The organism is Phycisphaerae bacterium, from assembly GCA_017999985.1.
Taxonomy (GTDB): Bacteria; Planctomycetota; Phycisphaerae; order UBA1845; family Fen-1342; genus JAGNKU01.
Genome location: JAGNKU010000013.1, coordinates 57,672 through 115,342, shown reverse-complemented (window position 1 = coordinate 115,342; position 57,671 = coordinate 57,672). Strand labels below are relative to the sequence as shown.

Genomic DNA, 57,671 nt, shown 5'->3' with positions numbered 1-57,671 from the left:
CGCCGCGACAGAGGACGCGGTCGGCATCGCAGTCCGGCTCCTATTGCTTGACGAGGGTCGCCTCGCCCTGCGACGTTCAAATATGAATGTCAGCAAAGATGAGGTTCGCGGTCAGATTGCCGGTGGCGGTGGCGGGCTCCGTTTCGGAGTCCAGCGTACCGTCGAATGTGAGGCCGCTCCCGCTCTTGGTAGAGGAGATATGGACCTGAGTTCCATCGACGTCGACCGTGCCCTGTGGGTCGTTCCAAGTCACCGTGGTCGGGTCGACGAACGTGTACTTGACTTGGGTCAGGTCACCCCTGGAATCGAATGTAAGGTACCAATGCGCGAGCTGCGGGTTGAGTGTGTCGCTCGGGATTAGCTCCCAGGTGCCCTCCAACACGGACGCGGGCCATGGTGTCCAGCCCGGGCACCCGAAAATGCCGGCCGAGAGCACACCGACCGCGATCAGGACCACTGACCGAATGCGCCTTGTCTTCATCTGATTCTCCTTGCCTGCCTGGCCTGAGACCATTCAAGCTGGACCATCCAGTGGTCGTCGGTCTCATTCATCCGGGGGAGGAAGTGCATGGGATGTGCCACGGGCAAACGCGCTGGCCGCACATTTTCGAAGTGGCCCAGGTGCAACGACTTGCATTCGTCGGCGTCGCGAGGCTTCGGGCGCCGTGTCAGCGGCCGGGCGCCAGCGGCTTGGCGCCTGCGCCGGCAGGTTGGCGCGCTATTCTGGACGTGAGATGCCGAGCTTCTTGATTTTCCAGTGCAGCGTGGAGCGCTTCATGCCGAGCCGAGCCGCAGTCCCCTCGGGGCCGCCGAGGACCCAATTCGCCTCGCGCAGCGCCGGCAGGATACGCTCTCGGTCTCCATCGGTCGGCGTGAGGGGATTAGTGGTGGTTGGGGCCGCGGCTGATTGAGCTGCCGATTGCACGTCGGTAACGCGCAGCTGGGGCGTTGGGTCCCCGAAGAGCGTCACCGCGCATTCCGCTTTGCCCTCGAAGGACTCAAAGGTCTCACCGGTTAACGTCTGGTTGATCTACGGTCCGTTAACCTCGGCCATGTCGAAGAACGTGAATCCGCGAACGAGGACCGCGCGGAATGACTGCGAGCCCCCAGTGCTTAATCGCGGGCAAGCCGTGGCCGAAGCTCAGGCCCACGCGACCGAGGACGGGGGCCGAGACTCCGGGGGCGACTGTTTCCAAGTTTGGGCTTCTGCTTCCCGCCGCCGCGTTGAGTGGTCGCCCGGTTCACTCCTGCTCCCAATAGGTCACGCGGCCACCTTTCTTCCAGACGAAGCGCACGCCACCATCCTGCGAGACCACAACCGCCACCGATCCAGGCAGCGCGCCGACCAATTGATAGGCCGAGCGGTGGCGGGCACCCACGTTCGCGGTATCTTCTTCGGCAAACCTCTCACCTTCGAGGTCCAGCGCTCGCGCCACGCTTCTGACGGCTGGGAGCCGACCGGAGATCATGGCGCCGAAGCCCAGCAACTCGTGGCGCTTGCTCAGGACCACGGCGCCGTCGGCCAACGCCAGTCCGGCGGTTAGATACGCCATCTCGAAGAGCGCCTCGTCGAGTGTCGCTATCGACTCGTCCGTCGTCGCCTCGAACTCGCGCCAGCCGACCGGCACCGATCCGCACTGGACGGGTCCGCCGTAGAGCTGGGCGAGGCGGTTGAGGATATCGACGATCAGGTCGAGAGAGCGAAACTGGGACCGGCCCTCCTCGAACGGGTATTTGAGGTCGAGGTGGAGATCATCGCCGAGTAGGCCTGCGGCGCTCGCCTCGGGGACGAAGATGATCGTGCCGCCGTGGCGTGCGTCGCGCAGCGCGGCGATGACGCGTTTGAGCATGCGCTCACCAATTCTGCGCGGCAGTGTGGGATCGAGCGGCGCCCACCGCTGGCCTGAGATCTCGATCGCGCGTTGCCGGGCGGCTTCGTGCCGCTCCAGGATCTCTTCCTGCACCCGCGCGAACTGCTCCGACAACCACTGCGACTCAAAGAGGTCTACCCGAGCCCCCGAGAGCCTTCCCCCCTGGAGCTTTCCGACCAGCTCGTACGCGTTGTACACCTCGATACTCGCGGGCGCCTGCACGTGAACGACCGGCGCCGGCGGCAGCGGCGCCCCGGCGCGACGGCCACCCTGGACGTTTCTCAACCAGCGCGAGCCCGAGTGGATCAGGCCCCAGATGTGTAAGTTCTCTTCTCCGTCTCGATCGGCCTGCGCTCCAATTAGCGTCCGCTGTGGGTCAGTAGCCACAGCCAGCCGTCGGAGTTCGCTCGGACGAAACGGAAGCGGGCGAGCGAAATCGAGCCGCTGTAGACCGTCGGGCGGCCGACCCTCGGGGGGAAATAACCCGGGAGGGGCGAGAATGGCGCGAAACCTGACCGGGCGTTCCTCCTCGCGCAGCATGCTCGCGTGGTAGCAGGCGGACAGGCAGGCCTCGAGCCTCCCGGCATCGGGCAGCAACTCGGTCCCGATCACCGGATCGGGCCTCCGCCTCCACCGTTCGTGCACGAACGCGGCCAGATCACGCGGGTAGGAGCACCCAGCGCCGGGGTCGCCGAATTCCGCCAGTCTGGTTGCCTCTTCGACCACACTCACCTTCGACAATCTCCACCACGATGGCCTTCGTCAGACAATCGCCGTCGATGCGCTGGGCTCCATGCTTGCTCATTTCCGCCAACCGCGCCTGGCCCGTGGCGTCGATGACCGGGGCCACCGCATGTGCTCAGAAAAACCCGACGCGATCAGTCGCCCCAGCTCCTCGGGCGTAACGGCCTTGCTCCACAACCACCCCTGCCCGGCGTCCACGCCCGCAGCCTGGAGGAAGAAGGCCTGCTCCCGGGTTTCCACGCCCTCAGCAATCACCTTCACGCGCAAGGCGGCCGCCAGCGCGACCACGCCGCGCAACAGCCGGTCGGCGGTCGGGTCCTTCATCAGCGGGTTGATTTCTGATTTGTCGATCTTCAGGAAGTCGAGCGGCAGGCCGATCAGTTGCTTCAAGCCCCTCTGCCCGGTCCCGAAATCGTCCATCGCGATGCGGAGCCCCAGCGGTCGAGCGATCGCCAGCGCTTCCCGGCCGGCATCGGTCAGAGCCTGCCGCTCCGTGATTTCGCACACCAGGCGATCGATGTACCGAGCCAGACCCGAATCGTCGAGGATCTGCTTGAGCCGGGGCGACGCGAGGAGCACCGGCGGTACGTTGGCGCTGATGTAGAAGCCTCGGTACCGGCCCAGCAGCGGCCCGGCATTTTCTGCCATCGAGCGGAAGAGACGCGCTGTGAGCGCTTCGAGATCGTCCGAGTTCTCCTCGATCCGCTCGATGAGGCCGCCCGGACCACGCACGGTACCATCCGGATTGACGAACCGCACCAGGGTCTCGGCCCCGATCACCCGGGCCGTGTTCAGGTCCACGATCGGCTGGAAGTATGCGGTCGATCGATCAACGACCGCGCGGAGATCGGCCAGAGGCGGCATACGCGTCCTTTCGCTTCGTCTGCCTGCGGGGAGAAGGACAGAAGGGGTGTCGCTTGAAGTTGCGCCCAAGCGGGGAAAGTGAACGCAGATTCATGAGGTCGTTCCCAGTTCAAGATGCGCTGGCCATCGGTTCGCCGCGCGCTCAACCACGCAACGCCCCATTGTCCAGCAGTTTGTGCCGGAGCCGCTCAGACCGCTCTTCCGCCTCATCGAGTTCCCTGCGCATTTGCTCGATGTCTGCCGCGAGCTTGTCGAATCTCTGGTTCAAGCGCGCTGCCAAGGCGTCGAACGAGTCCGGCGGGCTCTCCGTTCCGAACCCGAGGCCATTCATGCGGGGCTCCTTCGTCAAGTGCAGGAGAAGCATGGGAAGCGCCAGCGGCGCATTCGACGGTCGTTTTTTCCTAAGAGTTGCGGGAGGAAGAACTTGAGAGTGGCCGTGCAGTCGAGCCCCCTGCAAGGCGTCAGCGCCCCCGCGCCAGCGGCTTGGCACCTGCGCCGGCGGGTTGGCGCGCTATTCAGGACGGGAGATGTTGAGTTTCTTCATCTTCCAATGCAGCGTGGAGCGCTTCATGCCGAGGCGGGCCGCAGCCCCCTCCGGGCCGCCGAGAACCCAATTCGTGTCACGCAGCGCGCGCAGAATGTGCTCGCGTTCTGCGTCGGTCAACGTGAGGGAATCAGCGGCGGTTGAGGTCGCGGCCGGTTGAGTTGCCGATTGCAGCTCGGCAACGGGCACCTGGAGTGTCGGGCCCTGGGAGAGGATCACCGCGCGCTCGATGATGTTTTGCAGCTCGCGCACGTTGCCGGGCCAGGCATAGCCGACTAGGGCATCCATCACTGAGGACGGGATGGTCTCGATCCGCCGGCCCATGCGCCGGGCGAAGCCCTGCGTGAAGTGGCGGACCAGGTGCGGGATGTCATCCGGGCGTTCACGCAAGGGTGGCAGCGTGATCGGGAACACGTTCAGCCGATAGTACAGGTCGCTGCGGAAGCGCCCTGCGGAAATCATCTCCGCGAGGTGGCGGTGGGTGGCGGCCACGAGGCGCACGTTCACTCGAATCGTCTTCGTGCTGCCGAGGCGCTCGAATTCGTACTCCTGTAGCACGCGCAGCAACTTCGCTTGGAGCTCCAACGGAATGTCGCCCACTTCATCAAGGAACAGGGTTCCCTGATGCGCCAGCTCAAACCGTCCGATCTTCTGGCCGATCGCGCCGGTGAAGGCGCCCCTCTCGTGGCCGAACAGCTCGCTTTCGAGCAGCCCCGTGGGGATGGCTGCGCAATTCAACTTGACAAACGTGCGAACCTTGCGCGGGCTCAGATCGTGCACGGCCCGGGCGATCAACTCCTTGCCGGTGCCGGTCTCGCCGCGGATAAGCACCGTCGAATCGGTGGGAGCGACCGTCTCGACCTGCTTGAGTATGGCGCGTAGCGCCGCGTTCTCGCCGACGATGTCGCCGAAACGGTGCTCGGTGCGAACCTCCTCCTCCAGATAGGCCTTCTCCTTCGCGAGCTTGTCCTTCAGCCCCTCGATTTCCTGGAACGCCAGCGCGTTTTCGACCGCCACCGCCACCTGATTGGCGATGAGCTGCAGGAATCCCGTTTCCGCCTCGTCGTACGCGGACGGCCGCTTGGACACGAACACGAGCGTGCCCAAGCGTCGTCGGCTGGTTGTCAGCGGGAGCCAGAAGAAGCTCTGGGCGCCATATTGCTGTATCTGCTCCAACAATCGTGGCCAGCGCATTAGCTCGTCCGCGCGCGAAGCAATGAGGGGTTTTTGCGTCTGCCAGACCAACCCCGCGGGGTCGTCCTCGACGGGAAGGACGAGAACCGATGGGGGCAGGTCGAGCTTCGGAGTTGCTAGGACGTGCCGGCGCATCGTGTTGGTCGCGGCCTCATGGAGCGTCAGGGCGAGGCCATCGAAGTACACCACCTCCTGGAGCCGGCCTGCCAGCTGGTCGAGCAGCGCCGGCAAATCCCGGTACGAGACGATCGCTTCCGAAACGGCGAGCAATGCCCGGTACCGGTCATCGGTCGCCGTTACCTGTCCGCCCGGCTCAACCATGATGCGACTAACTCCTTTGCGAGAACAGGATTGTACCAATGCCTGACCGAGCACGCGCCCGTTGGCGGATGGCGAAGCCGTCCCTGGACGCGCGGATGCCGAGTACCGACGGATTCGCGCCAGAAAGAGAACAAAAACAGCCCGGGATCGGTCCCACAGCCAGCGGCCGATGGCTGCTCGTCGATGTTTGACCCCGAGGGTCGGAATTGAACCGAGGCTGGTTGTCCCTCCCGAAGACTCCGTCCGCCTTGCGCCGCAAGCACTTATGCACTTCGTCCGTCGCTGCGCGATCGGCTATGATTCCACCTCACACAACCCTAACTGAGGCGCGCCGATGGGTATCGTGACGACCATTGTGCTATTTCTTCGAGCACTCCTCGTTCCGCGCGCCGCCTTGGTTGCCGAGAACTTGGCGCTCCGCCAGCAACTTGCCGTTCTCCAGGTATCAGCCAAGCGCCCCAGGCTGCGGAAGCGTGACCGGCTGTTCTGGGTGTGGCTGTCCCGGCTTTGGGCAAACTGGCGCTCGTGCCTGACGATCGTCAAGCCCGAGACCATCATCCGTTGGCATCGCGAGGGTTTTCGGCTCTACTGGCGTTGGAAGTCGCGCAAGAAGCTCGGTCGGCCGAAGACCGACGCTGAGATTCGGAAGCTCATTCGGCGGATGGCACGGGACAACCCGCTGTGGGGGGCGCCGCGGATTCAATCTGAGCTGGCGCTGCTCGGCTTGATGGTTGCCGAGTCGACCGTGGCGAAGTACATGGGCCGTGCCCGCAAGCCGCCTTCCCAGACCTGGCGGACGTTCCTGGAAAACCACGTGCCGGACATCGCGGCGATCGACTTTTTCGTTGTGGCCACCGTGAGTTTCCGCTTGCTCTACTGCTTTCTCATGCTGCGGCACGACCGGCATCGCGTGGTTTACTTCAACGTCACGCCGCGTCCCACGGCGCGTTGGACGGCGCAGCAGATCGTCGAGGCCTTCCCCTTTGACGAGGCGCCGCGTTTCCTGATCCGGGATCATGACGGCATCTATGGCCAGGACTTCTGCGAGCGCGTCAAGTACCTGGGCATCGAGGAGGTCGTCATCGCGTACCGCTCGCCCTGGCAAAGCCCGTACGTCGAGCGCGTGATCGGTTCGATCCGCCGCGAATGCCTGGATCACGTGATCGTGCGCAACGGAGCGCACCTGCTTCGGATCCTCCGCGACTACTTCACCTACTATCATGACGCCCGAAGTCACCTGTCGCTCGACCGGAACGCGCCACTCCCCCGCAAGGTCGAGCCGCCGAGCTGCGGCCACGTCGTCGCCATCCCGCACCTCGGCGGGCTGCATCACCGGTACACGCGGGCCGCGTGACGCGCCCGCCGTTTCGACCGCAACTGCCAGCCCGGTGGGCTCGTCTCGCGGGCTGGTGATGCGCTGACGCGGGGAAAGACCCTGCACCAACAGTCTTCAGATGCCGTTCTCGCGCGACCCGATCAGCCCAGCCTGCCCGTTCAAGCCCGCGCTCGCGGCCTCAACCACGGCGGATGGAATATTCGGTATGGACAGGCCCCCGCGGGTTACGTAATGCTGCCCGGTTGCCTGGTGAAACGAGAGCGGGTTGGATGCAGGTCGACTCCGTGGCATGACACTTCTCCAAAAGTGTAGGGAAAAGTGTAGTGCCGGGGATTGGGCACGGAGTGACCGGTTGCTGACGTGCTGTAAGCCTCACGCTTTGCGGCACTTCCGAATCGGGGCGACAAGATTCGAACTTGCGACCTCGTGGACCCAAACCACGCGCTCTAGCCAGGCTGAGCTACGCCCCGTCGCATCTGCATCATAGCGGCCCGAACCGGTCGTGAGAATGGCCTCCCACACTGCCGCGGCGTGCTCCCCGACTGCGGCGCGTCTTCCCGCGCGGTGCGCTCCCGTGTCGCGGTGCGCTTCCGCGCCGACCCAATCACAGACGCCGTGCGCCGGTGCCACGCAGCCACGTGGCGGCGGAGGAGCGGCAGGTTGAGCATGTCCAGCCGTTGCTGCGACCGCATCGCCCTCCGGAGCACACCGAGCGAGGCTGCGAAACACGGGTCGCGCGCCCGCACTGGACGTGCTCGCCGCGAATCCCAACCGGCCGCAGGAGTGCCGGACGCACTCCCGGCACACCGCCGCCACGGGCGCGCGGCACGCGGCCGCACGACTTCCACGGAGGATCACTGAGCACGTGATTCAGATTTCCGCGGGGTGGCTGCGAAGCAAGGCCCGGCACACCGTGCGCCGCATGGGATCGCGCGGGGCCGACTGCGGCAACCCATCCCAGACTGACAACGCGACGCGGAGGTTCCGCGACGCGATCAGGTAATTGGGAACGCTTCGGCCGGCGGACCGCCCAATTCGCCGGCGTGAAGACCGGGTCGCCCGACCCGGTTGATGTACCGCCGCTCGCTCGGCTGGCGACGTGATCACCGGATCATAGGCGTCCCCAACTGTCCCGGCCAACCGCGGGGCGCGTTACCATGCCTCGAGATCGCCGACGATTTCCTCGACGAGGTCCTTGAGCGTCAGGACGCCGAGGCAGCGGCCCGCGCGGTCCTGCACGATGGCCATCGTCTCGCGGGCCTGCTGCAGCTGGAGCAGCGCGGTCGAGACGTTGACCTGTTCGGTGAGCGTGATCGGCGGGCGCACATGGGCCGCGATCGGCTGGCGCTGCGGGTCGGTGAGCACGTCGAAGACCGCCACCACGCCGATGATCTGGCGCGGGTCGTCGCGATACACCGGCAGGCGCGAGAAGTGGGCCATGCGCGCGATGCGCAGGAAATCGTCGCGGGGCACATCCAGCGCGACCGTCGCGGCGCGCTGGCGCGGGATCATGACGCTGCCCACGCGCACATGCGCGAGATTCATCACGCGGTCGATCAGGTCGCGCTGGAAGCTGCTGAGCCCGCCCAGCGCCGCGCCCTCGTGCAACAGCAGCCGCACGTTGGCGCGCGGCAGCACCTGCGCCTCGCGCGCATCGCGCGTGGGATCGATCCACCGCGCGAACGTGCGGGTCACGCTGCGCATCAGCCAGACGAAACCGGTTGCCTGCGCCAGCCGCACGACCGCGTGCAGCGGCAGCGCCAGCGGGTACATCCACCGGTCCGCTTCGCGCCGGAAGCGGTCCTTTGGCAGAATGCCGCCGAACACCAGCAGGACCGGCGTGACCAGCAGCGTGGTCCAGAACTCGGCCGAGCCGGCCGCGACGGCGTGTTGCAGCAGCACGGCGGTCACGCACGCCGTGCAGATGTAGTCGGCCAGCACGTTGGTCAACAGGAGCGTGATGACCAGATCGCCGTGCCGCGCGATCAGCCCGGCGAGCCGCCGCGCGCCGGGGCGATTCTGCTCGCTCCACACGCGCAGCCGCACGCGATTAAGGCAATAGCTGCCGGTCTCGATGCCCGACGCGCAGAACGAAAGGGCCACCCCGAACAGCGCGCCGATCAGCAGGGCGAGCGTGTTCATCCGGCCCCTCCCGAGTCGGCCACGCCGCGGCCATCGCCGTCGGCGTCGTTGAAGAGTCGCAGCCGCAGGCGCTCCACGCGGCGCCGCTGGACGCTGGTGACCTCCAGCGCGACGTTGTTCAGGCGCACCGCGTCGCCAACGCGCGCCGGGCGCCCCAGCCGGGCGGTCACCAGTCCGCCGATCGTGGCCACATGCTCCTCCGCGCGCGGCAATCCGAACGACTCGGCCCAGTAATGCACGCTCAGCCGGCCGCTGACTTCGAACTCGCCCTCGCCGAGCTGCACGATCTCGGGCAGCGCCGGGGCTTCCCCCGGGCCCTGCAGGTCGCCGACGATGGCTTCGAGCACGTCTTCGAGCGTGACCAGCCCGGCCATGCCGCCGTACTCGTCGACGGCGATGGCCAGTTGCGTCTTGGTCGAGCGGAAGTGGAGCAGCAGTTGCTCGCAGGTAATCAGCTCGGGAACGAAGCGCACCGGCTGCACAAGGCTGCGCAGCGGCTTGTCGGGGTTCAGGAACAGCACCTTCGCGTAGATCAGCCCGACGATGTTGTCGACCGTGCGGTCATAGACGGGGACTTTCTTGCGCCGCGTGCTGCGCATCAACTCGCGCAGCCCCTCGACGGGCGCGTTCAGGTCATACGTGCGCACCTCCACGCGCGGCACCATCACGTCGCGCACGCGCAGGTAGCCCAGATCGATCACCTCCCGCAGGAACGCATCCTCCGTCGGATTGATCACGCCGTGCCGCCGGCTCATTTCCAGCAGCGTCTTGAGCTCCATCGTCGTGAGGTTGTGGGTTGCGGCGGCGGCGCGCCCCCAGAAGACACGGGTCAGCGGCTCGACGACAAGCACGTTCAGCAGCCGCCCCAGCGGGTTGAACACGTAGCCCGCGAAATGCACGAACGGCGCCGCGAGCGGCGTCAGGCGGTCGGTGAGGCTCACGCCCAGCGTCTTGGGGATCGCTTCGCCGGCAATGGTGACCAGGAGCAGGCTGACCGCTATGGACGCCACGCCCGACCACGCGCCGAGATAGACCTCGAGCCGCTGAAAGAGGACGTACGTGTTGGCGTAGAGCAGCACGTTCACGGTGGTGTTGCCGATCAGGATGGTCGTGAGCGTGCGCTTGGGATGTTCCATCAGCGCCGCAGCCATCCGGCGCAGCGGGCTGGCACTGGCCCGGTCGTGCTGCAATTGCGTGCGGGTCAGAGAAAACAGGACCGTTTCGCTGCCGGAGAAAGCGCCGGACAGCGCGATCAGCAGCAGCGTCAAGGCCACGCCGAGCGCAATCCGCAGCGCATCCGGCGCACTGGTCGCCGCGGGCGCAAGGTCCCCAACTATCGACGGTGCGGGCGGAAACACGTTGGCCAACAGGCTAAACGATTCCGGGCGAGCCCGCCATGTCGGCGGGGGCGCTGCGCAGCCACAGCTCGAAACACGCCCCGGGCCCCGCCCCCGACACGAGTCGCAAGTCGCCGCCCAGGCTGCGCGCCAGGCGCCGCGCCAGTGCCAGCCCCAGGCCCACGCCCGGCGCACTGTGCGCCGCGGCGCGCGCCGACTTGTGGAAGGGCCGGAAGAGCCGCCGCGCGTCCGCCGGCGGAATCCCCGGCCCGTGGTCACGGACGCCGATCACGAGCCGGTCGCCGCGGCGCTGGACGTGGACCTCGATGCGGCGGTCGTCGGCCGTTGCGGCGTATTTGCAGGCATTGTCGACCAGATTGAACAGGATTTGCTCGAGGGCGGTATCGGTGGCGCGAACGACCACGTCACCCGCCGCGTCCACGTCCCACACCAACTCGAGTTGCGCCTGGGCCGCGCGCTCGGCGAGCCGCTCGCGGGCCCGCTCCAGCGCGCTGGCCAAGCGCACTGTGCCATCCAGCGCTGTCGCGCGCCCGCGTTCCAGGCGCGCATAGGCCAGCACGTTCTCGACCAGGTGCGTCAGCCGCAGGGCCTCGGTGCGCAGCGTCTGCATGTATTGCTGCCGCTGCGGCCCGTCCGCCACGCGCTCGTCGCCCAGCAGGTCCGTATATAGACGAAACGTCGTCAGCGGCGTGCGCAGCTCGTGCGTCACCGCCGACACGAATACCGCCCGCCGCTCGCTCAGCGCCACGATGCCGCGCAGCAAGACGCCGACCGCGAGCGCGGCCAGCAACACGCCGGCCCACGCGGTGATGAGAAATGCCCGCAGCGGCGAGGCCGGCAAGGTGAAGTCGCCCACAGCGGGGCCGGGCTCGAACAGGATTGGCAGCGCGGCGAGCGCTCGTCCGCGCGGGTCCGCCGCGCCCGCCGGCCTGGGTGCGAACCGCGGCGTCGCGAAGAGATCCCTGATCTCGCCGGCCAGCAGTTGCTGGATACCCGGCCAGTCGAGCCAGCAGCCCTGCAGGTACGCGCCATCCTCGAACGGCACGCGCCGTGCGAGCAGCAGTTTGTCATTGAACCAAAGCGGGCGCCACGGTCCGGCGGGCACGTCGCCGAACCAATCCGCCGACCCGAAAGCGACATCCGATAGATCGTTGGACTGTTGCACCGCTCGTTGCCGGGCCTGCGTCTCCTGGACGTTGCGCATCATTTGCTGCTGCATCGGTTGATTGGTCTGCGCAACGGTCAGTGGCTGGATTGGAAAATCGGTGGCGGCCGTCGGCAGCGCCGCGTTCAGGGCTGCGAAATCCAGCCCCTGCAGGAACTCCCGCGTACGCGACGTGGCGGCCGTCTTTCCGGCGCCCGGCGTCAGGACGGAGTTGTCGCTGCCCTGCGGGTAAAGCTCAAAACTCAGCAGGATCAGCGGATGCGTCGCCCGCAGCACCGGGGCCAGCGCCGAGTCCATCCGCCACAGAGCCAGTCGGACACTTTCCTCGTATGCGGCCTGACGCCGGGCGTCGGCGGCCTGCTTTTCCAGCCCGAGCACTGTCACCGTCAGCCACAACAGCGCCCCGAGCACAACGCTCAGGCACAGACCGAAGCCGATCCAGATGGACCACGGGCGACTCACGACGGCGACTCCGCTACATGCAGCTTGTAGCCCTGGCCGCGCACGGTCAGGATCACCTGCGGTCGCGCCGCGTCGTCGCGCAGCTTCTCGCGCAGCCGGGCGATGTGCATGTCGATCGTCCGTGTCTCGAAACCGTGCGGGTCCACGTGCCAGACGCGCGACAGAATCTCATCGCGCGAAACCGCCCGTTCCGCGTGCACGGCGAGATACTCCAACAAGGCCCATTCGCGTTCGGACAGCTCCGCCTTCTGGCCGTCGTCGAAACGCACTTCGCGCCGGGCCAAATCGACGCCCCCGGCGGACAAGCGGATTTCCGAGACAGGTAGCGGCCGCTCCGGCGAACGGCGGAGCACGGCTTCGACGCGGGCGAGCAGCTCTTTCACGCTGAACGGCTTGACGACGTAGTCATCGGCGCCACGCCGAAAACCCTCCAGCCGGTCGGCTTCATCGCCGCGCGCGGTCAGGATGATGACTGGCACGGTCGGGTGTGCCTGCCGCAGGTTCCGCAGGATGTCCATCCCGTCCATCCCGGGCAGCACGAGGTCCAGCAGCAGCAGGTCGTATTCACTCTGGAGCGCCACCCGGCAGCCCTCGTCGCCGCGCGCCGCCGCCTGCGTCTTGTAGCCCGCAAGCTCGAGCGCCGCGAGGATGCCGGTACGGATCGCGGTGTCATCTTCGATAACGAGAATCGTCCGACGCGCCATGCCTGTCACTCTGACGCCGCCGGCGGACGCGTGGGTGTGCGCCCGCCGGAACGGCACAACCGTATCTTACTCCCGCGCGGGAGGTGCGGGCATCACTGACCGGCGCCCGGTCCGCGCACGAGCACGCGTTGGTCGCCGACGCGCAACAGGATCTCGCCCGCCAATGCCAGTGAGCCGGACCGATTGTCGTGCGCCAGCCGCGCTACCAACTCCGCGAAGGCGGGGCTGCCCCACTCGACGACGCGGTCCGGCGTCTGCTCGGCCACGGTCGCAAGACGGCTGTCCACCCAGCGCGTACCGCGTCGGAAGAACGCCAGGTCGTTGACCTGTTGCACTTCCGTGATCGCGACGCGGTTCATGTTCTCGTCATAGTAGCGGTTGTCGTTGTTCAGCACGCGCTGCTGCATCTGAGCGTTCACGTTCATCGCCTGGTTCACGGCGCCCAGGCCGGAGCGGGTCGCGACGGCCCGGTTCCGGAAGTTCCGCAGGGCCTCGGCGCGCACCACGTCGCGCTTGGCAAGATCGGTCCCCTCGCGTGCCAGGAACGCCGTGTACTCGGTGAGAATCCCGAACTCCGTGCTCAGCCGCACGATCTCGTCCGTGAGCTCTTTGAGACGCGGATCGGCCGACGACGCGGCTGCCGGCCTGGGATCCGCGCCCATTTGCCGGATGTCGTCGATGAGCGCCGCAATCTGCCGGCTTGCCCACAGGCGTGGCACGAACGCGTTGCGCGTGCTGGCCGAATCCAGGTCGAAGCGCAGGCGGAACTCGCGTGGCTGGCCCAGGTAGGTCCCGCGGAGCGTGAAGGCCAGCGGCGCGGTCCCGTGATAGCGGCCGAGCAGCACAAGCTGGTCGTCCTCGAACAGGTCGGGCAGCCGCGCCGGCAGCAGCTCCGTCACGCGCGGCGCCGCGAGCGCGCCGTCTGTGTCTGCTCTCAACGCCACATTGGTGAGCATCGGGCCCTCCAGCTTCTTGAAGACGTCCGCGACCTTCACCTCAACGTCCTCGCCGGGCAGGATGAACGTCGCCTGCGCGCGGGTCTCGAGGGCGATGCTCGACAGCAGCGGCGTATTCACATCGGCGCCCACGCCGAACGTGAAAACACGCCGCTGATGGGGATTCTGCTCCGTTGCGACGCGGCGAATCTCGACCTCCGCGGTGACGCCGGTGGTCGGCAGCCCGTCCGTCAGGAAGAGGACCAGTGGGAGCGTCTCGGCGAGCGGCGGCGGGCGCAGCGCTTCGACGAGCGCGGCGTGCAGATTCGTGCCGCCGCCGGGGTTCAGACGCTGCAGAAAATCGCGCGCGCCCCGCAGCGACGGCGCCGCTTTGCGCACCGGCTGCGCAAACAGCGTTGTCACGCTGTCGTGGTACGCGATGATGTTGAACGACTCGCCCTCGGCCAGCCCTTCCAGCACCTGCAGGGCGGCCGCGCGCGCCTGGTCGAGCTTGCCGCCACCCATGCTCCCCGAGTGGTCGATGACCAGCGTGAGCTCGCGCGGCTGGGTCGTACGGGGCGTGTCCGCACCCGCCGGCGGCAGCCCGGCCAGCAGCAGGAAATAGCCCGCGTCAGCCGAATCCGGATCGGGATACGCCAGCAGGGTCGCCGTCACACCCTCATCTGCCAGCAGATACGACAGGCGGAACGAGCCCGGCACACACCGGCTTTCGGCCGTCGTACGGACCGAGACGGTGCCGCGTGCGCCGCGCACCGTTTCCAGCGCATGCGTCGGCGAATACACGGTCGCGATCGGCGTCGGCGAAGTGATCTTCACCGCGATGTCCCAGGGGATGTCGTAATCGAGCGCCGCGGTCCGGGGTAGCTCGTAATCAATCCGGCGGCCGTCGCGGCTGAGCACCTGCTCATAAGTCAGCCGGACCTTCTGCTTGCCGTGAGCCTCCAGCGGGAACACACTCGAACGGATCACCTGCGCGCCGACGAACTCCAGCAAGGCCGGGTCGCGCGCCTTCGCCACGATCGCGTTGTACAGTTGCCCAGCCTGTCCCGCCGGGAGGACCTGCGCCGTCGGCTCCGCCGCCGCACCCTCGAACGCGAAGGTGCGCACGGCCACGCCGGCGGGCACGGGGACCACCAGCTCGGCCTCGGTGCGGGCCGGGCCGGGGTTCTCCAGGGAGATGTCGAGCGTGGTGGTCGCCACCTGCTCGACGATTACGGCCCCGACGGTTACGCCGGTAATCCGAATCGGGCCGCCCGCGACGGATGAGAACACGCGCCGTTGTGGCACGACGACGTTGGCCGCCGGCGGAGGGAGGCTGCTTCGCACGTCCTGGGCCACAACCACAACGGCCAGGCTGACCACCACCATCGCCAACGACATTGCATTGCCCCTTCGCAGCTCGCGCATGTTGCACCACCTTTCTTCGCACGGCCGATTCAAGCTCCTCACAAGGGAGTATGCCCGCGGGCTGGAGCGGCGGTGTAAAAGGTGCGTAACAACTGGTCGGGGCTGATCACGGGCTTGCGTCGCCGGGCACGCAGCCGCACGATGTCGCCGAGACAGAGGAGACCGCCATGCCGCGCGAGATCATCCCGCTCCAGGAACTGCACCTGGCCAGCTTCGGCGCCTGGGAACCCGGCTGGTTTCTGCTGACGGCGGGCGAGAACCGTCCCGGTGGGTTCAACAGCATGACCGTGTCGTGGGGCGCGCTGGGCGTAATCTGGCATCGCCCGCTGGCGGTGGTGGTAGTCCGCCCACAGCGCTATACGTGGCAGTTCATGGAGCAGTACGACACGTTCAGCCTGTGTGCGTTCGACGAGCGCCACCGCCCCGCGCTCAACCTGCTTGGCACGCGCTCCGGGCGCGATTCGCGCAAGATGATCGAGTGTGGCCTGACGCCGATCGCACTCAGTCAGATTGCCTGTCCGGGTTTCGCCGAGGCGGAGCTGATCCTGGAATGCCGGAAGATGTACTTCGCTGACCTGGATCCGGCGCACTTTCTGGCGGATTTCATAGCGCCGAACTATCAGGGCGACTATCACCGCGTCTATTTCGGCGAAGTCCTCGCCGCCGCCGGCACGGACGGTTTCCGCCAGCCCGGCCGCCAGACCTGAGCCGCGGTTACGCAGCGCCGAAGCTCGAAATCACCGAGGGAGGCTGGGATATGTCCTCTGCCTCCTTTCGGCCGTCAACCGCAACGCAGCTCTATGGGCACAGCATGGGCAGCGAGTGCGTCGTGAGCAGCGTCACGAACGGATTGATGTCCGTGAACGCAGGGTACGTGCCGTTGCCGTCGATATCTCCGTTCTCCGGCGGGCAGCTCGGGTAGGTGGCCAGCCACGCCGCCTGGTTGGACAGGTACAGGACGAAGGCGTTGATGTCGACAAAGTCAATCTGCCCGTCGCAGTTCACGTCGCCGACGCAATCGAGATACATCGCGTCGAAATATGCTTGGTAGTACGACCCGCGGTAATCCGTCCACGCGACAGCCGCTTCGAATTTGGGGAGCTTGCGCTCGTCAACACATACCGTCGGCTGCGGGTAGGCACTACTCGCCCAGTTTGCTTCATTCACCAGGACCGTGGGCGACCAGGAGTCGGGCGCCGCGACGGTGGCGCTGGTGTACTCCACGTCATACGCGCGCCAGTAGGCCGCGTGGAACCTGCCGCCGGCGGCGGTACTGGCGGCCACGTCGACGGCCTTCTCGTTGTCCCAGGTCCAGGGCAGGCTGTGGTTCATGCTCCAGTTCGTCCCGCTGTCCGTCGAGTACGCGTAGTGGATGTCTGTGTCCGTCGAGTAGGTCCGCGTGTACGCCACGAGAACCGCGTTCTCGCCGACCGCAGCGGCGACCGCAGGCTCGTACGCCGGCAGTGACCCGGACGATACTTGCACTGGCGTACTCCACGAAGACCCGAAGTTGGTGCTCCGTGTAACCCAGATCTCGCTGTGCCACTCGCTGCCGCTCCACCCCGGCTTCTCGAAGGCAACGAACAGGCCGGCCGTTCCAAACGCGATGTCGGGCTGGGTCACCCAGCTCGAGCTTTCGGAACCGCCAGTGAGGTTCATGACGACGCTCCACGTCGCGCCGTAGTCCAGGCTGCGGGAGAAGAGCGCCGGGTAATAGTCGATGTAGTTGTCGGTCCAGGTCACATAGATGTAGTACGTTTGCCAGAGCGAGTTGTCGGTGCAGATGCGCGGGTACACGTCAGTCGCGGTCAGGCCGGTCGCAACGTCGAGGAACGTGCCAAAGCCACCACTCGTGGGGGCCTTGTATACGCCGACGGCATTTCGCCCCGGAGCGTGATAGGCCACATAGACGTAGTCCTGCCCGGCCGCATTTTGGGCCACCGTCAGGGCCGGATTGCGCGAGCCTCCGGCGTCCTTGAAGCCGACCATCCAGTCCCAGTGCTTTCCGTCGTCGACGGACCGCCAAATCCGGATCCAGCCGTCGTACTCGCCATGTTCCTCGACCGCCAGGAAGAGGCTCCCGTCCGGCGCACGCTCCATGGATGGCTCCACCTGATCGTAGGAAAATGTCGTCACGACGATGTCACCCGCCCAACGCTCGCCGTCCGGCAGACCGAAGTCCGGATTGACCTCCTGCTGCCAGCCCGCACTGGCCAAGTTCACTACGCCGCGCGCGTTGGCCGGCACCGCCTCAGGTCGGACCGTTGCCGGCACGAAGTCCGCCGGTGCCGGCGGACGCTCATGCACCGTCGCCGCTGCCTTAGACACGGTTGCCCCAACTGCCTGCCCCCAACTCCACATCAATGTTGCCACCGCCACTGCCAGTACGCCCCAGTGCTTCGCTCTCATCTTCTGCCTCCTGGAGTCTTTCCGATCCGGCCGGGTTACGCAGGCTTCGAATACCGTTTCCCCGCAAGCCCTGAAACCATTCGCATGAGAGGCGGCGTGCCCGTTAGCCGCAAAGCCCCGTACTTCGGCACAGCGAAAGATGCAGATATGACCGACAATTCCCCTTTCGACATCACCCGGCTATGCCGCCGACTGTGATGCCCGATTATACCAGCGTCCGCCCCCGTTGCGCCAACCTCGTTTTCGAGTATCTTCCGGGCCTGACGGCCGATGCGGGCCCTCCCAGGGGTGCCCGAGCAACTCATGGAGCACCACAGCGCTCAGGGTCGGCGCTGGGGCGGGCAGGGAGAGACACGGAGGTCTGCCAGGGTCTACCAGTCCGGCCGCAGGACGTCGTCGGCCTGATCGATCTCCGCGACGAAACCTGCCGGCCGGTGAGTCGTTCGGACCCGAGCAGCACCCGCAGGCCAAGTTGTCCATGTGGCGGCCAGCGGCCGAGAGTGATTGCATCCCCGGCCGCATCTACTTCGACACGCGCATCGGCCGGCCGCGGCTTCGGATGACGGCTGCCGAGAGAAAGCACGGGCCGTCGCGCGATCCTCCGAATCCCTGCAATCCGCTAATTACAGGAGTTGGCTGCGTTTCAGTTCGCGCTGCCCCACGCCGGCAGGTGCGCTAAGGAATGCGTTCGGTGTGACTTGGGAGAAAGCGGGTGATGGGGCTCGAACCCACGACATTCACGTTGGCAACGTGACGCTCTACCACTGAGCTACACCCGCATGCGCGGCCGGATGCTACCGCGGCAGGCAACCAATATTCTTACAGCGCCCGCCCCCGTCCTGCAACCCCCTCCGCCGAAAAGGTACGCGCGGGGCCGACCGCCGACGCCTGCCCGCATTGGCCGGCCAGCGCGGCGGCCGCGCGATGTTCCGGGACTGTCATAGCGCCGGCCATCGTACGGGGCTACGATCCCGCGGCGGTCCCGGTTACACTGCCGCCATGAGCTGCGCGGACTCGTTCGCCACACCCGTACGCTGCCCGGCCCCACCTTCTTACCTGCGGCTCAAAGCCTGGATCGATTGGTACGCTGCGTGCGTGGCATGTGTCGCCCTGGCGCCCCTGCTGCTGATCATTGCCGCCCTGGTTCGCCGCGATGGCCACCCGGCTGTTTTCCGCCAGACGCGCGCCGGCCAGCGCGCGCGACCGTTTACGCTCCTGAAATTCCGCACGATGCGACCCGGCGTCGACCCTTTCGGTGATTCGCCGCAGCACGGCGCCGACCCGCGTCTGACTCCCGTCGGCCGCTGGCTTCGCGAGACCAGCCTCGATGAACTGCCGCAGATTCTGAACGTGCTGCGCGGCGAAATGTCACTCGTGGGACCACGTCCGCTCTACCTCCAACAGGCGGCGGAGTGGAATGCCCGGCAGCGCGGGCGACTGCTCGTCCGGCCCGGCCTGACCGGACTAGCGCAGGTGCACGGACGGGGTGGTCTGACGATCGAGGACAAACTCGAATTCGACGTCGCGTACGTTGAGTCGCTCAGTTTGCGGACCGACCTCACGATCCTCTGGCGGACGATCGGGCGCGTGCTCCGACGTGGTAACATCTACGAAGTGCGCTACTCACACACACGGGCCCGTCGGAGCTCGTAAGCCCACCACGGCCACACAACAAGAACGCAGGCCGACGATGACTCGCCGGCCTGCGTGTGTGAACAACGCTCAAGTGCTACGTCGCGCCCGCCGTTACGGGCAGGTGATCGGCAGCGAGCTCGTGCTCAGCAGTGTCACGAACGGGTTGATGTCGCCGAAGCCCGGATACACGCCGTCATCATTGATGTCGCCGTTCTTCGGATTGCAGCCCGCGTACGTCGTCTGCCACGACGCGTAGTTCGACAAGTACAAGACGAACGGGTTGATGTCCGCGAAGCTCACCAGACCGTCACAGTTCAGGTCCCCCAGGCAGTACGCGGGCGCCGACTGAACGTTGAACGTGAAGCTCGCACCGGCGACATTCACAGTCGCCGCCGTCACCGGCGAATACGCCGGCGGCGTCGCCACGCTGGTCAACACGTTCGCCAGGGCGTTCTCCAGGCGGAAGGTGTAAGCGCCCGTGGTCGCCGGGGCCGTAAACGAACCGGACAGCACGATCTGCTGGCCGCTCTGGCCGATGCCGCCGGTCACGACCGCGTTCTCAGCAATGCCCGAGCCCGAGGCCATCGCGGTGCCGAACGTGTTCTGGGCGCCGCCGATCTGAACCAGGTTCTTCGCGCCGGCGGTGCCGCGCTGCACGCCGACGTAGCCGGACGGGTTGCCGGCTTCGCCGGGATTGGTGATGCCGAGCGGGCGGTTGAACTTGGCCAGTGCGGCGGGAATCGAGGCGGCGTTGCCGTACGGCAGATCAAACTTTTCGGGGTTGGCGGCGTCCTGCGTCAGGTCGCAGGCGAACAGCGCCAGGCCGACGTTGTCGCCGGTGGAGACGCTGACCTTGATGGTCCAGTCGATGGTCGCGCCGGGGGGCACATTCGTGCCGGCCTGGGGCGATTCGAGGATGAACGAAACGGTGCCGGCCGCGAAGGCCGATGCAGTAACAGCGATCCCCACCAACGTGAGCGCAGCAAACCGTCGAAACATAGCACTTTCCTCCTAGGGCACTGTCGCCCGATGCCGGTACGACGACCTCATGTTCGTCATTATACAGATGGCCCTGCAGCCTTCCTATACTTGTTTTCTTGAATTCGAACGTTATATAGTTCCGAGATTATCGGACGTTCACGCGGACTGGAACCGCGCCCGGGTCAATCCGCGCGGGTGTCTGCCCATCATGCTTCATCCTTGCTGAGCGGGATCGCCGGCGAGATCTCGATGCCAAACCGCTCGCAGTAGCGACGAAACAACGTGTGCGCGCTGGGATACATCGAGTGCGGGCTCAGGAAGTGCGAGAACTCGAACGTGATCAGCTTGTCCATGCCCGCCTCGCGTGCGGCGTCGATCTTGTACTCGAGCTTTCGCCAGTCGATCGGCGGAAACTTGATCGGCATGTCGCGATCGAAAGTTTCCACGTTGGACCAGCAGGTCATGCCCGCCTCGCGCGCCAGACGCAGATTCGTGCCAAGATACTCCGGCAGGTCGAGGTAATCGATGTGGCCATCCTGGAAAGCGACGATGTCGATGCAATCCCGGATGCGGGCGAAAATCGAACGCCATTCGTCCGCATGCTGCTCGCGCGAAATGCAGGACTGGCCCGGGGGCGCCTTGGGACCCGCGATGTAGGGCGAGATGAGCGTGGGCGCGTCCGGCTTTAGCGACTTCGCGTGCTGGCCGGCGGCCCTGACAAGGTCTACCTGCGCGGGGTCATCGCGCGACAATTCAAACGTGATATACCAGCCGGCGAACGCCGGATGATCGCCGAACTGCTCGTTCACTTCCTTCATGAACTCACGATTGAGCGCAAGCGCGTGCGCGGCGTTCTGGGCCCAGTCGCCGGGGTCATAGAGGCCCCAGAACAGGCGCATGCCGTTGGCCTGGGCGAGGTCGAGGAATAGCTGGCCGAGGTTCTCGCGCACGGGTAGCATCGGCCGGTGCTCGAACAGTGACCACGCATTGAAGATGGCCTGATGCTGATAGCCTGCGCGGATGATGATGACCGTGTCGATTCCGATCTGTCGCATGACGTCGAAGTCGGCCGCCCATTCCTCCGGACCCCAGTTCTGGCTCGGGATATCGTGCGTGATCTCGTCAAGGAACGTGCCCGTGATTCTCACTGTTTCGTACTCCCGGCTGTGCTCCGGCGCACCGTTGCGAACGGACCCGACCGACATTATATAACACCATGTCGCTCCAGTCAGCGTGAATTCCGTGTTGCGGGGATGGTTCGACGATCAGCGAGGTGCACGCATGCAGGGCAGAACCATGCGGAGCGTGCCAGGGTGGATATTACCGGCATTGGCGTGCACGGCCGCGTGGGCCGGCACGCCGCGTCAGGAGCTGAGCCAGGGTCGCGCGCGAGTTTTGTTGGAGCCGCGCCATCCCGGCCTGCGCGTGTTGTACGACGGGATCGAGGTCATCCGGCACAGCGAGCTGGTGATCACGACGCCGGGTTGGGCACCGCACTACTACGTCGGACCGGACGAGCGCTCGGTCGCGGACGCAGTGCACGAGTCCGTTGACGGCGGCGCGCGCCTGCGCCTGGTGCACCGCGGCGCTGACGGATCGTTCGAGGGCGTGGAGACGATCACGTTGCACGCGGATGGCCGGATCGAGCAGGTGCTGGACGCCCGCTTCGTCAAACAGGACGCCGAAGCGCTGCTGCAGTGGCGGATCGGCGGACTGAATCCGACGCTGATTGTCGGGCGACCGTACATGGCGGAACTGGCGGGGGGCGAGACTGTTCATGGTGTTGTACCGGTTGCGGCCCGTTCTGCGGAGCGCGCCGTCAACACACTGGCGCGCGGCTTCCGGACGCTGGAGTTTGACTCGCGCCTGGGGCCGATACGGATCGAGGTGGACGGGAAGCCCGAGCTGATCGTCTATGACTACCGCAAGGACCGCTGGGCGACCGCGGACAACCCTTACTTCTGGTTTGGCGACCTGGGGACGCGGCTGAAGGCCGGCCAGACCACGCGCTACCGGATCGTCTATCACCTGCCGCCGGATGCGCCGACTTCGGCGCCGGCCGAAGTCATCTCCGCGGTCGCGGCAATCGAAGCACGGCCGGATGTCCAGACGTACGTCGCCGACGATCCGCCGGTGGTCATTCCGCGTCCCAAGCGCGCGGAATTCGGTCCCGGCGGGTTTGTGCTGACGGGCCGGCCGCCAATTGAAGTTGGTGTTCCGGCCGCGCGACCGGCCGCCGCCCGCTGGGCGCGGTACCTCGCGGAGCGGCACGGCGTCACCGCCGCCCTGGACGCTGAGCAGGAACGGATACCGGTCGCGGCCATCCGGTTTCAGCCCGCGGTACTTCCGAATTGGTCGTCGGAAGGGTACCAGCTCACCGTGTCGCCGGCCGGCATCACCGTCGAGGCCGACAGCACCGCCGGCTTTCGCTACGCGGTCGAGACTCTGATTCAGCTCACGTCGTGCACGCCCGGTGGCGAAGTCGTGGTGCGCAGCGCGGAGATCCGGGACTGGCCGGCGCTGCGTTTTCGCGGCGTGCACATGTTCACGGGCGGGCAGGGCCCCGAGCTGCATCTCAAGCTGGTTCGCAACGTGCTTGCGGCGCTGAAGATGAACGCCCTTGTCCTGCAGGCCGAGTACGTTGAGTGGGACGCCTACCCCGAGATTCACCACCCGCAGTACGGCATGCCGAAAGACGACGTGCGACAGATTCTCCGCGCGTGCGCCGAGACCGGCATCGAGGTGATCCCGCTGGTCATGTCGCTCGGCCACTGTCAGTGGATGTTCGAAACGGGGCATCATCTCGAACTGGCCGAGGACCCGGACGCGAAATGGGCCTACTGTGTGACTAATCCGGCGACCTACGAGTTCATCTTCAGAATCTACGCGGAGGCGCTGGAGCTTTTTCAGCCGAAGTGGTTCCACATCGGTCACGACGAGTTTGACCACCGTGGCCGCGTGCCGTATCGCGAGTCGAGCCAGGCCTTCACGGTCGAGCAGCTTTTCCTGACCGACACGCAGCGGCTACACGCGTGGCTGGCGGAGCGCGGGGTCCGCACGATGATGTGGGGCGACATGCTGCTGGCCAAGGGCGAAGGGCCCGATGCCTGCCACGCCAAGTCCAGGGAGTCGGCCGCCGCGCTGCGCGCGGAACTCCCGGACGACATCCGCATTGCGGATTGGCACTACTGTGGAAATCCGCCGGAGGACTTCACGAATCTGGACGTCTTTCACGCGGCGGGTTTCGAGACGGTGGCGGCCACCTGGGACCGGCCGGCGAACATCGTGAACTTCGCGCGGGCGGCATACGCGAAGAAGGCGCGCGGGCTGCTGCAAACGACCTGGGCCGGTTACTCGCTCGATCCGGAGAGCTTCGCCCGGCACCTGCCCCAGTATGCGGCCTACGTGCTCGCCGCCGAAGCGGCCTGGAACGCCGACCAGCCGCCGGACCCGGACACCTATCCCGCCCGCGCATACTTCCTGGACCTGATGGGCCTGAGCGCGCTGCCGCCGGCGAACCGGAGCGGGTGGGTGGCGGACATCGGGGCGGCATGCAACTACGCTCTGGCGGCCGCGGACGAGCGCGGCTGGTTCGAGCTTGGGCCGGAGCACGACCTGCGGGATGTGCCGAGTGGGCGGACGCGCCTGAAGGGGGTGGCGTTTCAGATTGGAGCGCCGGCCGACCGGTCGGCCATCGTGCTGCGCAGCAAGCTGACGCACGGCGCGGGGTTTCCGTCCACGGTGGAACTGACCCTGGAGCGCCAAGCCGCGCAGTTGGTCATCCTGCATGCGACCAACTTTGCCTGCGCGGACGGCACGCCGGTGGGCGAGTATTGCGTGACGTACGACGACGGTACGGAAGCGGATCTGCCGGTGGTCTACGGCCGCAACGTGCTGGCCTACGGCGACGGCATGGCGCTCGCGGAGGCGCCGGTGGTCTGGTCGGGCACGACGGCGTCCGGCGAGGCGGTGGCCTTGCGGGCGCTGGTGTGGTCGCATCCGCGGCCGGAACGGGTGATCCGCAGGCTCACGCTGCGCTCGGCCGACGCGGCCGGCGCGCTGATCGTGGTCGGCGTGAGCGGACTGGACTGATTGCGCGGCGCGGGCCGGCCCGGTATAGTGTGCCCGCCGCGCGACCCCGCTGGATCAGGAGCCGGAGATGGACGCCAAGCGACTTACGCAACTGAGTGATACACACCGTACCGGGCTGCTTGAAGATGTGATCCCGTTCTGGGAGCGGCACGCGGTCGACCGCGAACAGGGTGGGTTCTTCACGCACCTGGATCGGGACGGGTCGATCTACTGCACGGACAAGCCGGTGTGGATACAGGGGCGGGCGACGTGGATGTTTGCGACGCTCTACACGCGCGTCGAACCGCGCGCCGAGTGGCTGGCCCTCGCCCGGCATGGCTACGACTTTCTGACGCGGCACTGCTTCGACGAGCGTGGCAAGCTGTACTTTCTCGTAACGCGCTCCGGGCAGCCGTTGCGCATGCGGCGCTACGTGTACAGCGAGATTTTCGCGACGCTGGGCTTCGCGGCGCTGGCGCAGGCCACGGGCGAGGCCGAAATCCGCCAGCGGGCGATCGACCTGTTCCAGTCGTTCATGCGCTACCTGCAGACGCCGGGGCTGATCGAGCCGAAGACGAACCCGCGCACCCGGCCGTTAAAAGCCCTGTCGCCGCTGATGTGCATTCTGAACACGGCGGACACGCTGGCGCAGATCGACGCGCCGGGACCGTACGAGGCGATCCTGGACGAGACGATCGCGGAGGTTTTCCGCGATTTCGTCCGACCCGAGGACGGCTGCGTGCTGGAGGTGGTGGAGCCGAACGGCCAGCGCTCGGATTCGCTCGAAGGCCGCACGATGAACCCGGGGCACGCGATCGAGTCGGCGTGGTTCATCATGGAGGTCGCGCGGCGGCGCGGTGACGCGGCCCTGGCCCGGCGGGCGACGAAAATCCTGGAGTGGTCGTTCGAGCGCGGCTGGGACCGGCAGTACGGCGGACTGCTGTACTTTGTGGACGTGGGCGGCAAGCCGCCACAGCAACTCGAGCATGACATGAAGCTCTGGTGGCCGCACAGCGAAGCGCTGTACGCGGCACTGCTTGCATACCACCTGACCGGTGCGGCGCGCTACGCGCACATGTACGAGCAGATCCACGAGTGGACGCTGGCGCACTTCCCGGACGCCCAGCACGGCGAGTGGTTCGGCTACCTGCATCGCGACGGCACCGTCTCCAACCCGGCCAAGGGCGGCCTGTGGAAAGGGCCTTTCCATATCCCGCGCACGCAGCTCTACTGCTGGAAACTGGCCGAGGAGATGCTGGCGCAAGCGCGCCAAGCCTGAGCACGCCGCTTGAGACGCCACTCCGGTTTGGAGCGCGGCACGTTACGGCTGGGAGTGCGCCGGCGTGCCGCATGCCCGATAACGCCGTTGGCCGGAGCGCGACGCCTCCGAAGTCGTGGCGTATCGCCACGCCGGCGCGCGGGTGTGCGCGGTGGAGTCAGGGTGCCGGTGCGTCCGGTCGTGCGTGTTGGACCGTCCGCGCCTTGCGTCGGCTGAAATAGGCTGTAAACTTGGAATGGGGCTGCGGTTGCTGTGCAATGGTGAGCCGGAATATGAGCGGTCCTCTCTCGTTGCCGAAAGTTGATCGCCGGGACCCCATGCCGAAGTATCTCCAGACGCGCGAGATTTTGATTGCGGCGATTCGGTCCGGCGTGCTCACGCCCGGCTGCAAGCTGCCGTCGACGAAGGAGATCAGCACGCTGGTCGACGTGAGCCTGATCACGGCGCACAAGGCGCTGGAAGGGCTGGTGGAGGCCGGATGGCTGCGGCGGGAGGTGGGGCGCGGCACGTACGTGCGCGAGGATGTCGATCCGGCCAACCAGGTGCAGCGCCAGTTGTTCGTCGGCCTGCTGTTCGATCAGCACTACCACGTCAACATCGACGACTACTACCACAGCACGCTGATCAACGGATTGCGGCGCGCCGCGCGCTCCGACACGCGTTCCGTGGAGTTCTTCTTCCACGATCGGTTCGATCTGCGCGACAAGGGGCGCAAGGACGTTGGCGCGATCTGCATCCATCCACCCCTGGAGTCGCAGGCCGCGGTCGAGCGCCTCGCGGAGCGCTACCCGGTGGTCGTGCTCGGCGGCGCGTTCCCGGAGGGGCGCCTGGTGACGGTGGATTGTGACAACGAAAGCGGAGGCCGCGTTGCGGCCCGGCACCTGTGGGAGCTTGGGCATCGCCGGTTCATGGTCCTGTCCGGGCCGATGAACCTGAGCAACGCCCGCGACCGGGCGCGCGGCGCGACCGCTGAACTCATGGCCCGTGGCATTCACCTCACGCCGTGCGACCTGCCGGTCTCGAAAGACAGCGTTGTCCTCGACGAAGAAACGATGGCGCAGATCGAAAAACGCCTGATGGCGCCGGACGGTCCGACCGCGGTGATCGCCGGTGGCTTCTATCTGGCCCTGGCCGTGCTGCAGGCGGTCCGGCGCGCCGGGCGGTCCGTCCCCGCGGATGTATCCGTCGTCGGCTTTGACGACCCGCAGTCCGCGCCGCTGCTCGACCCGCCGCTCACGACGGTCCGGCAGCCACTCGACGAAATGGCCGCGCGCGCCTACGCGCTCTTGCGGCAGGCAATCGTCGACAAGTACAGCATGCCGACGTCATGCCAACTGCCGACGGAACTTGTTGTCCGCAGCTCAACCGGGCCCGCGCGCTGAGCCGGCCGTTGGCCGCGCCCGCACCGCCGTGAGCGACCCATCCATGCCCGCCACATAGCAGACCGGCCCCGCGGCGTCACCGGCGTCCACCGTGACGGGGGCCATGACGAAGAGCCCTGGGGTGGCCTGGTAGTTCCACACGGGTTTGCCGGTCTGCGCGTCCAGTACGCTGAGCAGCCCGCGATTCGAGCAGACATAGACGCGGTCGTCATGCACAGTGGGGGCGATCGGGAAACGCCCGGCCGGGACCTTGGCTTCCCAGACCGGCTCACCGCGCGCGTTCAGCTTCAGCACGCGGTCGTCGTTGGTGCGCGCGTAGAGCGTTTCGCCGTCAGCGCCGGCCGCGATGCCGCTGGCCTTGTTCGCCCATTTCGCCTTCATTTCGCCGGTGGCCGAAAACGTGCCGAGTTCGTAGCCGCGATCGCAGACAAACAGGGTCTCGTTGATCACGACGGGTCCGCAGTCGGCCGGCGCGTAGTAGCGTGACTTCTTCTCGCTGGCGGCCGGGCCGTACGCTTTCCAGCGAAGCTTCCCGTCCGCGCCGTTGAGCGCGTAGAGGTAACCGTCCCACGCGCCGCACACGATGAGGTCGCCCCACACGGCTGGCTGGGATTCGATCGTGAAGTCCGCCCGCTCGAACGTCCAGCGCCGCGTCCCGTCGGACACGTCCAGCGCGTGCAGCCGGCCCCCGTTGTCGCCGATGTACACGGAACCGCCGGCAATCAGCGGCCAGCCGTAGACCGGCGCACCGGCCTCGAATTTCCACTGCAGCTTACCGGCGTCGCTGACGGCGTACACTTGGCCGTCGCCGGAGCCGAACACGATTGCAGCGCCGGACCACGCAGGGCGGCCGAGGATTTCGCCGCCGGTCGTGAACGACCACTGTTCCGTGCCGGTGCGCTTATCCAGCGCCGTCACGCGGCCGTCGTTGCCGGCGATGACCAGTGTATCGCCGATGACCAGTGGCTGCGCCTTGATTGCGGCCGGCAACTGCTTGCGCCAGACGAGCTCGGTGTCCGGGCGCGCGACGAGGAAGCTGCGGGTGCGCAGGTCGCTCCGCTGGTCGGCGAGCTGCACGGTCACCGAGAGCAGGTGCGCGCCCGCGGTCAGCTCGTTGGCCGCGAGCGGAACCGGCTCCAGCACGGCGGCGCCGGTGACCGTCGCCAGTTCCTGGCCGTCGATCCGGAACGTGGCGCGGGTCCCGGCGGGGAGGGTCCCATCGCCCAGGACCGTCAGTTGTGCGATGAGCTGGCCCGCATTCAGCGCGGCGTCGGGCGCCGGCCTGGCGATCTGGAAGAGGCGCGGCGGAGCGGCGGTGGGCAGCGGGCCTTCGTACACCTTCTGCCAGGCGGGGCCGGCCGTCTGCTGGTCGGTGGCGGCTGGGCCACCCTGCTCATAGCGATACGCGTACCGCACTTTGCCAGGCTGGACGCTGAGCAGACCATAGCCGGCGGTCTTGCCGAACGTCGAGCCGCCCATGACGCCTGCGATGCCACCGAAATCGCGGTATTCCACGCCGTGGCCGTGACCGTAGAGCAACATGACGACGTTGTGATCGCGCAGCAGGTCGATCAGGGTGTCGTACTCCGTTGGATTCGCGAATTCGGAGCTGTGGAGCGGGTGGTGCAGGGCGATGAAGATCGGCGTCGCGGCCGGCGTACGGCTGAGGTCGTCCTTGAGCCAGGCGCGCGTCTTGGCGTCGATCGACGGCACGGGCTCCTGCGGCGAGGCCGAGCTTAGGCCGATGAAGTGGCAGCCAGCGTGGTCGAAGGAGTAGTTCTCGCCCTGGTGGCGCTGCCGCATGACGGCGTAGAGCGCACCCCACGTGTTGTCGTGATTGCCGGGCACGACGTACAAGGGGCACGGCAGCTCGCGGAACGCTGCCTCGAACAGGTCCCACGTGCCGTCGATCACCCCGTACTCGGTCAGGTCGCCGGTGGCGAAGGTGAACGCCGGGGGCGGGGCCGTCAGGTTGAACGGCGGGATCTCCTGCGGCAGGGCGGCCTGGGCGACGATCCACTTGATCGTCTCCGCACCGCGCACCGGCCCGGCCCGGCCGCTGCGGGCGAGGTGCGGCTCAACGTGGATGTCGGAGATGTGCATGACGGAGAACTCGCCGGGCGTGGCGGCGTGATCGTCCGTGGCGCGTGCCACGGCAGCGCCCGCCAGCAACAGTGCGAGTCCCCCGCCGCCGATCGCCAGTCGTCGAATCAGCATGTCGTTCACTCCGAAATCGCCACGTCCGGCTTTCAGTGTATACACCATTCTGCGATAATCCCGCCCGATCGTCCATGTTTTCCTGCCGCTGGAGAAGGCGATGAAGCCCGGGTGTTGTGCGCTGAAGCTGCTGATGGGGATCGCGATGGCGGGTGTGCTTGCGGGTTGCCGCACGGCTCCAGAAGGGTCAACCAGGCCGCTGTACACGTTCAGCGAGACCGACCTCGACCAGTATCTGCCCGTGGTGCATGCGCGGGAGCCGGACTTGGCGCGGCGTGTCATTCGCCTCGGTCGTCAGAACATCGGCCAGCCCTATGACATCTACCTGCTCGGCGAGTTCCCGTACGAGTTCATCGATCCCGATCCGATCTATTGCCTGAGCCGCAGCGACTGCCTGACCTTCTGCGAGCACATGTTCTCGATGGCGCTCAGCCGCGACTGGTGGAGCTTCCTGCGCACGCTGCAGCGGCTGCGTTACCGCGATGGCGTCGTCTCCATGCTGACGCGGAACCACTACACGATCGCCGACTGGGATCGCAACAACGCGTTCCTGTTCGAGGACCTGACGGCGACGCTCGGCGGCGGAGCGGCGGCGGTGCCGCTGAAGCAGGTTTGTAAGCGGGCGGCGTTCTTCGCCAAGTTCGGGATTGGGCAGGACATTCCGGACGAGCCGATCGCCGACCACTACATCCCCAAGGAGAACGTGCCGGGCATCCTCGGGGAGCTGCGCGACGGCGACTTCGTGAACATCATCCGCGGCGACGCGGACTCGCAATATGCCGGCCACACCGGCCTGATCGCCCACGCGCCCGACGGCACCGTTGATTTCCTGCATTCCGCGTCGCCGGCGGTGCGCGAGCAGCCGTTGACCGATTACCTGACCAAGGATCGCAAATGCCTGGGCATCAAGATTCTGCGGTTGCGGCCGGACGCCGCGCGGCGGATGGCCGCGGCGCTGGCAGCGTCGCCCCGGGCGACCGAAGTGAGCGCGGCCGCGCTCGAGACGGCGCTCGCGGCCTCGCCCGTGATGACCACCGGGGCGCCGCCGTCTTATGTGCGCGATTGGGCCCATGCCATGCACTTGCAGTCGTACAACCTCGAGTTCGATACGCCGCTCGATCCTGAACTGCAGCCTGCGCTGGAGGCGCTGGAGCGCCAGGTCGGCGAGAAGCTGGGCATTCCGGACGAAGCGCGCGCCTTCGGCGTGCTGGACCTGACGAACCTGCGCGCGGCGCTCGTGCGCCCGGACTCGATGTTCTACGGCGCGAGCGTGCCGAAGATCTGCATCGTGATGGCGTACTTCGCGACGCACCCGGAGGCCGTGGCGAACCTGGATCCGGCGATCGAGCGCGAATTGCAGCTCGTCATCAAGCGCTCCGACAACGAGCTGGCGGCGAAGTACAGCCAACTCGTCGGGCTGGAGAAGATCCAGGAACTGATCGGGTCGAAGCGCTACGCGTTCTACGACAAGGAGCACGGCGGCGGGTTGTGGTGCGGGAAGCACTACGGCATCGCCGAGCCGCGCTACGGCGACCCGCTGCACGACCATTCGCACGGCGCCACGGTGCGGCAGTGCCTGCGCTACTACCTGATGCTGGAACAGGGCAAGCTGGTCAGCGCGGAGGTGTGCGGCAAGCTCAAGGAGATCTTCGCGGCGCCGCGCCTCGAGTTCCACAACAAGGATTTCGTCCGCGGCCTCAACGGGCGCGACGTCACGATCCTGCGCAAGGGTGGGCTGTGGGAAGACTGGCATCTCGACACGGCCCGTGTGCAACACGGCGAGCACCTCTACCTTTTGGCCGGCATGACGCAGCATGCGCGCGGCGAGGAATACCTGGCCGAGATGGCGGCCGCCGTCGATGACCTGCTGTGCGGCCCGCAGCCACCGCTGCCCTACACGCATCACGCCATCGCTCACACCGACGCCGCGAGCTTCCAGGCGGGGACGATCCAATACGGCGCATTGGCGGATGACGGTCGCGGCGTGATCTTGTCATGCGCGGGAGCGCAGGCGGGCACGTACGAGTCCCCGGTGCTGGACACGGACTTCTGGTTCAACGAGGTCGTGGCCTCGTGGAACGTCGATACGCCGGAACAGGCGGGGTTCCGTTTCGAGGTGCGTGTGGGCCGGCAGGACACGGGCGTCTGGTCGCCGTACCTCAGTGTCGGGGAGTGGGGCGCGGTCACGCTGGCGGACGAGCGCATCGAGACGTGCGAGCAGGGCAAGATCGACGTCGATTACTTCCGTTCGCCGGACTACTTTGACCGCGTGCAGTATCGCATTCGGACGGCGTGTGCAGAGGGCCAGAGCGCGACGCTGCGTGTGCGGCGCGTGGACCTCTGCCTGAGTGATCTGACCGGCATTCCGCCGGCGTTGCCACGCCCGGAGCCAGAGGCCGTGATGCCGCCGTCGGCTTGGCAGCGCCGCCTGCCCGTGCCGTTCCGTACGCAGGCGACGAACGTTCCCGAATTCAAGGGGCAGATCTGCAGTCCGACCTCGGTGAGCATGGTCTTGTCCTATCGCGGCGTGGAGAGCGGGCCGGAGGATGTTGCCCGCCTGTGTTATGACCCGGTGCATAAGCTCTTTGGCGGCTGGCCGCGCGCCGTTCAGGCGGCGTACGCGCTCGACGTGCCGGGCTACCTGGCGCGCTTCTCCGGGTGGAGCGACGTGGAGCGCATGATCGCCGCCGGTCAGCCGCTCATCATCTCGATCCGGGCGCCGGAGGTGGGCATGTTGACCGGCGCGCCATACAAGTCCACCGCGGGCCACCTGATTGTCGTCACCGGGTTCGACGCCGAAGGGCGCGTGCTGGTCAATGACCCGGCCGTGCGGACGCCGGAGGAGGGCTGCCGCGCGTACCTCCGTGGCGATCTGGAAAAGGTCTGGATGCGCCAGACGGGCGGCTTGGCGTACGTTCTGTTGCCGCGCGAGTGACGGGTGCTGCGCTCGACCGGATGCGCCGCGCGACGGACGGCCGGCTGGTGTGCTTGCCGGGCCAGTTCCACGCACCACGATGACGGACCGCACTGCTGTGTGAAGCCGGCGATTGGGTCGCGCCATCACGGTGATGCAGTAGCTTGGGACTGCGCCGATTCACCTCTGAGAGTCACGACGCGCTGAAGACCGGGGTCAGCGCCTGGGCCAGCAAATTCACTTCGGTCTGCTCCACCGGCGTGAGCGGGCGGAAAGCAGCCGCAATGTCCAGCGCGCGGCGAAACAACATCTCCTCGCCGGGCGGCAAGGCGGCTGTGACCGGCTGGCTCAGCGTGAAGCGCAACGCGAGCTCGGCCTCGCGCGGGTCGGTGATCGGCTCGTACCAGCACTTCGGGAACTGCGGTCGACGGGGGTCATCAGCGGGCCAGGCCTGGCGGGCCATGGCCTTGAGCGCCAGTCGGGCGACGCCCTGCGCCTCTGCTTTGGCCATGATCCGTGACCCGAAATGGCCGACCGTGTACGCGGCGAAATTGACCGGGAAAAGCACCGAGTCAAACGCGTATCGATCGAGGGCCGCGAGGGCTGCCGCTTCCGAATGCGCCGAGAACCCCAGGTAGCGCACGCGGCCGGAGCGTTTGGCTTCGATCAGTGTTTCCAGCGCGCCGCCGCGCCCAAAAGCCACATCCACGTCCGTGGCCACGTCGGACAGGGCGTGCAACTGGTACAGGTCGAAGTGGTCTGTGCGCAGCCGTTCCAGTGAGCGCTCCAGTTCAGCGCGTGCGCCTTCCTGCGTGCGCTCCAGCGTCTTGCACGCCAGAAAGACGCGGTTGCGGTAGGGCTCCAGCGCCGGCCCGAGCACTTCCTCGGCGTTCCAGTAGCTCGGTGCCACGTCAAAGTAATTTACTCCGCGCTCGATCGCTTCGGCTACCAACCGGCGCGCGTGCCCCGGCTCCAGGTTCGCCACCAGCATCCCGCCCACACCGATGATTGACAACTGTTCGCCGGTGCGGCCGTACGCGCGGCGTGGTAGCCCCGGCGCAGCGCCCGGCGGGCGGTGTAGTTGAGGCCGGCCCCGATCAGGCGGCTGCGGAAGGCTCATCGGTCACTCTCCGGCCAAACACGGCCAGCTGACGGGCGTCGAGGCGCGCTCCGGTCGGCTGTTTGCGGCGGCGGATTCTACTGAAACGCACTGGGCCGCACGAGGGCGACTCGGGTGTTTGGTCGGTTGGTCTTGGTCGCTTGCGTTAGTTATTCTACTTAATTAAGGTAACCCCCATGTTTACGAGCTATCCTACCGGGAAGCCGCAACTCAATCGCCAGGTGAACCGCGCCCTGATCCTGAATCGCGTTCGAGCCGCCGGTCGGATCTCCCGGGCCGAGCTGGCCAGGATTACTCGGATCCGTCCCCCGACGGTTACCGCGGTTGTGCGCGAGCTGCTCGCGGAGGGCCTGCTCGAAGAAACCGGTCTAGGGGCGACGCACGGCGGCCGCGCCCCTCGCATGTTGGCGCTGTCTGATCGCACGCCGCACGCGCTCGGCTTCGAGGTGTCCGACACGACGATTCGCGCCGGGCTGGCGGATATCACGGGCCATCTGCAGTACCGCTGGCGTGCGGGCTACACGCCGGAGTCGCCCGCGCGGACCATCGACCGGCTGACCGCAATTGGGGAGCGGCTGTTCAAGGTCCGGCAGGAAGCAACGGACAACTCGGGACTGGGGTGGTCGCGGCTGCGCGGGGTGGGCATCGCGCTGCCGGGTGGGGTGGACAGCGCGGCCGGCATCGTGCGTTGGAGCGCGCCGCTGAACTGGCGCGACGTCGCGCTGCGGACGATGTGCGAGCAGCGCTGGGGCGTCCACACCGATGTGATCAGTGACGCCGCGGCTGTGGGCCTGGCCACGCATTTCTCTGGTGCCGGTGACGTGCGCAACCAGCTCTCGGTCGTGCTGCGGTTCGCGGATGCCGCGCGGGGCGAGGTGGGCGTGGGCATCGGCCTGATCATCCACGGTGAGCCGTACCGCGGTGAGTTCGGTACGGCGGGTGAGCTCGCGACGCCGGTGCTACATCCGCTGGTGGACGCGCGGGACGACCGCGGCCGCCCATTTGCCGGCGCGGCGGAATTCGTGGCCGCGCTCCAGGCCGGGCAGGCCGGTGCGGTGGCGGCGATGGATCGCGTCGCGGGCGACCTGATGCAGCTGGTACTGTGCGCCGTCGACCTGCTGGAGCCGGGCCGGCTTGTCATCGAGGCGGACGTGGCCGAGCTCGGCGCGGCGTTCGAGGCGCGTCTGGCGCAGAACCTGGCCGCGCGGCGCGCGCGGCAAAGGTGCGGCCAGACCGACGTCGTGTTTGCGACGCGCGGAGAATTTGCCGGCGTACGTGGCGCGGTCGTGCCGGCACTCCAGCGCCTGTTTCGATTGCCGAGCTGGAGCTGACGCGCCCCGTCGCACGGCGGACCCCGCGCGTCGGCCACCGCTCTCGGCGGTGTACGCAACCGCACTCGTCGGCACGCGCTGCCTGCTTGCAGGGACCCGCCGCGCGCCGCTAACGTGCTCGTCCGCGGCGTCCCGGCATCCGGGCCGGGATCGGCCGCCCACGAAGGCTGTTGTACGTGAAGGAACCTCCCATGCACCGTTACTACCGTCGCTGCCTGACTGCCTGTTTGACCCTGCTGCTCGTCGCACTGCCGGCGATGGCCGATGTGCGTCTGCCGCACGTGATCGGCGACAACATGGTCCTGCAGCGCGACGTGCCCGTTCCCATCTGGGGCTGGGCCGCGCCGGGTGAGAAGGTAACGGTCAGGCTGGGCGAGCAATCGCTGAATGCGGTCGCCGACGCTGCCGGTGCCTGGCAGGTCAAGCTGCCCGCGCTTACGGCCGGCGGGCCGCATGACCTCGTCGTCACGGGCCAGAACACAATCACGCTGAAGAACATCCTCGTCGGCGAGGTCTGGATCTGCTCCGGCCAGTCCAACATGGAGATGGGCATCAACCAGGTCCAGGATGCCGAGAAGGAAATCGCCGCCGCGAACTACCCGGAGATTCGTACCTTCCAGGTCCCGCACCGGCCCGCAGGCCAGCCGCTGCCGGACGTCGATGCCGAGTGGCGCGTCTGCACCCCCGACAACATCAAGGTTGGCATCTGGGGCGGCTTCTCGGCGACGGCGTATTTCTTCGGCCGCGAGCTGCACCGTGAGCTGAAGGTGCCCGTCGGCCTGATCTGCACCTCGTGGGGCGGCACGCGCATCGAGCCGTGGACGCCGCCGTGCGGGTTCGCCGACCTGCCCAAGCTGGAACCGATCAAGCAGGAAATCGCCGCGGCGGATGCCGAATACCGCGCCGCGGTGAGCTCAGCACTTGGACCGATCGACGCCTGGGTCACGGCTGCGCGTGCGGCGTTGAGCGCTGAGAAGCCGCTGCCGCCCGCGCCGGCTTGGCCGCGTCACGGGCTCGCGCATGAAGGCCGGCCGACCGGCCTCTACAACGGCATGGTGCACGCACTCGTGCCATTCGCGCTGCGCGGGGCGATCTGGTACCAGGGTGAATCCAACGCCGCTGGCGGCGACGGCATGCTGTACTTCGAGAAGATGAAGGCGCTGATCGGCGGCTGGCGCAGCGTCTGGGGCCAGGACGACTTCCCGTTCTACTACGTCCAGATTGCGCCGTTCCGCTACCAGAAGATCCAGAAGGCCATCGCCCCGACAGCAATCCCGGAAGTCTGGCAGGCCCAGACCGCGGCGCTGGCGATTCCGAACACCGGCATGGCGGTCACGACGGACATCACCGACCTGGATGACATCCATCCGAAGAACAAGCAGGAAGTCGGCCGGCGGCTCGCCCTGTGGGCACTCGCGAACACCTACGGTCAGAAGAACCTCGTCTACTCCGGCCCGCTTTACAAGTCGATGGCCGTTGAAGGAAACAAGATTCGCGTGAGCTTCGACCATGTGGGCGGCGGGCTCGCCGCACGCGACGACAAGCCACTGACCTGGTTCGAAATCGCCGGCGCCGACCAGAAGTTCGTCAAGGCCGAGGCCCGCATCGATGGCGCGACGGTGGTCGTCTCCAGCGACGCCGTGGCCGCCCCGGTCGCCGTGCGCTTCGGCTGGAGCATGGAAGCCGAGCCGAACCTGATGAACAAGGACGGTCTGCCGGCGTCGCCGTTCCGCACGGACCAGTGGTAGGGGGACCGGCGCCCACCGAGGTGGCACATGAGCGCCGCGCTGCTGGATCGGATTCGCACGTTTCTGCGTGATGGCGGCGTGACGTTCCGTGAGGTGGAGCACGAGCCGACGTACACGTCGGAGCAGTCCGCGCAGGCGCGCGGGGAAGAGCTGCGCGTCGGCGGCAAGGCGTTGCTGCTGAAGATTGACGCGACGTTCCGCCTGTTCGTGCTCAGCGCGGCGCGCAAGCTCGACTCCGCCGCCATCAAGAAACACTTCGGCGCGAAGAAGCTGCGTTTCGCCTCGGCGGAGGAGTTGCTGGAATTGACTGGACTGCCGCCTGGCGCAGTGCCGCCGTTCGGCCAGCCGATCCTGCCATTCGAGCTGTACGTGGATGAATCGATTCGGGAAAACGCGGTCATCGCTTTCAACGCCGGCGAGCTGACGACCTCGCTGATTCTGAGCGTGGAGGATTACCTGCGCCTGGCACAGCCGACGATCTTCCGCTTCTCGACGTAGCTCGCCCGCGCCGCGCGTGGCGTGTTCAGCGCTGAGCCACGATCTCCGGGAACTTGCTGGCCACAATGCCGTTCTCGCTGCGCAGGCACGGAATCCCATCCAGGATCGGGTAGACCACGAGGGCTTCCGGGCTGAACAGCATCCCCGCGACCTCCTGCAGGGGCGTTTTGAAGCGCGGGCAGGCGAAGACGTCGTCGGGTGCCGGGCCGCGCTGCTCCTTGCGAATGATCGTCAGTGCCGTCGGATTCAACGGGTTGCCCGTGTACGGGAACAATCCGTGCTCCACGACGTCGTAGCCGCAGGATTCGGCCACACCTTTCAGATTCCGGCAGTAGCCGTGTGCGTCCATCCGTTGCCGCACTTCGACGCTGGCGAACTCGTACGCCGGCTCAAGCAGAACGACATACCGGCGTGCCACGCGGTACAGCTCGCGCACGATCGCCAACTCGTTGCCGCCGTTGGGCTCGATGGCGTGTGAGGTGAACACCACGTCGATGGAGTTCTCCAGGAACGGGATGTTGGCCAGGTCGCCGGAGCATAGCGTGCAAGCCCGGATCTGCCTGCTCCGCAGCCAGCGTCTGGCATACGCGACGCGCGACCAGCTCAGATCGAACCCGTAGCTCCGGATCCCGCCCGGCAGGTACGCGAGCACGCCCGAGAGCGTCGTCCCCTCGCCGATGCCGGCCTCGAGCACGGAGGCGGGCGTGCACAGCCGCGCGATCGTCGCGGCGATCTTCTGCGTGTAGTCCTGCTTGAGCCGCGCCTGCTCGGCGTCGTGCATGGCGGCGACGTAGCTGCCGGCCTGCAGGTCATACGAGAGCTCGATGATCTCGCGCGTGTTCTGCTGAAGCGCCAGCTCCTCCCGCAAACAGGCGCTGATGTTCTGGCCCTGCTCGTAGAGCTGCTTCAGACGTCGGGGCGTGATCACGGACTGACCTTCCTTGGCGCTGCGTCCGCGGGCGTATCCAGAGTTGCAGGCTACCGCCCGTCGTATAGCCGCGTGCCGAGCAGGTCTTCCAGCGCTGGCTCCGCCAGGATCTTCTGCACCGTCTGCTCCAGGTCGTACTCCACGCGCACAAACTCGACCTGCTCCACGCTCGAATTGAGCGCCGCCGCCGCGAGGCTCTCGACCCCGTCCTCGAACATCTCCGGCCGGCGGCGCACGATCACGTAGCACGCCCGGGCGTCGCGGTCGCGCGGCTGGCCCACGCTGCCGACGTTCACGATCGCCCGCTCGTTGTCGACCTCGTAGAACGGCGAATCCGGCAGCTCGTCCGGCGGATCGAAATACGGGTCGTCGACGAACACGCCGGGCTGGTGCGTGTGGCCGACGAAGCACAGGCGCGCGTCCAGCCGCTCGAAGTTTGCGATGACCTTCTGCGGGTTGGTGAATACGTCCTCGGGGAAGATGTACTCGTTCATCGGCCGGCGCGGCGACGCGTGCACGAACAGTACGTCGCGTTCTTTCACGCGGATCGGCAGCTCGCCGAGGAACTTCCAGCGCGCACAGCGCAGCTCCGGGTCCGGTTCGTCCTCGAGCACCTGGCGCGTCCAATAGCAGGCCCGCTCGGCCGGCAGGTTGAAATTGGTCGGCTCGAACAGGACCGCGTGGTCGTGGTTGCCCATCATCGTGATGCGGCAGTGCTCGCGCACGAGGTCGAGGCATTCCTTCGGATTCGCGCCGTAACCGATGATGTCTCCCAGGCAGACGATCTCGCGCACGCCGCGCTCGTCGATGTCGGCCAAAACCGCCGTCAGCGCTTCCAGATTCGCGTGGATGTCGCTGATGATGGCGAAGCTCTTGTTCTTGGGCTGCGCGCGTTTCAATCAGGGCTCCTGGGGCGGCTCCGCCTCCTCCGGGATCAACACTGGCCAGCGCTCTTGAATCGGATAGCGCCGTCCGCATTGAAGACATACCAACCTATCGGCACGTTGCTCCAGCGCCCCGTGACACGCGCCCGCCGGGCAAGCCAAAATGGCGAGCAGATCAGGACTAATCGGCGCAATCTCTACGCTCGTTCCTCCAGGTTCAGACGGTACCGGTCAAATTAGGATAGATGCGCCGCGCGTCCAAATCAATCCACGCGGCACTACCGGACAAACTCCTACAATCGGCGACGCGACGCGCCACCTCGACGACATTCCGTCACCCACTACCAGGACTGCCAGTCCGGGACATAGTGCGGGTCGTTCTCCGCCCCCACCGACCCGATCCCGAACCGCCACGACACCACTGCCCCTCCGGTTGGCCCGTGTGCCGCGACGTGCCCGTCCGCCGCGGCGGCGTTCGTGCGCCCCCGGTGCCGGAACGCGGTGGTCGGGGCGCTGTTGGGGATCCACCGGCGCGCGAAGTAGATCGACGGGGGGTCGAGTAGCGCGTCGTTCTCGGGCTGGGCCTGTCCGAGGTCGATCAGCGTGTCGGCAAACAGAAACAGGGCCTGGGGTCGCCGCAGCAGGTCCAGGTTCTTCCAGGGTTTAGCGCCGATGTGCATGGTCCAGCCGGGCGTGTGCGGCGGGCAAAGGTAGTAGCCGTTATAGCCGTACGTGCTCGTCACCGCCCGCGCGGCCCCCTGCGGAATGTACGTTCCCCAAGGCTGCCGCGGGCACTCATAAACGCCGTTGACACGCAGGTCCGATCGCAGATACGGCCAGACGAACCCGCGCGTGTGGTCCACACCGGCGACATCGTTCGTGCCCCACCAATACACGGGTGGGCCGCTGCCGATGATCCGCAGGTCCGTGTAGGCCAGCGGCATCGCCCGGCCGCGGTACTCACCCGTGTAACAGTGCCAGGCGACCGCGAGTTGGCGGAGGTTGCTGGCGCACTGGACGCGCTGGGCCTGGGCGCGGGCCGCTGACAGGCTCGGTGCCAGAATCGCCAGCAGCACCGCGATGATCGCCGTGCAGACGAGTAGCTCGATTAACGAAAAGCCGCGTGACGCACGCATGGTTCACCGCTGGAGCAGGGCGATGAACGGGTTGATGTCGCCGAAGTCCGTTGTCCCGTCGCCGTTGACGTCACCTGCCAGGAGGCTGCAATCCGGGAAGTTCTCGGCGTATGCCGGCGGGTTGGTCAGGGCGAGCACGAACGGGTTGATGTCGCCAAAGCTCACGGCGCCGTTGCAGTCCAGATCCCCAGGCATGACCGGCGGCCGCAGCGGCGTGACCGGGACGCTCGTGTAATCGTCGCCGGGCTGCCCGAGCCAGCCGTCCGTGTCGCCATCCTGCAGCGCACGTCCGTCGATGCCCCACATGGAGTAGTCCCACGTTGTGCCGAAGTCGGTGCTCACCCAATAGCTGACGTACGACGTCGGCCAGTCGTACACCGCGTGGTAGCTGACGTTGCCGTGGACGTACCAGATATCTGTGAGAAACCCGCTGGACTCGGCGTACGTGAACCCCTGGTTCGTCGCCACCAGAGCGTCGAGGAGCTCGCGGCCCGTGACGGTCGCCGCGTCGAATTGATAGCCGAATGCGAAGCTGTCCCCGTCGTCGTTGTACGGCCAGAAATCGACGACCAGTAGCACCCGGTGTTCGCCGGTCCCCGTCCACCACTGCACACGCACGTCGTCGAGCGTGTGCGCCAAGCTCGTGCTTACCCACGCCAGCGTCAGGCCGCCGGCCAATGCTGCCAACCATCTCCCACGCATGAAAACCTCCACCTGCGGCCGCGCCGCACTGCGCACCGGTCGCGGCCCGGAGCCGCGCCGACGGTGATTACGTCGGATCGCTGACGGGGAGAGGCATGGAGCGCACGTCCGCTGGCGCGCGTGGCGTCAGCGAGGCGGAAGCGTCGCCGGGCAATGTAGGGGAGTGAAAGCCGCGCGACATGCTCGATCGCCCTTCCCGCGAAGGCGCGCCGACGATCGGTCACACTGGCAGGTCTTCTGACTTCCGGGCTCGTCGGGGCGTGGCCCGCGACACCTACTGGCTGCGCCTTCTCAGCCGCCACAGCGGCCAATGACTCGTGCAGCGTTCGTTCCCGGTCACAGCGACGGGGTCGTGCCGGACTTGCACCGGCTTCCCTATTCTTCCGACCGCCCCAAGCGGCGGACACCAGTGACCGTGCGTAATCTATCGCGCGGCGCGCCAAAATCAAGCGTCGCTTGCCGCGTACGGCATGGACGCGGATGATGTTGGCATGCAGAGCCGTCCCTATGAGCGCGTGCAGCTTGAACTCCAGGCAGCCGGCGACCGGGCACAGCGCGTGCGCGCCGTTGTCGATGCGCTCTGGGACGCGCTGAAGGACACCGGCGTCTCGTGGGTCGGGATCTATGTGCATGCGGGTAGCGACGAGCTGGTGCTCGCGGCGCGGCGCGACAAGCCGGCGTGTTCGCCGATCGGAATGCATGGGGCGTGCGGGACAGTGTTCAAGACTCGCCGGCCGCTCGTTGTGCGTGACGTGCAGGACCTTGGTCCGAACTACATCGCCTGCGATCCGCGCGACCGCTCGGAGGTGGTGATACCGCTGCTGGAGGCCGACGGGTCGTGTTGGGGCGTGCTCGACCTTGACAGTCACGAAGTCGGTAGCTTCAGCGCGGAAGATGTGAGCGGGCTCGCGGCGGTGCTGCGCGCGGCGGGCCTGACGACGTAGGCGGCATGGCACCTGAGAATGACTGCAGCAGCGTGGGTGGTACGGGCATCTTGCCCGTTCCTGCGACCGGCGGGACGCCCGTACCACCCCTGAGTCACTCTCAATGAGGCAGTACACTAATCGGTGGGGGGGGCAGGGTCGCGTGGCCGCACCCGGCGCACGACCAGCGTACGGGCGAAGATGTCCCCCAGCCGCTGCCGGTTGCGCGACAGCACGACCAGGAACCCCAACACCCAGAGCGGCGGCAACAACTCCACCAGCCGCAGCGCGTTCCGCACCAGAATCTGCTGGGGCGTCGCGGGTTCGCCGGTTTCCGACACGATCCGCGTGCCGGTCAGGACCTTGCCGACGGTGCGGCGGGTCAGCAGCTCCATGATCAGGCAGTAGAGAACCGCCGCGACGCAGCTTGTGGCCCACCACAGCAGGGTGACGAGCGCCGGGAACTGGCCGCGCGCGGCATCCCGCCCCGCCGCCCAGCCGAACAACTCGCCGAGGCCGCGGTACCAGTTCACGCCGAACACGGCCGCAAAGATCAACAGAAACGGCGCCAGGTCGACAACGCTGCCCACCAGGCGCTGGATGGTGAGCGCCACCGCGCAATCCTCCGGCAGATTCGCGACGGAGGCGATGGCATTGCGCCGAAATGCGAACAGCGCTACCGCTACCGCGAGCAGCAGCAGCAGCGTCGCGCCCTGGATCCACTGCGGCGCCCGCGCGGACCGGCTTGGCGCGCCGAACACGTCCGCCGCAGCCACCGTGTGCTCGAGCGGCGCTCCGTCGAGCCGCGCCCAGCGCACGAAGGGTGCGTGTGCGGCGTCGAGCATCAGCAGCGCGGCGTGCTGGTTGAACGCACACGCCGAGCTGTACCGCAGCGCCTCCACGCCGGGCGGAAGTTCGGAGACCTGCAACGGCGTTCTGCGCCATTCGACCGGCAGGCCCTGCAGACCGCCGAACAGGCGAAAAGCGCTCAGGGCCGGTGGCGCGCCCGCCGTGCGCGTCGCCACGATCAGGGTGGGCACGCGGCTGACGGTGACCAGCCAGAACGCATCCAGGTCAGGGATCGCCGGCGTCGGGTGCCCGGGACGCCACACCTGTGTTGCGGGGTCCCAGGTGACATGCTCGATATCGTGCGTGTCGGGCGACCACCAAAGCAGGCACAGCGCGTCGCGCAGCACGGCCAGCCGCGGCGGGACCGGGCCCTCCGGTGCCAGGGTGAGCGGCGCCGGCGTGATGGCGATCCAGCCCTGGCTGTCATAGCGCACCACGCTGAACGGGGCCGTGCCAGGGTCGAAGGGTTGCGACGTAGCCGGCCGGGCGCCGTCCACCAGGCGCGGCAGCTCGCCCGCGCGCGGCGAGCGGATCAGGGCGACCAACCCGAAGTCATCGGCGGTTAGCTCTACCGGGTGCACCCGGCCCGGCAGATCCAGCTCGCGCGTCCAGCCTTCCGGCCGCAGAGAATAAAATGCCCCGTCGCGCGTGAAGCCATACAGCAAATCATGGCTCACGACGAGTTGATCGAGGGGCGCGCCCAGCGGGGTGCCGGGCGCGAAGGCCTCGTTCGGCCCACGAAGGAAGATCCGCGCGCCCCGGTCGTCGGACCGCACGAGCCACAGCGTCTGCTGGCCAGCGACCAGCCGCGCGGCCCACGGCGTGAGTTCTGCGGTCGCGGATGGGGGTTGAGCGCCGGCCGGCAAGGCCAGCGCGGCGAGCAGCGCCACCCCCACGCCGCCAGCCGGGACGAACTGCCGCTTCCGCCAGGTAGTCACGGTTGCGCTGTGCCCGCGGGCGTCACGTCGACGGATTCGGTGTCGCCCGTCCACCCGTCCGGGAAGTCAAATACGTCCTCGGGCAACTCGCTGCGGTACTTGGTGCTCAGGATGTCGAGGCGCATCTCGGCGTCGTGCTGCGGCCAGCGAACGACGTAGTGCCGTGGCGTGAACGGGCCGCCCTTCACGACCTCCTGGTAACCCTTCAGCTCCGCATGCATGAGCGTCTGACCATCCGGCAGGCGGTCGATGACCTCCAGCGGCTGGTACGGCGGGCAGGGATCCACGCGGATCTCGCGCCACCCGAGCGTCTGTTTGCGGGGGCCGAGGCGGGTGTACAGCAACCGCACGTCCTGGCCGTCCACGCGCAGCAGCGGCGGCTGTCCGCCCTCCAGGCTCTCCGGCAGCGGCCGCAACATCAGTGCGTCGAACAACTCGTTGGGTGGCACCGGCAGACGGCGTTCCGTTCCGACGGCGACCCAGCCCCATGTTCCCCACCACAGCTTGCGGAGGTCCGGAACGTCGATCCATACCCAGTAGCGCCGGGAGTTGGAGCCGAACTGGGCCACCGTCCCCGCCAGTGAGCGCACATCGAACACCGCCGACTGCGGCGTCTGGAACAGCAGCCGGGCTTCGTGCCCGATGAACGCGTGCTCCTTGCCATCGGCGTCGCGGAAGCGAAACGACACAAGCGCGGAGCAGCTCAAGGGCTGCTGGAGTCTCAACAAGTTGTTATTGACGCGATCGAGCGCCTCGATCCGGCTCTGCGGCGGGTTGCAGGGCAGCGCGCGGCAGCCGGCGAAGAGGACGAGCAGCGGCAAGAGCGCCACGCGGGCCTTACTCATCGGTCTCCTCCTTCCACAGGCAATCGGACAGCGCTTTGCCGCCTGCCACGGGCTCGCCTGCCAGCAGGTGTTCCAGTTGTTCGCTGAGCCGTTCCAGCTCTTCCTCGTCGAGTTCGGGGCGGACAACCCGATGCAGTGTGCCGGTCCGCGGCGCCGTGAACTCCCAGGTTTCGCGACCATTGAGCTGGGCGGTGCGCTCCAGCTTCAGGGCTTTCTTGCGCCACAGCAGCAGCGCCAGCACGAAACGGAGCTGCACCTGCTGGGCCGCGACCGCGTCCTCCAGCCGCTCGAAAAACGCGAGGATGGCCTCGCGGTCAAACGGGCGCACCGCGCGCGGAGCCGGGGCGGGGCGGCGTGTCTTCCACGCGCCCACAGCGGCGGGCACGGCGGGCGGCTGGCAGGCGGTGCAGTAGTCTCGTCGTGTGTAGCTGCCGTCGAGCTCGTACAGGAACGCCTGAAATGTCTCGCCGAATTCGAACGCGCGCCCGCAGCCGGCACAGGCATCGGTCCGCCGCGGCATATTCCACTCGGCACTCACGTCGCGGTCTCCCACGGGGTCTGGCGCCAGGTTGCGATTATAGGGGGTGCGCGTGCCACCGCGACATCGCGTCCGAGGCAATCATTCCGCCGGCGCGGGTGGGTCGGCGGCGGCGCGCCGCGCGTCGAGAAACGACTGCAGGATCACCTGCGCCGCCAGCGCGTCGCGCAGCGCCCGCCGGCGTCCGGGGCGCACCGCTGCGGCGGCGAGGTGCTCGTCCGCCTGGAAAGTGCTCAAGCGCTCGTCCCAGAGTTCGACGGTCACGATGCTCGCGCGGCGGAGCGCGTCGGCAAAGGCGCGCGTCCGGCGCGTCTGCTGGCTGTCGGAGCCGTCCATGTTGAGTGGCAGACCGAGGACGATGCCCTGAACATCGCGGTCGGCGGTCCAACGCAGTATGGTCTGGGCGTCCCTGGAAGCGTTCCCGGAGCTGTTCAGCGTGGTGGTGGGGGTGGCGATACGGCCGCGGGGGTCGGCCGTGGCGACGCCGATGCGGCGGGTGCCGTAGTCCAGTCCGATCCAGTGTCCCATAATGTGCCTGTTGGCTCGTCCCGGCGCGAGGTCGTCGTGGGTTGGCGGTGTCGCATCCGACCGCGGCCGCATGTTCACAAAATAACCGAGAACACGCTTGCGTTCTAGGTGCCCTCTGGCAATAATGTGTGGCTTGCGAGATTTCGGTGGTAGTGCGCGACGGACCGGCAGGTTTTGCTCATTGCTGATGGAATCCATGGCGGGGATTCTGTCCACAGGCGACCCACGTCTGTGGGAGGGGCATGGTCTGTCCAGCGCACATCGCGCGCGGCACCGACCTGGGGGCTTGGTCTGAACGTTGACCGTTCGACAAACCGCGAGGGCTGCTCGAATGCAAGTGACTAAGGTTCGCGATTTCAGTCGCTACGGCGATGCCATTCAGGTGCCGGACCTGATTGAGATCCAAACGGACTCCTACGCCCGTTTCCTGCAGGCGGACAAGGCACCGGCCGACCGCGCGCCAATCGGCCTCGAGGGGCTGTTGCGCGAAGTGTTCCCGATCGAAAGCTACGACGGGAACATGCGGCTGGAGTACGTCGAGTACGCGCTGGACCCGGCCCGCTACACGACCGACGAGTGCCGCGAGCTGGGGCTGACCTACGGGATGCCTTTCCGGGTCAAGGTGCGCTTGCATCGCAAAGACGTCGAGGAGGTTCAGGAAGAGTCGATCTACCTGGGCGAGATTCCCATCATGATCGGCGGGGGCGAGTTCGTCGTGAATGGCTCGGAGCGGGTGATTGTTTCGCAGTTGCACCGCTCGCCCGGCGTCGACTTCGTGAAGGAGTCCGCCGAGGGTGACCGGGCGCTGCACGCCTGCCGCATCATCCCGGAGCGCGGCTCCTGGATTGAGATCAACGTCACGCGCAAGGACATCCTCGCCGTGCGGATCGACCAGAGCAGCAAGATTCCCGCGACGACGTTCCTGCGGGCGATGGACGAGAAGTACGGGACCACCGAGTCCATTGTCCGCGCATTCTACCCGGTGAAGCAGATGCGCGTCGCGCAGCTCAAGCCGGAGATGTGGACGGTCGGGCCCGTGGTGGACCCGGAGACCGGGGAGGAGCTGGTCGGGGCGGGTCGCCAGATCGGCGAGGCGCTCAACAAGATCCGCGAGTCCTCGATCAAGCAGGTGGACGTGATCGGCAAGATGGCCGACCCGATCATCCTCAACACGCTGGCCGAAGACGGCTCGCAGACCCACGAGGAGGCCCTGCAGCGCATCTACGCGCGGCTGCGGCCCGGCAACCCCGTGCAGCTCGACAAGGCCCGCAAGCTGTTCCACGAGAAATTCTACGACGAGAACCGCTATCGACTGGGCAAGGTCGGCCGCTTCCGGCTGAACCGCAAGTTCGAGAAGGGCATCGCCGAAACGGAGATGGTCCTGAAGCCCGAGGACTTCGTCGAATCGCTGCGCTACATCCTGGCGCTGCGGTCGGGTGAGGGGCAGGTCGACGACATCGACCACCTCGGCAACCGCCGGCTGCGCACCATCGACGAGCTGGCTTCCGACGAACTGCGCAAGGGCTTCCTCAAGCTGCGCCGCACGGTCCAGGAGCGCATGAGCCTGAAGGATCCGGAGACCATCGGCAAGGTGGCCGAGCTGGTCAACACCAAGAGCATCTCCAGCAGCATCGACTTCTTCTTCGGCCGCAGCGAGCTGTCGCAGGTTGTGGACCAGACCAACCCCCTGTCGCAACTGACGCACGAGCGGCGGCTGTCGGCCCTCGGGCCGGGCGGCCTGAACCGCAAGCGCGCCGGTTTCGAGGTCCGCGACGTGCACATCAGCCACTATGGCCGCATCTGCCCGATCGAGACGCCGGAAGGCGTCAACATCGGCCTGATCGCGTCGCTGGGCATCTACAGCTCGGTCGACGAGTATGGCTTCCTGACCACGCCGTACCGCAAGGTCGCGCGCGGCAAGGTGAACGGCGAGGTCAAGTACCTGCGCGCGGACGAGGAGATGCGGGCCACGCTGGCGCCGCCGGACGTGGTCCAGCCCGAGACGGACAGCAAGTCGCTGCCGGCCCCGGAGACACCCGAGGCCTACCTGGCGCGCCGGCAGGACGCGAGTGCGCGGCGCAAGACCGCGGCGCTGAAGGAGGGGACGCTGCTGGGCCGCGTGCAGGGCGACCTGCAGCAGGTGACGTCCGAGGGGATCGACTACGTGGACATCTCGCCGAAGCAGACGGTCGGCGTTTCGGCGGCGCTCATCCCGTTCCTGGAGCATGACGACGCCAACCGCGCGCTGATGGGCTCGAACATGCAGCGGCAGGCGGTGCCGCTGATCCGCACGGACCCGCCGATCATCGCGACGGGCATGGAGCGGCCGGTGGCCGAGAACAGCGGCATGGTCGTGCGGGCGCGCAAGGGCGGGAAGGTCACGTACGTCGACGCCCGGCGGATCGTGATCGACAACACCGATGAGTACGTGCTGCGCAAGTTCGTGGGGCTCAACGAGCGCACCTGTCAGAACCAGCGGCCCGTGGTGCGGCCCGGGCAGCGCGTCAAGGCGAAGCAGGTGATCGCCGACGGCGCCGCCACGCACCAGGGCGAGCTGTCGCTGGGGCGGAACGTGCTCGTCGCGTTCATGACCTTCGACGGCTTCAATTTCGAGGACGCGATCCTGATCTCCGAGCGCCTGGTGAAGACGGACGCCTTCACGAGCGTGCACATCGAGTCGCACGACATCGAGATCCGCGAGACCAAGCTGGGGCGCGAGGAATTCACGCGCGACATCCCGAACGTGTCGGAGCGCGCCCTGCGCAACCTCGATGAGCGCGGCATCGTGCGGGTCGGCACGCGCGTCGGGCCGGGCGACATCCTGGTGGGCAAGGTCTCGCCGAAGAGCAAGACCGAGCTGAGCCCGGAAGAGAAGCTGCTGCACGCGATCTTCGGCCGCGCGGGCGAGGACGTGAAGAACGACTCCCTCGAGCTGCCGGCCGGCCAGGAAGGCATCGTCATCGGTGCCAAGCACTTCAGCCGCCGCACGCACCTGGGGGACGAGCAGAAGAAAGACATCGACCGGCAGATGAAGGCCTTCCAGGCCGAGTGCGACGAGCAGCGCATCAAGCTTTTCCGGCAGATGATCGAGGAGATCGAGCGGATCACCGAGCAGGTGCTGATCGACCCGAACACGCGGCAGAAGGTGGGCAAGAGCGAGAACCCGGACGTCATCCTCGAGCAGATCGAAACCTTCTCGGTCAAGTGGGTCAAGCCGGCCGCCAAGCGCGACGAGGCCGAGGTGGTCTACGGCCGCTACTGGCCGCGCATCCTCGAGATCAGCGCCGAGTGCGAGCGCCGCCTCGGGCACATGAAGCGCGGCGACGAGCTGCCTTCGGGCGTGCTCGAGATGGTCAAGGTCTACGTCGTCACCAAGCGGACGCTGTCGGTGGGTGACAAGATGGCCGGGCGCCACGGCAACAAGGGCGTGATCGCCAAAATCATGCCCGAAGAGGACATGCCGTTCCTCGAGGACGGCACACCCGTGGATATCGTGCTCAACCCGCTGGGCGTGCCCAGCCGCATGAACGTCGGCCAGATCCTGGAGACGCACCTGGGCTGGGCGGCGGCGGTGCTCGGGTACCAGGTCATCACCCCGGTGTTCGACGGCGCCACCGAGGCGCAGATCAAGGCGGCCGTGGCCGAGGCGAACGCCTACGTGCGGCAGCGCCGCGAGGACCCGGACGTGGTGCGCAATGCCGGCCGGACCGGCGAGCTGCTCGCGGAGATGCCGCTGGCGGGCAAGGTGCCGCTGCACGACGGCCGCACCGGCGAGCCGTTCGACCAGCCCGTCACCGTCGGGTTCATCTACATGCTGAAGCTGCATCACCTGGTGGACGACAAGATCCACGCCCGCTCGACCGGGCCCTACAGCCTCATCACCCAGCAGCCGCTGGGCGGCAAGGCGCGCACCGGCGGGCAGCGTTTTGGCGAGATGGAGGTTTGGGGCCTGGAAGCCTACGGGGCCGCCTACGTGCTCCAGGAACTGCTGACCGTCAAGAGCGACGATGTCGAGGGCCGCACGAAGATCTACGAGAGCATGGTCAAGGGCACCCACACGCTGGACGCCGGCACGCCGGTGTCCTTCGACGTGCTCTGCAACGAGATCCGGGGCCTGGGCCTGAACATCCAGTTGGAGAAGCGACGGCTGATTTAGGGCGGCGAGCCGAGATACAGGAGCGCGACCATGCTCGAAGTCGTGTACGGCACGGGCCAGGACGTGACACCGGAAGAACTCACCGAGTTCTACCGGCGGCTGCAGCACGACATCGCCGCGCGACCGGAGCAGATTCGCAAGATGACCGAGCACTGCGCCGCGTTCGTGACGGCCCACGTCAATGGGCGTCTGATCGGGATCGCCCGCGGTGTGTGCGACGGGCTGCGCGGCTATCTGACGGAGTGCAAGCTGGACCCGACGCTCCAGGGCCCGGCGGCCGTCACCCGCACCGACGGGCGCATCGAGCACGACACCAACGGGATTGCCACCGAGATGGCCCGGCGGGTGCTCGACGCCATGTACGCCGAAGGCGTGCAGCGTGTCGACCTGGTGGCCTACGGCACCGAGGTGGACTTCTGCGAGGAACTGGGTTTTCGACGGGCGCGCGGCGTCGTGGGCATGACGATGCGCGCCGAGGAATGGGTCGCCAGCGGCGTGAAAGCCCGCGCCGCGAATGCCTGACCACCGGCCCACCGGCGCGGCTGGGCCCCGAGGACCGCGTGCATCCTTCCGGCCGGCGGCCGGGAGGCGCGTACTTAAGAAGAGGTATGACAGCCCATGGCCGAAACTGTCTACGATCGGATCAATGACTTTACGGCGGTGCGCATCTCCCTGGCGTCGCCGAACGACATCCGGGCCTGGTCGTTCGGAGAGGTGAAGAAGCCGGAGACGATCAATTACCGCACGTATCGCGCCGAAAAGGACGGCTTGTTCTGCGAGCGCATCTTCGGTCCCGAACGGGACTGGGAGTGCTTCTGCGGCAAGTACAAGGGCACGAAGCACAAGGGCATGATCTGCGACCGCTGCGGCGTCAAAGTCACGCACAGTCGCGTGCGCCGCAAGCGCATGGGGCACATCAACCTCGCGGCCCCGGTCGTGCACATCTGGTTCTTCAAGGCCATGCCCAGCCGGCTCGGCACGCTCCTGGACATGAAGACCTCCGATCTCGAGAAGGTCATCTACTTTCAGGACTACGTGGTGGTGGACCCGGGCGCCTCGAAGCTGGAGCGCAAGCAGCTCCTGACCGAGGAGGAATATCGCCGGGCGATGGAGGAGTACGGCGACACCGGGTTCCGGGCCTTGATGGGCGCGGAGGCGGTGCGCGAGCTGCTGGCCCAGCTCGACCTGACGCAGACCTCCGCCGACCTGCTCGATGCCCTCCGCAAGACCAATAGCAAGCAGAAGATCAAGGAATACTCGCAACGGCTGAAGCTGGTGGAGGCGATCCGCCACAGCGCGAACGAGGCCCAGTGGATGGTCCTCGAGGTGATCCCGGTCATCCCGCCGGACCTGCGGCCCCTGGTGCTGCTCGACAGCGGCAACTTCGCCAGCAGTGATCTGAACGACCTGTATCGCCGCATCATCAACCGCAACAACCGGCTCAAGAAGCTGATCGACCTGAACGCGCCCGAGGTGATCATCCGCAACGAGAAGCGGATGTTGCAGCAGGCGGTGGACGCGCTGTTCGACAACGGGCGCTGCCGCCGGCCGGTGCTGGGCAGCAGCAACCGCCCGCTGAAGTCGCTGACGGACATGATCAAGGGCAAGCAGGGGCGCTTCCGCGAGAACCTGCTGGGCAAGCGCGTCGATTACTCGGCTCGCAGCGTGGTCGTCGTCGGCCCTGAGCTGAACCTGCACCAGTGCGGCCTGCCGAAGAAGATCGCCCTCGAGCTGTACCAGCCGTTCATCATCCGCAAGCTCCGCGAGCGCGGCCTGGCCGACACGATCAAGAGCGCCAAGAAGATGCTCGAGCGGCGCGAGCAGCAGATCTGGGACATCCTGGAAGAGGTCATCTACCAGCACCCCGTCCTGCTGAACCGCGCGCCCACGCTGCACCGCATGGGCATCCAGGCCTTCGAGCCGGTGCTGGTCGAAGGCAACGCCATCAAGATCCACCCCCTGGTGTGCAAAGGCTTCAACGCCGACTTCGACGGCGACCAGATGGCCGTGCACCTGCCGCTCTCGATCGAGGCCCAGGCCGAGGCCCACGTGCTGATGATGAGCACGAACAATATCTTCAGCCCGGCCAACGGCTCGCCGATCATGTCCGCCTCGCAGGACATGGTCATGGGCATTTACTACCTGACGTGCAATCACGCGGGGGAGCCCGGCGAGCGCGAGAAAGGCCAGGAGCGGGCGTTCGCGAGCCCGGCCGAGGCTATGCTGGCCCACACGATGGGCCAGATCGGCATGCACACGCCGATCCGCGTGCGGATCAAGCAGCGGGAAATCGTGCAGGGCCGCGACGCGCTGCCGGAACCGGTGCCCGCCAATGGGCGCGTGGTCACCACCGTCGGGCGCTGCATTTTCAATGACCAGCTCGACCCGCAGATGCCGTTCTACAACTACCCGCTGGGCAAGGCGCTGTCGCGCGTCATCGCCGACTGCCATGCCCGCCTGGGACGCGCCGCGACCATCGCGCTGCTCGATCGCATGAAGGCCCTGGGCTTCCGCAACAGCACGCTGGCCGGACTGTCCTTCGCGCTCACCGACCTGCGCATCCCCGACAAGAAGCAGAAGATCCTCGACGCCGCCCAGAAGGTGGTCGACCGGGTGGAGCGCAACTACCAGAACGGCGTCATCACGCCGATGGAGCGCCACAACCAGCTCATCGACATCTGGGTGCATGCCCGCGAGCAGGTCACCGCGGAGATGATGAGCACGCTGAAGAACGACTGGCGGGACGCGGAAGGCAACGAAGCCCGGCAGGGCGACCCGAAGGGCAAGCCCTATCTGAACCCGATCTTCCTGATGACCGACTCCGGCGCGCGCGGCTCGGTGGACCAGATCCGCCAGCTCGCCGGCATGCGGGCCCTGATGGCCAAGCCCTCGGGCGAGATCATCGAGGCCCCGATCAAGGCCAACTTCCGCGAAGGCCTGACCGTGCTGGAGTACTTCAGCTCGACGCACGGCGCCCGCAAGGGTCTGGCCGACACCGCCCTCAAGACGGCCGACTCGGGCTACCTGACGCGCAAGCTGGCCGACGTGGCCCAGAACGTCATCATCAACGAGGTGGACTGCGGCACGATCGAAGGCATCACCAAGAGCACGATCTACCGCGGTGAAGAAGTGGACGTGAAGCTCTCCGAGCTGATCCGCGGTCGCACCGCCCGCGACACGATCCGCGACCCGCGCACGGACGAGATCATCGTCCGGGAGAACGAGTTGCTGACCGAGGAGGTCGCCCGCAAGCTCGAGGCCAAGCCCGAGGACGGCGGCCTCGGCCTCGACATGCTCCGCGTGCGCAGCCCGCTGACCTGCGAGAGCCGGCTGGGCGTGTGCGCCCGCTGCTACGGGGCCGACCTGTCCACCGGGCATCTCGCCGAGGAGGGCCTCGCCGTCGGCATCATCGCCGCCCAGTCGATCGGCGAGCCCGGCACCCAGCTCACGATGCGGACCTTCCACACTGGCGGCGTCGCCAGCCGCGCGGTCGTGGAGAACGAGATCGCGGCCCTGCAGGGTGGCACGATCATCTACCACGCCCTGAACGCCGTGGAGATGAAGGACCCCGAGAGCGGCAAGGTCATCTACCGCGTGCTGAAGCGCAACGGCGAAATCGCGATCAACGACGAAAAGGGCCGCGAGCTGGAACGCTACAAGGTGCCCTACGGTGCCGCGGTGCTCTGTGCCGACGGCGCGAAGGTCGCGCCGCGCACCGTGATCGTGCAATGGGACACGCACTTCACGCCCATGCTGGCCGAGAAGGCCGGCTTTGTCCGCTTCCAGGACATCATCGACGGCGAGACCGTGCGGGGCGAGAAGGAAGGCCGCGAGGGCAGCAAGTACGTCGTCATCGAGCACAAGGGCGACAAGCACCCGCGCATCATCATCGAGGACAAGGAAGGCGAGATCCTCGACTTCCACCACCTGCCGGCCAAGGCCCGCATCGAGGTCAAGGAAGGCGACCCCGTTCAGCCCGGCACGCTGATCGCCCGCCAGCCGCGGGAGATCGCCGGCACGCAGGACATCACCGGCGGCCTGCCCCGCGTGACTGAGATCTTCGAGGCCCGCAAGCCGCGCGAGCCCGCGGTCATGGCCGAGATCTCCGGCGAAGTGGCCCTGCAGGCCGACCGCCGCCGCGGCAAGATGACCATCATCGTCAAATCCGAGGGCGGCATGGAGCGCGAGCACCATGTCCCGCAGGACAAGCAGCTCCTCGTGCACGCCGGCGACAAGGTCGAGGCCGGCACGCCGCTCATCGAGGGTCCGCTCATCCCGCACGACATCCTGCGGATCAACGGCGAGGAAGACCTGCAGCGCTACCTGCTCAAGGAAGTGCAGGCCGTCTATCGCCAGCAGAACGTGACCATCAACGACAAGCACATCGAGATCATCCTCGGCCAGATGATCCGCAAGGTGAAGATTGACAATGAGGGCGACTCCGCCTTCCTGCCGAACGAGGTGGTCGACAAGTTCCGCTTCCGCGACGAGAACCTGCGGCTGGCCAAGAGCGTTAAGATCGTCGAGCCCGGCGACACCGACTTCCAGTTGAACCAGGTCGTCAGCCGCGAGGAGCTCGCGACGAAGAACGAGGCCGTCGAAGCGGACGGCGGTGTGCCGGCCAAGGGCCGCAAGCCCAAGCCGGCCAGCGCCAAGACGCTCCTGCTGGGCATCACCAAGGCCAGCCTGCAAAGCGAGTCCTTCATCTCCGCCGCATCGTTCCAGGAGACGACCAAGGTGCTGACGCAGGCCGCGCTGGCCTCGGCCGAGGACAAGCTGGTTGGGCTGAAGGAGAACGTGATTCTTGGCCGCCTGATTCCGGCCGGCACCGGCTTCAAGAGTTACCAGGACATCCAGTTGACGTACGCGGAGGCGCCCGAAATCCTGGCGGTGCCGCGCACCTTCGTGGAAACGCCGCTGGAGTCGCCGCTCAGCGCGCTCGCCGCCGCCGAGCGCATCCTGCCGGGCGGCCCGTCCGCCAGTTCACCGACCGGTGAGCCGGCGGGCACGCCGGGCGCGTAGCCGCAGTCTGTCATCTTGATCCACGCGTGAGCGCGGGTGGCCGCAGGCGGCGGCCCGCGCTCGCATGTTTTACGCGCGCAGCACTTCCCGGGGGCGGGGCGTGGTGGGCGTCGGGATCAGCCGCCGGGGATGACGTACTTGGCCATCTTGTCGCGCAGTGTTGTGCGTGGGATGCCGAGCCGCTGGGCCGCGCGGGCCTGGTTGTTGTCGCACTGGCGCAGCGCGAGCAGGATCATGCGGCGTTCGATGTCGGCGACCGTTTCGTTGAGGCTGAGGCGCCCGTTCTCGCCCAGCTCGAGCACCGGCAGGCTGGCCGCGTCCGGGGTGGCCGTGCCGAGCGGCAGGATGTGCTCGGTGCGGATCTCGCCGTTGCCGCAGAACGCCAGGGCCCGCTCGATGACATGTTCGAGCTCGCGGACGTTGCCGGGCCAGGTGTGGCGCAGCAGTTCGTCCAGCGCGTGGGCGCTGATGCCAACCGGCTGGCCGCCGACGAGCGACACGTGCTTCTCGATGAAGTGCCGCGCCAGCACGGGGATGTCGTCGGGGCGCGCCCGCAGCGGCGGGATCGTCAGCGCGATGACGTTCAGGCGGTAGTACAAGTCTTCGCGGAACCGCCCGTCCTTCACGAGCTTGAGCAGGTCGCACTTGGTCGCGCAGATCAGCCGCACGTCCACGCGCACCGGGTCCTCGCCGCCGACGCGCTCGAATTCCTGCTGCTCGACGACGCGCAGCAGCTTTACCTGCAAATCCGTCGGGATGTCGTCCACCTCGTCGAGCAGCATGGTCCCGCCGTGGGCCAGCTCGAAGCGTCCGGCCTTCTGGCGGATGGCGCCGGTGAACGCCCCCTTTTCGTGCCCGAACAGCTCGCTTTCCAGCACCGTCGGCTGGAGTGCCGCGCAACTGAAGCGCACCAGCGGCCGCGCGGCCCGCGCGCTATGCATGTGGATCGCTTCGGCGAAGAGTTCCTTGCCCGTCCCGCTTTCGCCGCACAAGAGGATCGTGCGGTCGGTGGCGGCGACGCTGCGCACCTGCTCGAACAGGCGTTTCATGGCCTGGCTGCGGGCGACCAGCCGGCCGCAGGCGGCGACCTCGGCAGCAGCGGCGCCGTCCGCCGCCCGATTGTCGGGGGCCCGCCCGGCGAAGAGCTGGTCCAGCTTGACCAGCAGGTCCTGGGTGGTGAACGGCTTGGTGATGTAATCGTAAGCGCCGCGCTTGATGGCCAGCACGGCCGTTTCGACCGTCGCGTAGGCGGTCATCAGCACGACCTCGACGCTGGGGCGCATCTGCTTGAGATAAGTCAGCAGGTCGAGCCCGTTCATGCCCGGCATGCGCACGTCGGTCACGACCACGTCGATCGGCCGCGCGTCGAAGATGCGTCGCGCCGCTGGCGCGTCGGCCGCTTCATAGACTTCGTAGCCGTGTTCACTGAGCTCGATCTGCAGCGTGATGCGCTTCAGCGGCTCGTCGTCCACTACGAGGATGCGGCGCGGCATGCAGTTCGTCCCGTCGCGGTCACGTGATGCGCGCGAAGGCCAAAACCGACCTCCGCCGAGCGGCTCCATTGCAACGCAAACCGCCCGCTCGATCAACCATCTTTTGGGACGAAATTCCGCGCGCCCGCGCCAAAAGCCGCCCCCGCGCTTGACAGCGGTTCCGCCCCGGGTTTCAGTCCCCGGCATGCCACGCGACATCGGTACCCTGCGGCCGTTCGTCGACGAAGTGCGCATCCACGTCCGCGGCGGAAAGGGCGGCGACGGCTGCGTCAGCTTCCGCCGCGAGAAGTTCGTCCCCAGGGGCGGTCCCGACGGCGGCGACGGAGGTAACGGCGGCTCCGTCTATCTCGTCGCCCAGGCCGGCGTGGATACCCTGCTCGACCTCGCAGGCCGGCATCACTATCACGCCGAGAACGGCCGCCCCGGCTCGGGCGCGAACCGCACCGGCCGCAGCGGCAGCGATCTGCTCGTCACGGTGCCGACCGGGACGCTCGTTTACGACGACACCACCGGCCGCCTCCTCAAGGACCTGGTCGAAAACGGTCAGCGCGTCTGTGTTGCGCGCGGTGGCCGCCGGGGACGCGGCAACGCCTTCTTCGTCAGTTCCACCAATCAGGCGCCCCGCGAGTTCGAGCCTGGACTGAAAGGTCAGGAACGCATGCTGCGCCTGGAGTTGAAGCTGATCGCCGACGTGGGCTTCGTCGGCCTCCCCAACGCCGGCAAGAGCACGTTGCTGGCGCGGCTCACGCAAGCGCGCCCGAAAATCGCGGACTATCCCTTCACGACGCGCACGCCGCACCTCGGAATCCTGGAACTGCCGGGTTATCGGCGCCTCGTTTTGGCCGATCTGCCGGGGTTGATTGAAGGGGCCCACGAAGGTGTCGGACTCGGCGACGCGTTCCTGCGGCACGTGGAGCGCACCCGGGCCATCGTTCACCTGGTGGAGCTGTGCCCGCCGGTGGGCGCGCCGTCACCGGCGGAGGCGTATCGCATCATTCGCCGCGAGCTCGAGAAATACAGCGCGGCGCTGGGGGCACGGGCGGAACTGATCGTGGGTACCAAGCTCGACCTGACTGACGCGCCAGCCGCGCTCGCGGCCCTGTCAAGCGAACTCGGCCGGCCGGTCCTGGGCATCTCGGGCGTAACCGGCGCCGGGTTGCGCGAGTTGGTCGAGCGGATGTGGACGATCGTCCAGCAGGCCCGCGCCGCGCAGCAGGCCGAGCCGCCGCCCCGCTTCGATTTCGGCGACGACGCACCTCCGCCGGACGACGATGACGAAGCGGAACCGGCGTAGCCGGTCTGGCCACGTACTCACCGGTCCAGGGGGGATTGACGGGGGCGGGCCCCGTGCTAACGTGCGCCATGGCGTTGAACCCTGAGTCTTGAGCGGAGCACTTGGATGCATCGGGTCGAACCCGTGGATGCGCTGTTGGCGATCGACATTGGCAACACGCGTGTCGGCGTCGGCATCTGGGACAGCGACGGTCTGCATGACAGCCGCCGGTTCGACGTGCTGCAGCCGGACGCCTGCCGCGCCGCGCTCGCCGAAACCTGGGGGGCGCTGAACGGCGGGCAGCGCGCGGTGGTCATTGGCAGCGTGAATCCGCGCGGGACGCAACTCGTGCAGCCGCTGGTGGAGGAGCTCACCGGGATGGCGGCCCTGCGCGTCCGCGACGACCTGCCGTTGCCGCTGCCGCTTGAGATCGACAATGCGCTCGAAGTCGGCGTGGACCGCGTGTGTTCCGCGGCGGCGGCGTACGAACGCGTCCGCGGCCCGTGTGCGATTGCCTCGTTCGGCACGGCGGTCACGGTGGACTGCGTGTCAGACGAGGGGCACTTTCTCGGCGGCGCGATTCTGCCCGGCTTCCAGATGAGCTGCGACGCCCTGCATGCTGCTACGGCCCATTTGCCGCGCGTCAGCCCCGGCGTGCCCGCCGCCGTGTTCGGCCGCAACACGCACGATGCGATCGTCAACGGCGTGGTGTACGGCATCCTGGGGGCGCTGCGCGAGATCGTCGAACGTTACGCGACCGAGCTGCGCGAATGGCCGCGGCTGGTGATCACGGGCGGCAATGC

41 protein-coding genes, 2 tRNA genes and 1 riboswitch (1 of these 44 only partly in view) are annotated in these 57,671 nt (G+C 67.1%); of the genes, 16 read left to right on the top strand and 27 right to left on the bottom strand.

The genetic code is table 11. The features are described from left to right. Window positions 1-76 precede the first annotated feature (76 nt). The 5 genes from KA383_16270 to KA383_16250 all read right to left on the bottom strand — a co-directional run bounded on the left by KA383_16270 (window position 77) and on the right by KA383_16250 (window position 5,538). On the bottom strand, window positions 77-481 hold the full coding sequence (locus KA383_16270) for a hypothetical protein (GenBank protein MBP7747672.1): 405 nt from the start codon (window positions 479-481) through the stop codon (window positions 77-79). 760 nt (window positions 482-1,241) lie between these two features. Further along, the gene (locus KA383_16265) at window positions 1,242-2,603 is read right to left on the bottom strand and encodes a hypothetical protein (GenBank protein MBP7747671.1); all 1,362 of its coding nucleotides are present in this window, start codon (window positions 2,601-2,603) and stop codon (window positions 1,242-1,244) included. 69 nt (window positions 2,604-2,672) lie between these two features. Beyond that, window positions 2,673-3,416: an EAL domain-containing protein gene (locus KA383_16260; GenBank protein MBP7747670.1), complete on the bottom strand. Its 744-nt coding sequence runs from the start codon at window positions 3,414-3,416 to the stop codon at window positions 2,673-2,675. A 205-nt stretch (window positions 3,417-3,621) separates the two neighbouring features. Next, the gene (locus KA383_16255) at window positions 3,622-3,810 is read right to left on the bottom strand and encodes a hypothetical protein (protein ID MBP7747669.1); all 189 of its coding nucleotides are present in this window, start codon (window positions 3,808-3,810) and stop codon (window positions 3,622-3,624) included. 180 nt (window positions 3,811-3,990) lie between these two features. Beyond that, window positions 3,991-5,538: a sigma 54-interacting transcriptional regulator gene (locus KA383_16250; GenBank protein MBP7747668.1), complete on the bottom strand. Its 1,548-nt coding sequence runs from the start codon at window positions 5,536-5,538 to the stop codon at window positions 3,991-3,993. A 334-nt stretch (window positions 5,539-5,872) separates the two neighbouring features. On the opposite strand from KA383_16250, the gene KA383_16245 reads away from it, so the two are divergent. Beyond that, window positions 5,873-6,892, top strand: coding sequence for an integrase core domain-containing protein (locus KA383_16245; protein ID MBP7747667.1), 1,020 nt, complete (start codon window positions 5,873-5,875; stop codon window positions 6,890-6,892). Window positions 6,893-6,988: 96 nt separating this feature from the next. Here KA383_16245 and KA383_16240 read toward each other — a convergent pair whose 3' ends face one another. The 7 genes from KA383_16240 to KA383_16210 all read right to left on the bottom strand — a co-directional run bounded on the left by KA383_16240 (window position 6,989) and on the right by KA383_16210 (window position 15,068). Beyond that, window positions 6,989-7,165 (bottom strand): hypothetical protein, encoded by a 177-nt coding sequence (locus tag KA383_16240; protein ID MBP7747666.1) that lies wholly within the window; start codon window positions 7,163-7,165, stop codon window positions 6,989-6,991. 104 nt (window positions 7,166-7,269) lie between these two features. Further along, window positions 7,270-7,344: transfer RNA gene (locus KA383_16235), tRNA-Pro, on the bottom strand. Window positions 7,345-8,026: 682 nt separating this feature from the next. Further along, window positions 8,027-9,016, bottom strand: coding sequence for a DUF21 domain-containing protein (locus tag KA383_16230; protein ID MBP7747665.1), 990 nt, complete (start codon window positions 9,014-9,016; stop codon window positions 8,027-8,029). Continuing rightward, window positions 9,013-10,383, bottom strand: a complete 1,371-nt coding sequence (locus KA383_16225) for an HlyC/CorC family transporter (protein MBP7747664.1) — start codon at window positions 10,381-10,383, stop codon at window positions 9,013-9,015. Before KA383_16225 ends, KA383_16230 begins: the two co-directional genes overlap by 4 nt. A gap of 4 nt (window positions 10,384-10,387) precedes the next feature. Next, window positions 10,388-12,001 carry a HAMP domain-containing histidine kinase gene (locus KA383_16220; GenBank protein ID MBP7747663.1) on the bottom strand — a complete coding sequence of 538 codons (1,614 nt, stop codon included), beginning with the start codon at window positions 11,999-12,001 and terminating at the stop codon, window positions 10,388-10,390. After that, a complete protein-coding gene (locus KA383_16215; protein MBP7747662.1) occupies window positions 11,998-12,705 on the bottom strand; it encodes a response regulator transcription factor in 708 nt (235 codons plus the stop codon). The genes KA383_16220 and KA383_16215 overlap by 4 nt, the downstream gene beginning before the upstream one ends. A gap of 92 nt (window positions 12,706-12,797) precedes the next feature. After that, window positions 12,798-15,068, bottom strand: coding sequence for a VWA domain-containing protein (locus KA383_16210; GenBank protein MBP7747661.1), 2,271 nt, complete (start codon window positions 15,066-15,068; stop codon window positions 12,798-12,800). Between the two features lie 167 nt (window positions 15,069-15,235). Between KA383_16210 and KA383_16205 the strand changes: the two genes are divergently transcribed. Further along, window positions 15,236-15,775, top strand: coding sequence for a flavin reductase (locus tag KA383_16205; protein MBP7747660.1), 540 nt, complete (start codon window positions 15,236-15,238; stop codon window positions 15,773-15,775). Between the two features lie 91 nt (window positions 15,776-15,866). Here KA383_16205 and KA383_16200 read toward each other — a convergent pair whose 3' ends face one another. Continuing rightward, window positions 15,867-17,477: an exo-alpha-sialidase gene (locus tag KA383_16200; GenBank protein MBP7747659.1), complete on the bottom strand. Its 1,611-nt coding sequence runs from the start codon at window positions 17,475-17,477 to the stop codon at window positions 15,867-15,869. Window positions 17,478-18,184: 707 nt separating this feature from the next. Then, window positions 18,185-18,256: transfer RNA gene (locus tag KA383_16195), tRNA-Gly, on the bottom strand. A 220-nt stretch (window positions 18,257-18,476) separates the two neighbouring features. Here KA383_16195 and KA383_16190 point away from each other — a divergent pair. Next, on the top strand, window positions 18,477-19,130 hold the full coding sequence (locus KA383_16190; protein MBP7747658.1) for a sugar transferase: 654 nt from the start codon (window positions 18,477-18,479) through the stop codon (window positions 19,128-19,130). A gap of 93 nt (window positions 19,131-19,223) precedes the next feature. Here the strand turns inward: KA383_16190 and KA383_16185 are convergent, their stop codons facing one another. Further along, a complete protein-coding gene (locus KA383_16185; protein MBP7747657.1) occupies window positions 19,224-20,111 on the bottom strand; it encodes a hypothetical protein in 888 nt (295 codons plus the stop codon). Window positions 20,112-20,299: 188 nt separating this feature from the next. After that, the gene (locus KA383_16180; GenBank protein MBP7747656.1) at window positions 20,300-21,298 is read right to left on the bottom strand and encodes a DUF4434 domain-containing protein; all 999 of its coding nucleotides are present in this window, start codon (window positions 21,296-21,298) and stop codon (window positions 20,300-20,302) included. 76 nt (window positions 21,299-21,374) lie between these two features. On the opposite strand from KA383_16180, the gene KA383_16175 reads away from it, so the two are divergent. The 3 genes from KA383_16175 (at window position 21,375) to KA383_16165 (ending at window position 26,825) form a co-directional block, all read left to right on the top strand. Beyond that, window positions 21,375-24,185 carry a family 20 glycosylhydrolase gene (locus KA383_16175; GenBank protein MBP7747655.1) on the top strand — a complete coding sequence of 937 codons (2,811 nt, stop codon included), beginning with the start codon at window positions 21,375-21,377 and terminating at the stop codon, window positions 24,183-24,185. 67 nt (window positions 24,186-24,252) lie between these two features. Continuing rightward, window positions 24,253-25,443 carry an AGE family epimerase/isomerase gene (locus KA383_16170; protein MBP7747654.1) on the top strand — a complete coding sequence of 397 codons (1,191 nt, stop codon included), beginning with the start codon at window positions 24,253-24,255 and terminating at the stop codon, window positions 25,441-25,443. Window positions 25,444-25,760: 317 nt separating this feature from the next. Continuing rightward, a complete protein-coding gene (locus KA383_16165; GenBank protein ID MBP7747653.1) occupies window positions 25,761-26,825 on the top strand; it encodes a GntR family transcriptional regulator in 1,065 nt (354 codons plus the stop codon). On the opposite strand, the gene KA383_16160 is transcribed toward KA383_16165, so the two are convergent. Beyond that, on the bottom strand, window positions 26,805-29,042 hold the full coding sequence (locus tag KA383_16160; protein ID MBP7747652.1) for a PQQ-binding-like beta-propeller repeat protein: 2,238 nt from the start codon (window positions 29,040-29,042) through the stop codon (window positions 26,805-26,807). The genes KA383_16165 and KA383_16160 overlap by 21 nt on opposite strands. 100 nt (window positions 29,043-29,142) lie before the next feature. Here KA383_16160 and KA383_16155 point away from each other — a divergent pair, with 100 nt between their 5' ends. Next, window positions 29,143-31,977 carry a DUF1460 domain-containing protein gene (locus tag KA383_16155; protein ID MBP7747651.1) on the top strand — a complete coding sequence of 945 codons (2,835 nt, stop codon included), beginning with the start codon at window positions 29,143-29,145 and terminating at the stop codon, window positions 31,975-31,977. A 172-nt stretch (window positions 31,978-32,149) separates the two neighbouring features. On the opposite strand, the gene KA383_16150 is transcribed toward KA383_16155, so the two are convergent. Continuing rightward, window positions 32,150-33,076, bottom strand: coding sequence for an aldo/keto reductase (locus tag KA383_16150; GenBank protein ID MBP7747650.1), 927 nt, complete (start codon window positions 33,074-33,076; stop codon window positions 32,150-32,152). 176 nt (window positions 33,077-33,252) lie between these two features. Between KA383_16150 and KA383_16145 the strand changes: the two genes are divergently transcribed. The 3 genes from KA383_16145 to KA383_16135 all read left to right on the top strand — a co-directional run bounded on the left by KA383_16145 (window position 33,253) and on the right by KA383_16135 (window position 36,653). Then, a complete protein-coding gene (locus KA383_16145; GenBank protein ID MBP7747649.1) occupies window positions 33,253-34,407 on the top strand; it encodes an ROK family protein in 1,155 nt (384 codons plus the stop codon). A 191-nt stretch (window positions 34,408-34,598) separates the two neighbouring features. Further along, window positions 34,599-36,155: a sialate O-acetylesterase gene (locus KA383_16140; GenBank protein MBP7747648.1), complete on the top strand. Its 1,557-nt coding sequence runs from the start codon at window positions 34,599-34,601 to the stop codon at window positions 36,153-36,155. A gap of 27 nt (window positions 36,156-36,182) precedes the next feature. Further along, window positions 36,183-36,653 (top strand): hypothetical protein, encoded by a 471-nt coding sequence (locus tag KA383_16135; protein MBP7747647.1) that lies wholly within the window; start codon window positions 36,183-36,185, stop codon window positions 36,651-36,653. A 25-nt stretch (window positions 36,654-36,678) separates the two neighbouring features. Here the strand turns inward: KA383_16135 and KA383_16130 are convergent, their stop codons facing one another. The 4 genes from KA383_16130 to KA383_16115 all read right to left on the bottom strand — a co-directional run bounded on the left by KA383_16130 (window position 36,679) and on the right by KA383_16115 (window position 40,303). After that, window positions 36,679-37,581: a methyltransferase domain-containing protein gene (locus KA383_16130; GenBank protein MBP7747646.1), complete on the bottom strand. Its 903-nt coding sequence runs from the start codon at window positions 37,579-37,581 to the stop codon at window positions 36,679-36,681. A 50-nt stretch (window positions 37,582-37,631) separates the two neighbouring features. Beyond that, window positions 37,632-38,480, bottom strand: coding sequence for a metallophosphoesterase (locus KA383_16125; GenBank protein ID MBP7747645.1), 849 nt, complete (start codon window positions 38,478-38,480; stop codon window positions 37,632-37,634). A 326-nt stretch (window positions 38,481-38,806) separates the two neighbouring features. Continuing rightward, a complete protein-coding gene (locus tag KA383_16120; GenBank protein ID MBP7747644.1) occupies window positions 38,807-39,601 on the bottom strand; it encodes a prepilin-type N-terminal cleavage/methylation domain-containing protein in 795 nt (264 codons plus the stop codon). 3 nt (window positions 39,602-39,604) lie between these two features. Continuing rightward, window positions 39,605-40,303, bottom strand: coding sequence for a hypothetical protein (locus KA383_16115; GenBank protein ID MBP7747643.1), 699 nt, complete (start codon window positions 40,301-40,303; stop codon window positions 39,605-39,607). Window positions 40,304-40,512: 209 nt separating this feature from the next. Next, a riboswitch (cobalamin riboswitch) is annotated at window positions 40,513-40,729 on the bottom strand. Window positions 40,730-40,794: 65 nt separating this feature from the next. Between KA383_16115 and KA383_16110 the strand changes: the two genes are divergently transcribed. Beyond that, entirely contained in the window at window positions 40,795-41,247 is a 453-nt protein-coding gene (locus KA383_16110; protein ID MBP7747642.1) for a GAF domain-containing protein, read from the top strand. 116 nt (window positions 41,248-41,363) lie between these two features. On the opposite strand, the gene KA383_16105 is transcribed toward KA383_16110, so the two are convergent. The 4 genes from KA383_16105 to ruvX all read right to left on the bottom strand — a co-directional run bounded on the left by KA383_16105 (window position 41,364) and on the right by ruvX (window position 45,122). Next, complete coding sequence (locus KA383_16105; protein MBP7747641.1) at window positions 41,364-43,013, bottom strand: RDD family protein; 1,650 nt, start codon at window positions 43,011-43,013, stop codon at window positions 41,364-41,366. After that, a complete protein-coding gene (locus KA383_16100; protein ID MBP7747640.1) occupies window positions 43,010-43,858 on the bottom strand; it encodes a hypothetical protein in 849 nt (282 codons plus the stop codon). Before KA383_16100 ends, KA383_16105 begins: the two co-directional genes overlap by 4 nt. Continuing rightward, the gene (locus KA383_16095) at window positions 43,851-44,396 is read right to left on the bottom strand and encodes a hypothetical protein (protein ID MBP7747639.1); all 546 of its coding nucleotides are present in this window, start codon (window positions 44,394-44,396) and stop codon (window positions 43,851-43,853) included. The genes KA383_16100 and KA383_16095 overlap by 8 nt, the downstream gene beginning before the upstream one ends. 81 nt (window positions 44,397-44,477) lie before the next feature. After that, window positions 44,478-45,122 carry a Holliday junction resolvase RuvX gene (gene ruvX / locus KA383_16090; protein MBP7747638.1) on the bottom strand — a complete coding sequence of 215 codons (645 nt, stop codon included), beginning with the start codon at window positions 45,120-45,122 and terminating at the stop codon, window positions 44,478-44,480. 133 nt (window positions 45,123-45,255) lie between these two features. Here ruvX and rpoB point away from each other — a divergent pair, with 133 nt between their 5' ends. The 3 genes from rpoB to rpoC all read left to right on the top strand — a co-directional run bounded on the left by rpoB (window position 45,256) and on the right by rpoC (window position 54,102). Then, complete coding sequence (gene rpoB, locus KA383_16085) at window positions 45,256-49,080, top strand: DNA-directed RNA polymerase subunit beta (GenBank protein ID MBP7747637.1); 3,825 nt, start codon at window positions 45,256-45,258, stop codon at window positions 49,078-49,080. Between the two features lie 30 nt (window positions 49,081-49,110). Further along, window positions 49,111-49,602, top strand: coding sequence for a hypothetical protein (locus KA383_16080; GenBank protein ID MBP7747636.1), 492 nt, complete (start codon window positions 49,111-49,113; stop codon window positions 49,600-49,602). A gap of 96 nt (window positions 49,603-49,698) precedes the next feature. Beyond that, window positions 49,699-54,102: a DNA-directed RNA polymerase subunit beta' gene (rpoC, locus tag KA383_16075; protein MBP7747635.1), complete on the top strand. Its 4,404-nt coding sequence runs from the start codon at window positions 49,699-49,701 to the stop codon at window positions 54,100-54,102. Between the two features lie 116 nt (window positions 54,103-54,218). Here rpoC and KA383_16070 read toward each other — a convergent pair whose 3' ends face one another. Continuing rightward, a complete protein-coding gene (locus tag KA383_16070; GenBank protein ID MBP7747634.1) occupies window positions 54,219-55,595 on the bottom strand; it encodes a sigma-54-dependent Fis family transcriptional regulator in 1,377 nt (458 codons plus the stop codon). 184 nt (window positions 55,596-55,779) lie between these two features. Between KA383_16070 and obgE the strand changes: the two genes are divergently transcribed. Together obgE and KA383_16060 are read left to right on the top strand one after the other, a co-directional pair. Continuing rightward, entirely contained in the window at window positions 55,780-56,889 is a 1,110-nt protein-coding gene (gene obgE / locus KA383_16065) for a GTPase ObgE (protein MBP7747633.1), read from the top strand. A 105-nt stretch (window positions 56,890-56,994) separates the two neighbouring features. Then, window positions 56,995-57,671, top strand: partial view of a type III pantothenate kinase gene (locus KA383_16060; protein ID MBP7747632.1) — the 5' portion only. Its footprint extends 103 nt past the window's final position; 677 of the gene's 780 nt are visible here — the first part of the coding sequence; it begins with the start codon at window positions 56,995-56,997; its stop codon lies beyond the right edge, outside the window.

What these genes read in the sequence shown, in the direction of transcription:
- rpoB (MBP7747637.1), top strand. Translation starts at nt 45,256, where the DNA reads ATGCAAGTGACTAAGGTTCGCGATTTCAGTCGCTACGGCGATGCCATT.
- KA383_16215 (MBP7747662.1), bottom strand. Translation starts at nt 12,705, where the DNA reads ATGGCGCGTCGGACGATTCTCGTTATCGAAGATGACACCGCGATCCGT.
- KA383_16250 (MBP7747668.1), bottom strand. Translation starts at nt 5,538, where the DNA reads ATGGTTGAGCCGGGCGGACAGGTAACGGCGACCGATGACCGGTACCGG.
- KA383_16070 (MBP7747634.1), bottom strand. Translation starts at nt 55,595, where the DNA reads ATGCCGCGCCGCATCCTCGTAGTGGACGACGAGCCGCTGAAGCGCATC.
- KA383_16150 (MBP7747650.1), bottom strand. Translation starts at nt 33,076, where the DNA reads ATGAGCCTTCCGCAGCCGCCTGATCGGGGCCGGCCTCAACTACACCGC.
- KA383_16110 (MBP7747642.1), top strand. Translation starts at nt 40,795, where the DNA reads ATGCAGAGCCGTCCCTATGAGCGCGTGCAGCTTGAACTCCAGGCAGCC.
- KA383_16170 (MBP7747654.1), top strand. Translation starts at nt 24,253, where the DNA reads ATGGACGCCAAGCGACTTACGCAACTGAGTGATACACACCGTACCGGG.
- KA383_16240 (MBP7747666.1), bottom strand. Translation starts at nt 7,165, where the DNA reads ATGCCACGGAGTCGACCTGCATCCAACCCGCTCTCGTTTCACCAGGCA.
- KA383_16270 (MBP7747672.1), bottom strand. Translation starts at nt 481, where the DNA reads ATGAAGACAAGGCGCATTCGGTCAGTGGTCCTGATCGCGGTCGGTGTG.
- KA383_16120 (MBP7747644.1), bottom strand. Translation starts at nt 39,601, where the DNA reads ATGCGTGCGTCACGCGGCTTTTCGTTAATCGAGCTACTCGTCTGCACG.
- KA383_16255 (MBP7747669.1), bottom strand. Translation starts at nt 3,810, where the DNA reads ATGAATGGCCTCGGGTTCGGAACGGAGAGCCCGCCGGACTCGTTCGAC.
- KA383_16155 (MBP7747651.1), top strand. Translation starts at nt 29,143, where the DNA reads ATGAAGCCCGGGTGTTGTGCGCTGAAGCTGCTGATGGGGATCGCGATG.
- KA383_16135 (MBP7747647.1), top strand. Translation starts at nt 36,183, where the DNA reads ATGAGCGCCGCGCTGCTGGATCGGATTCGCACGTTTCTGCGTGATGGC.
- KA383_16165 (MBP7747653.1), top strand. Translation starts at nt 25,761, where the DNA reads ATGCCGAAGTATCTCCAGACGCGCGAGATTTTGATTGCGGCGATTCGG.
- KA383_16200 (MBP7747659.1), bottom strand. Translation starts at nt 17,477, where the DNA reads ATGAGAGCGAAGCACTGGGGCGTACTGGCAGTGGCGGTGGCAACATTG.
- KA383_16160 (MBP7747652.1), bottom strand. Translation starts at nt 29,042, where the DNA reads ATGCTGATTCGACGACTGGCGATCGGCGGCGGGGGACTCGCACTGTTG.
- KA383_16100 (MBP7747640.1), bottom strand. Translation starts at nt 43,858, where the DNA reads ATGAGTAAGGCCCGCGTGGCGCTCTTGCCGCTGCTCGTCCTCTTCGCC.
- KA383_16175 (MBP7747655.1), top strand. Translation starts at nt 21,375, where the DNA reads ATGCAGGGCAGAACCATGCGGAGCGTGCCAGGGTGGATATTACCGGCA.
- KA383_16185 (MBP7747657.1), bottom strand. Translation starts at nt 20,111, where the DNA reads ATGTTTCGACGGTTTGCTGCGCTCACGTTGGTGGGGATCGCTGTTACT.
- KA383_16210 (MBP7747661.1), bottom strand. Translation starts at nt 15,068, where the DNA reads ATGCGCGAGCTGCGAAGGGGCAATGCAATGTCGTTGGCGATGGTGGTG.
- KA383_16145 (MBP7747649.1), top strand. Translation starts at nt 33,253, where the DNA reads ATGTTTACGAGCTATCCTACCGGGAAGCCGCAACTCAATCGCCAGGTG.
- KA383_16190 (MBP7747658.1), top strand. Translation starts at nt 18,477, where the DNA reads ATGAGCTGCGCGGACTCGTTCGCCACACCCGTACGCTGCCCGGCCCCA.
- rpoC (MBP7747635.1), top strand. Translation starts at nt 49,699, where the DNA reads ATGGCCGAAACTGTCTACGATCGGATCAATGACTTTACGGCGGTGCGC.
- KA383_16080 (MBP7747636.1), top strand. Translation starts at nt 49,111, where the DNA reads ATGCTCGAAGTCGTGTACGGCACGGGCCAGGACGTGACACCGGAAGAA.
- KA383_16205 (MBP7747660.1), top strand. Translation starts at nt 15,236, where the DNA reads ATGCCGCGCGAGATCATCCCGCTCCAGGAACTGCACCTGGCCAGCTTC.
- KA383_16140 (MBP7747648.1), top strand. Translation starts at nt 34,599, where the DNA reads ATGCACCGTTACTACCGTCGCTGCCTGACTGCCTGTTTGACCCTGCTG.
- ruvX (MBP7747638.1), bottom strand. Translation starts at nt 45,122, where the DNA reads ATGGATTCCATCAGCAATGAGCAAAACCTGCCGGTCCGTCGCGCACTA.
- KA383_16115 (MBP7747643.1), bottom strand. Translation starts at nt 40,303, where the DNA reads ATGCGTGGGAGATGGTTGGCAGCATTGGCCGGCGGCCTGACGCTGGCG.
- obgE (MBP7747633.1), top strand. Translation starts at nt 55,780, where the DNA reads ATGCCACGCGACATCGGTACCCTGCGGCCGTTCGTCGACGAAGTGCGC.
- KA383_16245 (MBP7747667.1), top strand. Translation starts at nt 5,873, where the DNA reads ATGGGTATCGTGACGACCATTGTGCTATTTCTTCGAGCACTCCTCGTT.
- KA383_16230 (MBP7747665.1), bottom strand. Translation starts at nt 9,016, where the DNA reads ATGAACACGCTCGCCCTGCTGATCGGCGCGCTGTTCGGGGTGGCCCTT.
- KA383_16180 (MBP7747656.1), bottom strand. Translation starts at nt 21,298, where the DNA reads ATGTCGGTCGGGTCCGTTCGCAACGGTGCGCCGGAGCACAGCCGGGAG.